This is a genomic window from Caloramator fervidus (assembly GCF_900108045.1).
GTDB lineage: Bacteria > Bacillota > Clostridia > Clostridiales > Caloramatoraceae > Caloramator > Caloramator fervidus.
The window spans coordinates 1-54896 of the sequence record NZ_FNUK01000013.1 but is presented as its reverse complement, the minus strand read 5'-3'; the positions used below and the strand labels follow the sequence as shown (position 1 = coordinate 54896).

55 protein-coding genes and 13 tRNA genes are annotated in these 54896 nt (G+C 33.0%); 8 read left to right on the top strand and 60 right to left on the bottom strand.

Annotation, left to right across the window (positions count from 1 at the left end; genetic code table 11):
- Positions 1-230, bottom strand: a 230-nt coding sequence (locus C4R78_RS05865) for a transposase (protein WP_173689746.1), incomplete at its 3' end; no start/stop codon positions are given.
- Between the two features lie 241 nt (positions 231-471).
- Between C4R78_RS05865 and C4R78_RS05860 the strand changes: the two genes are divergently transcribed.
- Positions 472-1116 (top strand): hypothetical protein, encoded by a 645-nt coding sequence (locus tag C4R78_RS05860; RefSeq protein WP_103896150.1) that lies wholly within the window; start codon positions 472-474, stop codon positions 1114-1116.
- A gap of 26 nt (positions 1117-1142) precedes the next feature.
- On the opposite strand, the gene C4R78_RS05855 is transcribed toward C4R78_RS05860, so the two are convergent.
- From C4R78_RS05855 to C4R78_RS05845, 3 genes are read right to left on the bottom strand one after another with little or no spacing between them, the layout of a single operon-like run.
- Positions 1143-2168: an electron transfer flavoprotein subunit alpha/FixB family protein gene (locus C4R78_RS05855; RefSeq protein ID WP_423236637.1), complete on the bottom strand. Its 1026-nt coding sequence runs from the start codon at positions 2166-2168 to the stop codon at positions 1143-1145.
- Positions 2161-2940, bottom strand: a complete 780-nt coding sequence (locus tag C4R78_RS05850; RefSeq protein ID WP_103896148.1) for an electron transfer flavoprotein subunit beta/FixA family protein — start codon at positions 2938-2940, stop codon at positions 2161-2163. The genes C4R78_RS05855 and C4R78_RS05850 overlap by 8 nt, the downstream gene beginning before the upstream one ends.
- A gap of 10 nt (positions 2941-2950) precedes the next feature.
- Complete coding sequence (locus C4R78_RS05845) at positions 2951-4090, bottom strand: acyl-CoA dehydrogenase (RefSeq protein ID WP_103896147.1); 1140 nt, start codon at positions 4088-4090, stop codon at positions 2951-2953.
- A 174-nt stretch (positions 4091-4264) separates the two neighbouring features.
- Between C4R78_RS05845 and C4R78_RS05840 the strand changes: the two genes are divergently transcribed.
- Positions 4265-5146: an MSCRAMM family protein gene (locus C4R78_RS05840; RefSeq protein WP_103896146.1), complete on the top strand. Its 882-nt coding sequence runs from the start codon at positions 4265-4267 to the stop codon at positions 5144-5146.
- Between the two features lie 15 nt (positions 5147-5161).
- On the opposite strand, the gene glsA is transcribed toward C4R78_RS05840, so the two are convergent.
- The 15 genes from glsA to C4R78_RS05765 form a co-directional block, all read right to left on the bottom strand.
- Positions 5162-6079, bottom strand: coding sequence for a glutaminase A (glsA, locus tag C4R78_RS05835; RefSeq protein WP_103896145.1), 918 nt, complete (start codon positions 6077-6079; stop codon positions 5162-5164).
- Positions 6072-7433, bottom strand: coding sequence for a citrate lyase holo-[acyl-carrier protein] synthase (citX, locus tag C4R78_RS05830; RefSeq protein WP_103896144.1), 1362 nt, complete (start codon positions 7431-7433; stop codon positions 6072-6074). The genes glsA and citX overlap by 8 nt, the downstream gene beginning before the upstream one ends.
- Complete coding sequence (gene citC / locus C4R78_RS05825) at positions 7430-8446, bottom strand: [citrate (pro-3S)-lyase] ligase (protein ID WP_103896143.1); 1017 nt, start codon at positions 8444-8446, stop codon at positions 7430-7432. The genes citX and citC overlap by 4 nt, the downstream gene beginning before the upstream one ends.
- A 4-nt stretch (positions 8447-8450) precedes the next feature.
- Positions 8451-9989, bottom strand: coding sequence for a citrate lyase subunit alpha (gene citF / locus C4R78_RS05820; protein WP_103896142.1), 1539 nt, complete (start codon positions 9987-9989; stop codon positions 8451-8453).
- A 4-nt stretch (positions 9990-9993) separates the two neighbouring features.
- Positions 9994-10872 carry an HpcH/HpaI aldolase/citrate lyase family protein gene (locus C4R78_RS05815; RefSeq protein ID WP_103896152.1) on the bottom strand — a complete coding sequence of 293 codons (879 nt, stop codon included), beginning with the start codon at positions 10870-10872 and terminating at the stop codon, positions 9994-9996.
- A 32-nt stretch (positions 10873-10904) separates the two neighbouring features.
- Positions 10905-11168 (bottom strand): citrate lyase acyl carrier protein, encoded by a 264-nt coding sequence (gene citD, locus C4R78_RS05810; protein ID WP_103896141.1) that lies wholly within the window; start codon positions 11166-11168, stop codon positions 10905-10907.
- A 13-nt stretch (positions 11169-11181) separates the two neighbouring features.
- A complete protein-coding gene (locus C4R78_RS05805) occupies positions 11182-11742 on the bottom strand; it encodes a Fe-S-containing hydro-lyase (protein WP_103896140.1) in 561 nt (186 codons plus the stop codon).
- Between the two features lie 7 nt (positions 11743-11749).
- Complete coding sequence (locus tag C4R78_RS05800; protein ID WP_103896151.1) at positions 11750-12592, bottom strand: fumarate hydratase; 843 nt, start codon at positions 12590-12592, stop codon at positions 11750-11752.
- A gap of 46 nt (positions 12593-12638) precedes the next feature.
- The gene (locus C4R78_RS05795) at positions 12639-13904 is read right to left on the bottom strand and encodes a methylaspartate ammonia-lyase (protein ID WP_103896139.1); all 1266 of its coding nucleotides are present in this window, start codon (positions 13902-13904) and stop codon (positions 12639-12641) included.
- 26 nt (positions 13905-13930) lie between these two features.
- Positions 13931-15382 (bottom strand): methylaspartate mutase subunit E, encoded by a 1452-nt coding sequence (locus C4R78_RS05790; RefSeq protein ID WP_103896138.1) that lies wholly within the window; start codon positions 15380-15382, stop codon positions 13931-13933.
- 12 nt (positions 15383-15394) lie between these two features.
- Positions 15395-16783 carry a methylaspartate mutase accessory protein GlmL gene (glmL, locus tag C4R78_RS05785; RefSeq protein ID WP_103896137.1) on the bottom strand — a complete coding sequence of 463 codons (1389 nt, stop codon included), beginning with the start codon at positions 16781-16783 and terminating at the stop codon, positions 15395-15397.
- A gap of 8 nt (positions 16784-16791) precedes the next feature.
- Complete coding sequence (gene glmS, locus C4R78_RS05780; protein WP_103896136.1) at positions 16792-17205, bottom strand: methylaspartate mutase subunit S; 414 nt, start codon at positions 17203-17205, stop codon at positions 16792-16794.
- A gap of 14 nt (positions 17206-17219) precedes the next feature.
- Positions 17220-18185 carry a GntR family transcriptional regulator gene (locus tag C4R78_RS05775; RefSeq protein WP_103896135.1) on the bottom strand — a complete coding sequence of 322 codons (966 nt, stop codon included), beginning with the start codon at positions 18183-18185 and terminating at the stop codon, positions 17220-17222.
- Positions 18186-18370: 185 nt separating this feature from the next.
- Entirely contained in the window at positions 18371-18985 is a 615-nt protein-coding gene (locus tag C4R78_RS05770; RefSeq protein ID WP_103896134.1) for a 4Fe-4S cluster-binding domain-containing protein, read from the bottom strand.
- 9 nt (positions 18986-18994) lie between these two features.
- Positions 18995-19849 (bottom strand): sensor histidine kinase, encoded by an 855-nt coding sequence (locus tag C4R78_RS05765; protein WP_103896133.1) that lies wholly within the window; start codon positions 19847-19849, stop codon positions 18995-18997.
- Between the two features lie 171 nt (positions 19850-20020).
- Between C4R78_RS05765 and C4R78_RS05760 the strand changes: the two genes are divergently transcribed.
- The 3 genes from C4R78_RS05760 to C4R78_RS05750 all read left to right on the top strand — a co-directional run bounded on the left by C4R78_RS05760 (position 20021) and on the right by C4R78_RS05750 (position 20834).
- The gene (locus tag C4R78_RS05760; RefSeq protein WP_103896132.1) at positions 20021-20293 is read left to right on the top strand and encodes a hypothetical protein; all 273 of its coding nucleotides are present in this window, start codon (positions 20021-20023) and stop codon (positions 20291-20293) included.
- Positions 20294-20322: 29 nt separating this feature from the next.
- Positions 20323-20514: a hypothetical protein gene (locus C4R78_RS05755; RefSeq protein WP_103896131.1), complete on the top strand. Its 192-nt coding sequence runs from the start codon at positions 20323-20325 to the stop codon at positions 20512-20514.
- A gap of 77 nt (positions 20515-20591) precedes the next feature.
- Entirely contained in the window at positions 20592-20834 is a 243-nt protein-coding gene (locus C4R78_RS05750) for a hypothetical protein (RefSeq protein WP_103896130.1), read from the top strand.
- Here the strand turns inward: C4R78_RS05750 and C4R78_RS05745 are convergent.
- The 27 genes from C4R78_RS05745 to C4R78_RS05615 all read right to left on the bottom strand — a co-directional run bounded on the left by C4R78_RS05745 (position 20824) and on the right by C4R78_RS05615 (position 36473).
- Positions 20824-21543, bottom strand: coding sequence for a CPBP family intramembrane glutamic endopeptidase (locus tag C4R78_RS05745; protein ID WP_159945841.1), 720 nt, complete (start codon positions 21541-21543; stop codon positions 20824-20826). The genes C4R78_RS05750 and C4R78_RS05745 overlap by 11 nt on opposite strands.
- Before the next feature lie 39 nt (positions 21544-21582).
- Positions 21583-22164: a ribosome biogenesis GTP-binding protein YihA/YsxC gene (gene yihA / locus C4R78_RS05740; RefSeq protein ID WP_103896128.1), complete on the bottom strand. Its 582-nt coding sequence runs from the start codon at positions 22162-22164 to the stop codon at positions 21583-21585.
- Positions 22161-24491 carry an endopeptidase La gene (gene lon, locus C4R78_RS05735; RefSeq protein ID WP_103896127.1) on the bottom strand — a complete coding sequence of 777 codons (2331 nt, stop codon included), beginning with the start codon at positions 24489-24491 and terminating at the stop codon, positions 22161-22163. Before lon ends, yihA begins: the two co-directional genes overlap by 4 nt.
- 111 nt (positions 24492-24602) lie before the next feature.
- Positions 24603-26243 (bottom strand): ATP-dependent protease LonB, encoded by a 1641-nt coding sequence (lonB, locus tag C4R78_RS05730; RefSeq protein ID WP_103896126.1) that lies wholly within the window; start codon positions 26241-26243, stop codon positions 24603-24605.
- Positions 26244-26333: 90 nt separating this feature from the next.
- Positions 26334-27623 (bottom strand): ATP-dependent protease ATP-binding subunit ClpX, encoded by a 1290-nt coding sequence (gene clpX / locus C4R78_RS05725; protein ID WP_103896125.1) that lies wholly within the window; start codon positions 27621-27623, stop codon positions 26334-26336.
- A gap of 15 nt (positions 27624-27638) precedes the next feature.
- Complete coding sequence (gene clpP, locus C4R78_RS05720; RefSeq protein ID WP_103896124.1) at positions 27639-28226, bottom strand: ATP-dependent Clp endopeptidase proteolytic subunit ClpP; 588 nt, start codon at positions 28224-28226, stop codon at positions 27639-27641.
- 59 nt (positions 28227-28285) lie between these two features.
- Positions 28286-29581, bottom strand: coding sequence for a trigger factor (tig, locus tag C4R78_RS05715; protein ID WP_103896123.1), 1296 nt, complete (start codon positions 29579-29581; stop codon positions 28286-28288).
- A gap of 103 nt (positions 29582-29684) precedes the next feature.
- On the bottom strand, positions 29685-30521 hold the full coding sequence (locus C4R78_RS05710) for a ComEC/Rec2 family competence protein (RefSeq protein WP_103896122.1): 837 nt from the start codon (positions 30519-30521) through the stop codon (positions 29685-29687).
- Positions 30522-30667: 146 nt separating this feature from the next.
- Positions 30668-31504: a hypothetical protein gene (locus C4R78_RS05705; protein ID WP_103896121.1), complete on the bottom strand. Its 837-nt coding sequence runs from the start codon at positions 31502-31504 to the stop codon at positions 30668-30670.
- Positions 31505-31566: 62 nt separating this feature from the next.
- Positions 31567-32322 carry a hypothetical protein gene (locus tag C4R78_RS05700; protein WP_103896120.1) on the bottom strand — a complete coding sequence of 252 codons (756 nt, stop codon included), beginning with the start codon at positions 32320-32322 and terminating at the stop codon, positions 31567-31569.
- 92 nt (positions 32323-32414) lie between these two features.
- Positions 32415-32490, bottom strand: a tRNA-Lys gene (locus tag C4R78_RS05695).
- 8 nt (positions 32491-32498) lie between these two features.
- Positions 32499-32575: transfer RNA gene (locus C4R78_RS05690), tRNA-Arg, on the bottom strand.
- Positions 32576-32599: 24 nt separating this feature from the next.
- Positions 32600-32675, bottom strand: a tRNA-Lys gene (locus C4R78_RS05685).
- An 11-nt stretch (positions 32676-32686) separates the two neighbouring features.
- A tRNA-Arg gene (locus tag C4R78_RS05680) sits at positions 32687-32763 on the bottom strand.
- Positions 32764-32768: 5 nt separating this feature from the next.
- Positions 32769-32842 (bottom strand) — tRNA-Gly (locus tag C4R78_RS05675).
- A 5-nt stretch (positions 32843-32847) separates the two neighbouring features.
- A tRNA-Gly gene (locus C4R78_RS05670) sits at positions 32848-32923 on the bottom strand.
- A gap of 5 nt (positions 32924-32928) precedes the next feature.
- Positions 32929-33012, bottom strand: a tRNA-Leu gene (locus C4R78_RS05665).
- A 12-nt stretch (positions 33013-33024) separates the two neighbouring features.
- Positions 33025-33100 (bottom strand) — tRNA-Lys (locus C4R78_RS05660).
- 3 nt (positions 33101-33103) lie between these two features.
- A tRNA-Gln gene (locus C4R78_RS05655) sits at positions 33104-33179 on the bottom strand.
- Between the two features lie 6 nt (positions 33180-33185).
- Positions 33186-33262 (bottom strand) — tRNA-His (locus C4R78_RS05650).
- A gap of 5 nt (positions 33263-33267) precedes the next feature.
- A tRNA-Arg gene (locus C4R78_RS05645) sits at positions 33268-33344 on the bottom strand.
- 5 nt (positions 33345-33349) lie between these two features.
- Positions 33350-33423: transfer RNA gene (locus C4R78_RS05640), tRNA-Gly, on the bottom strand.
- Between the two features lie 60 nt (positions 33424-33483).
- A tRNA-Pro gene (locus C4R78_RS05635) sits at positions 33484-33559 on the bottom strand.
- Between the two features lie 95 nt (positions 33560-33654).
- Positions 33655-34125 (bottom strand): metallophosphoesterase family protein, encoded by a 471-nt coding sequence (locus C4R78_RS05630; RefSeq protein ID WP_103896119.1) that lies wholly within the window; start codon positions 34123-34125, stop codon positions 33655-33657.
- Positions 34122-34739, bottom strand: coding sequence for an XTP/dITP diphosphatase (locus tag C4R78_RS05625; protein WP_103896118.1), 618 nt, complete (start codon positions 34737-34739; stop codon positions 34122-34124). The genes C4R78_RS05630 and C4R78_RS05625 overlap by 4 nt, the downstream gene beginning before the upstream one ends.
- The gene (gene rph / locus C4R78_RS05620) at positions 34705-35487 is read right to left on the bottom strand and encodes a ribonuclease PH (protein WP_103896117.1); all 783 of its coding nucleotides are present in this window, start codon (positions 35485-35487) and stop codon (positions 34705-34707) included. The genes C4R78_RS05625 and rph overlap by 35 nt, the downstream gene beginning before the upstream one ends.
- An 11-nt stretch (positions 35488-35498) precedes the next feature.
- Positions 35499-36473 (bottom strand): AIR synthase family protein, encoded by a 975-nt coding sequence (locus C4R78_RS05615; RefSeq protein ID WP_103896116.1) that lies wholly within the window; start codon positions 36471-36473, stop codon positions 35499-35501.
- Between the two features lie 119 nt (positions 36474-36592).
- Here C4R78_RS05615 and C4R78_RS05610 point away from each other — a divergent pair, with 119 nt between their 5' ends.
- Together C4R78_RS05610 and C4R78_RS05605 are read left to right on the top strand one after the other, a co-directional pair.
- The gene (locus C4R78_RS05610) at positions 36593-37945 is read left to right on the top strand and encodes a hypothetical protein (RefSeq protein ID WP_103896115.1); all 1353 of its coding nucleotides are present in this window, start codon (positions 36593-36595) and stop codon (positions 37943-37945) included.
- Positions 37920-38081, top strand: a complete 162-nt coding sequence (locus C4R78_RS05605; RefSeq protein ID WP_103896114.1) for a hydroxymyristoyl-ACP dehydratase — start codon at positions 37920-37922, stop codon at positions 38079-38081. The genes C4R78_RS05610 and C4R78_RS05605 overlap by 26 nt, the downstream gene beginning before the upstream one ends.
- Positions 38082-38093: 12 nt before the next feature.
- Here C4R78_RS05605 and C4R78_RS05600 read toward each other — a convergent pair whose 3' ends face one another.
- The 13 genes from C4R78_RS05600 to C4R78_RS05540 form a co-directional block, all read right to left on the bottom strand.
- Positions 38094-39725, bottom strand: coding sequence for an ABC transporter substrate-binding protein (locus C4R78_RS05600; RefSeq protein ID WP_103896113.1), 1632 nt, complete (start codon positions 39723-39725; stop codon positions 38094-38096).
- Positions 39726-39780: 55 nt separating this feature from the next.
- Positions 39781-40755 carry an ABC transporter ATP-binding protein gene (locus C4R78_RS05595; protein ID WP_173689745.1) on the bottom strand — a complete coding sequence of 325 codons (975 nt, stop codon included), beginning with the start codon at positions 40753-40755 and terminating at the stop codon, positions 39781-39783.
- On the bottom strand, positions 40755-41765 hold the full coding sequence (locus tag C4R78_RS05590; protein ID WP_103896111.1) for an ABC transporter ATP-binding protein: 1011 nt from the start codon (positions 41763-41765) through the stop codon (positions 40755-40757). The genes C4R78_RS05595 and C4R78_RS05590 overlap by 1 nt, the downstream gene beginning before the upstream one ends.
- Before the next feature lie 10 nt (positions 41766-41775).
- Positions 41776-42705, bottom strand: coding sequence for an ABC transporter permease (locus tag C4R78_RS05585; protein ID WP_103896110.1), 930 nt, complete (start codon positions 42703-42705; stop codon positions 41776-41778).
- 12 nt (positions 42706-42717) lie between these two features.
- Positions 42718-43638 carry an ABC transporter permease gene (locus C4R78_RS05580; RefSeq protein WP_103896109.1) on the bottom strand — a complete coding sequence of 307 codons (921 nt, stop codon included), beginning with the start codon at positions 43636-43638 and terminating at the stop codon, positions 42718-42720.
- Positions 43639-44084: 446 nt separating this feature from the next.
- Positions 44085-45512, bottom strand: coding sequence for an Asp-tRNA(Asn)/Glu-tRNA(Gln) amidotransferase subunit GatB (gatB, locus tag C4R78_RS05575; protein WP_103896108.1), 1428 nt, complete (start codon positions 45510-45512; stop codon positions 44085-44087).
- 12 nt (positions 45513-45524) lie between these two features.
- Positions 45525-46976: an Asp-tRNA(Asn)/Glu-tRNA(Gln) amidotransferase subunit GatA gene (gene gatA / locus C4R78_RS05570; protein WP_423236636.1), complete on the bottom strand. Its 1452-nt coding sequence runs from the start codon at positions 46974-46976 to the stop codon at positions 45525-45527.
- 5 nt (positions 46977-46981) lie between these two features.
- Entirely contained in the window at positions 46982-47269 is a 288-nt protein-coding gene (gene gatC / locus C4R78_RS05565; RefSeq protein ID WP_103896106.1) for an Asp-tRNA(Asn)/Glu-tRNA(Gln) amidotransferase subunit GatC, read from the bottom strand.
- 33 nt (positions 47270-47302) lie between these two features.
- Positions 47303-49300, bottom strand: coding sequence for an NAD-dependent DNA ligase LigA (gene ligA / locus C4R78_RS05560; RefSeq protein WP_103896105.1), 1998 nt, complete (start codon positions 49298-49300; stop codon positions 47303-47305).
- A gap of 1 nt (position 49301) precedes the next feature.
- On the bottom strand, positions 49302-51497 hold the full coding sequence (gene pcrA, locus C4R78_RS05555; RefSeq protein ID WP_103896104.1) for a DNA helicase PcrA: 2196 nt from the start codon (positions 51495-51497) through the stop codon (positions 49302-49304).
- Positions 51498-51538: 41 nt separating this feature from the next.
- Positions 51539-52273, bottom strand: coding sequence for a pseudouridine synthase (locus tag C4R78_RS05550; RefSeq protein WP_103896103.1), 735 nt, complete (start codon positions 52271-52273; stop codon positions 51539-51541).
- A gap of 75 nt (positions 52274-52348) precedes the next feature.
- Positions 52349-53692: a patatin-like phospholipase family protein gene (locus tag C4R78_RS05545; protein WP_103896102.1), complete on the bottom strand. Its 1344-nt coding sequence runs from the start codon at positions 53690-53692 to the stop codon at positions 52349-52351.
- A 12-nt stretch (positions 53693-53704) separates the two neighbouring features.
- Positions 53705-54295, bottom strand: a complete 591-nt coding sequence (locus C4R78_RS05540; RefSeq protein ID WP_242971204.1) for a lytic transglycosylase domain-containing protein — start codon at positions 54293-54295, stop codon at positions 53705-53707.
- Positions 54296-54406: 111 nt separating this feature from the next.
- On the opposite strand from C4R78_RS05540, the gene C4R78_RS05535 reads away from it, so the two are divergent.
- Positions 54407-54598, top strand: coding sequence for a hypothetical protein (locus tag C4R78_RS05535; RefSeq protein ID WP_103896100.1), 192 nt, complete (start codon positions 54407-54409; stop codon positions 54596-54598).
- Positions 54599-54622: 24 nt separating this feature from the next.
- On the opposite strand, the gene C4R78_RS09575 is transcribed toward C4R78_RS05535, so the two are convergent.
- On the bottom strand, positions 54623-54896 hold a 274-nt coding region (locus C4R78_RS09575), incomplete at its 5' end, for a transposase (RefSeq protein WP_242971203.1).

Sequence of the window (54896 nt, the reverse complement as noted above, 5' to 3'; positions counted from 1 at the left end):
GATTTTATACCAAACATATATTGAATTAAAACTATTTTAATTAATACAACAGGATCTATGCTTGGTCTCCCATTATTTAAGCAATACATGTCCTTTACAAGATCATATATGAAATCAAAATTGATAGCTTTTTCTATTTTTCTAACTAAATGATCTTCTGGAACCAATTGGTCAACAGAGATAAATTCAACTTGTTCTCTACGAATTTTATCTTTGTTGATTGTTAGCATACTTATCCTCCTTTATTACTTCGTATATTATTATATTTCGACATAAAAAAAGAGAATCCTTTTTTTGTGATGGATTCTCTTTTTAAAATTATACTTTGTCAACAATCTGAAAAATACAATTTATTAAGTATTTTTTTATATATCTCATTTTTTATTAATTGCTGTTGTTTTTTTATAATATTTACAAATTTGAAATACATTTATTATTATGCTATTAATTTTTGTGTAAGGGGGATGCAAAATGCACAAGTTAACATTTTTAAAGCATGAAAACATTCCTCTTTTTAAATGTTCATTTTGCGGAAAATGTTATAATTTTTTAGAAGCAACTTCATATCTTAAAATAAAAATGAGGGGTTGCTGCTGGTATTTTCCAAAATATAAGTTAATAGACATAAAAAATATATTAGACTTAGGAAAGGAAGATTTTATTTATGAAATTGCAAATCTTATAAACTCAAAAATAGAAAAATATCACATAGAAGTTTTAGGTTATTTTGATGAAGAAAAGTATAACAAGTTAAAACCTAAATCAGATGATTTTGATACTAAGCTTTTCTTTAGGCTATGTCCTTTTTTTGACAAAGATGGATGTAAATTAGACTTTACATTAAGACCTCATCCCTGTAACTTATACCTTTGTCGCGAAATTATAGAGGCCTGTGGTCAAGAATATGAATATTACAAAAGAGAAAGAAAAGATTATTTTGCCTACTGCAACTATTATAATGATGTTTTAGCAAAGGAATTGGAATATAAAAGCTTAAATCTTGTAAATAACTTTGAAGAAGCTATAAAACTATTGAAAGAAATTGATGTCCCAAAATTTGATTTTAGAAACCTTAAAGATATCATAATTAACATTAATGAACAAATAGCAGTATAAAAGCCTGCAAAGAAAACTTTGCAGGCTTATATGTTTACAACTTCACAACTATTTTTATAAGCTTTTATTTCATTTATAAGCTCTGGAATAACTTTATATAAATCCCCAACTATTGCAAGGTCTGCTATTGACATTATTGGAGCATTTTCGTCTTTATTTATAGCTATTATATATTCGCTATCTTGCATTCCTGCAAGATGTTGAATAGCTCCTGATATTCCACAGGCTATGTAAAGCTTTGGTCTTACAGTTTTTCCTGTTTGCCCAACTTGATGATCTTTCCCTATCCATCCTGAATCTACCGCAGCACGACTTGCTCCTACTACACCTCCTAAAAGACTCGCAAGCTCCTTTAAAAGTTCAAAACCTTCTTTACTTCCAAGGCCTCTTCCACCTGATACTATTACTTTAGCCTCTGTTATATCCACTTTATCTTCTAAAGATTTTACTATTTTTTCTACAACCGTTCTTATATCCTTTTCCTTTAAATCCACTTCTATTTTTTGTATTTTTCCTTCCCTTTTTTCATCAGGACATGGAAGTGGAAATACTCCTGGTCTTACTGTTGCCATCTGAGGTCTATGATTTGGACATTCTATTGTAGCCATTAAATTTCCTCCAAAGGCTGGTCTTGTCATAAGCAAATTTTTACTATTTTCATCTATATCAAGGCCTGTGCAATCAGCTGTAAGACCTGTTTTTAACCTTGCTGCAAGCCTTGGGCCTAAATCTCTTCCTATATTCGTAGCACCTATTAAAATTATTTCTGGATTTTTACATTTTACTACCTTTTCTATTGCTTTTGTATAACCATCCGTTGTATAGTTTTTAAGAAGTATATGGTCAAGAACTAGAACTTCATCCGCCCCATACCTTATCAACGTCTTTGCTAATTTTTCTATCTCATATCCTGCTAAAACTGCCACAAGATTTGTCCCTAACTTATTTGCAAGCTCTTTCCCCTTTCCTAAAAGTTCTAGGGATACTTTTTGAAGGTTACCATCTCTTTGTTCTGCTATAACCCATACACTCATACTATCCCCCCTATATATAGTGCTTTTCCTTTAATTTTTCAACCGCAAATTTTGCTGCCTCACAAGGCGGCATATTTATGATTTCTCCTTTTCCCTTAGGTTCCTTTGTAAAGGTTTTTCTTACCTTTGTTGGTGAACCTAAAAGTCCTATATCTTCTTTGTTTAATCCTAGATCCTCTGATGTTAAAACCTTTATTTCCTTCTTATAGCAGGTAAATATATCATATACATTCATATATCTTGGAGTATTTAATTCCTTTATACAAGTTAAAAGACACGGCATATTTATTTTTATTATCTCATATCCATCCTCTAAAGCCCTTTTTACCCTTAAGGTGTTTCCTTCAAGTTCCACCTTCTCAACATATGTAACCTGTGGAATATCAAGATGTTCTGCTATCTCCGGTCCAACCTGTGCTGTATCTCCATCTATTGCTTGTCTTCCTGCTAAAATTAAATCATAACCTATTTTTTCTATTGCCTTTGCAAGAGTCAATGAGGTTGCCCATGTATCTGCTCCTGCGAAAGCTTTATCCGTTAAAAGTATTGCCTCATCTGCCCCCATAGCTAAAGCTTCCCTTAAAACCTTTTCCGCTTGAGGAGGTCCCATCGTTATTACTGTTACGTAAGCACCATATTCATCCTTAAGCCTTAAAGCCTCTTCAAGGGCGTTTTTATCGTCAGGATTCATTATACTTGGAACACCTTCTCTTATTAAAGTCCCCTTTACAGGATCTATTTTAACTTCGTTTGTGTCTGGAACCTGTTTTACACAAACTACTACCTTCATATTATCCCCCCTATTTTAATACATGTGCTGATATTACCATCTTTTGAACTTCACTTGTTCCTTCATATATTTCTGTTATTTTTGCATCCCTCATCATTCTCTCAACAGGATAATCCCTTGTATATCCATATCCACCAAATATCTGAACTACCTTGGTGGTAACCTGCATTGCGGTTTCTGATGCAAATAGTTTTGCCATTGAAGCATCCATGCTATATGGAAGTCCATTTTCTTTTTTCCATGCAGCTTTATACACTAAAAGTTTTGCAGCTTCCACCTTTGTTGCAAGTTCCGCTATATACCACTGAAGACCTTGAAAACTTGATAAAGTTTTTCCAAATTGTTTTCTTTCCTTCATATATTTTATGGCTTCATTTAAAGCCCCTTCTGCTATTCCAAGAGCTTGAGCCGCTATACCTATTCTTCCCCCATCTAATGTTGCCATTGCTATTGAAAAACCTTTTCCTTCTTGACCTAGTAAATTTTCCTTTGGAACTTTGCAGTCTTTAAAAATCAATTCTGCTGTTGATGAACCTCTTATTCCCATCTTTTCTTCTATCTTTCCTATTTCAAAGCCTTCAAATCCTTTTTCTACTATAAAGGCTGATATTCCTTTTGTTCCTTTACTTCTATCTGTCATTGCAAATACTATAAATACATCCGCATAACCACCATTTGTTATAAATACTTTGCTTCCGTTTAATACATAGTAATCCCCTTCAAGCTTTGCTGTTGTCTGTTGGCTTGCAGCATCAGTTCCTGCATTTGGTTCTGTAAGAGCAAAAGCACCAAGTTTTTCTCCCTTTAAAAGAGAAGGAAGGTATTTTCTCTTTTGCTCTTCTGTTCCATAGGTATAAATAGGCCAACAGCAAAGGGAAGTGTGGGCAGATAATATAACCCCCGTAGTTGCACATGCCTTCGATATTTCTTCTACTGCAAGAATATAGCTTATAAAATCCCCCCCTGCTCCACCAACTTCCGTTGGAAAAGGTATTCCCATAAGTCCTAATTTTCCCATCTTCTTTACCGTATCTAGTGGAAACATTTCCTTTTCATCTACTTCTTTTGCTAAAGGCCTTACCTCATTCTCTACGAACTTTTGCAGCATTTCTCTCATTAACTCCTGTTCCTTGGTTAATTTAAAATCCACATCCATCCCCCCAATGCTAAAAAAATTAAAATTTTTCAAAAATTTCTATAAATATTATATAATATAATTATTTTTTTAACAAATTCGTTTTAAGTAAATTTATGTATATTTTTGTAGCCAAAAGAAACTTTTTTCATAATATATAATTGGAAATATTTAAAGGGGGATAAGGATATGGTTTACGAAGACAAAAACGTAACCTACGATTTATACGTCCTTGGACAATCAGAATCTAAAGAACTTGTAGGAATAGGTGAAGAAATTAGGATTGACCTTTCCCTTGAAGAAAACCAAAGTTTAGAAGCTGGTGCAGTTTATGGAAAAGTAACAGATGAAGAAGGAAATCCTATACCATCTGCCCTTGTAAAGATATTCGATGAAAGCTTTAATCCTATAGCCCACGCTTATACAGATGATAATGGAAACTACGTCTTTTCACCCTTCCCTCCTGGAATGCAGTATAATATTTCCGCAATAGCAAACGGCTATATTTTATCTGATTTAACTCCATTTTCACTACAATCACAACAACAACTTGAAATAAATATAACTTTAGCCAGCGATTCTAAAAAAGAACTTTCTGTAATAGCAGGAGATGTATTAGACTATGACAACAATCCCATAGCTTCATGTTCAGTTAAATTATTTAAAATCCTTGATAATAAAGAAGAAATAATAGCTACTACAACTACAAACCAATATGGCCAATTCCTATTTGCTGACATTCCTCAAGGACAATACAAGATAATGTGTTCAAAGCTTGGATATACTAACGATACAACAAATATAAAAATAGACAGACCTTCAATGATAGCAAAAACCGTAATAAAACTTAATATAAATCCAAACGCTTATACAGGAACTATATCAGGTGTAATAAAAGATAAAAATAATGCTCCAATTAGAAACGCAATAGTAACTTTATATAAAGTAGAAGAAGACAGTAAATTAACTCCTATAAAATTTACAAGAACAAACAATAATGGAATGTATTTGTTTACAAACGTAACTCCAGGCCTAACCTACAAGATAAAGGCTAACAAAACAATAGAATAGGGCGGTAAATCCGCCCTATAATATACTAAGATCAAGTTCCTTTGAAATATCTTCTAAAACCTTCCATCCAGCTATACTATTTCCTTTGCTATCAAGAGCTGGTCCAAAAACACCAATTCCCATTCTTGAAGGAACAGCAACTAAAATTCCTCCTCCAACGCCGCTTTTTCCAGGAACTCCTATTTTAACCGCAAATTCTCCTGATGCATCATACATTCCACAAGTAAGCATAATAGTCTTTACTATCCTTGCAACCTGCCTTGGAATTACTCTTTCTCCATTCCATGGTAAAATTCCGTCGTTTGCCAACATAGCACCTATTTTTGCTATATCTTTACAAGTAGCCTCTATAGAACATTGCTTAAAGTAAACATCTAATACTTCCTCTACATCTCCTTCTATTATTCCAATACTTTTCATATAATAAGCAAGGGCCCTATTTCTATGCCCTGTTTCTTTTTCAGATTTATACACATTATAATTTATATCAATATCTGGATTATTGGTTATCTTTCTTGTAAACTTTAAAAGCCTTTCTATAACCTCACTTCCATTTTTTCCATTAATCAAGGATGAAGTAACTATAGCCCCTGAATTTATCATTGGATTTAAAGGCTTATTAGGATTTCTTGTTTCTAAACTGCTTATAGAATTAAAGGTATCTGCTGTAGGCTCCATATCCACCTTTGAAAAAACTATTTCTTTACCATTATCTAAAAGGGCAAGCATAAGAGCAATCACTTTGGATATACTTTGTATTGTAAACTTTACATTACAATCCCCTGCACAAAATTCTTCATTGTCTATAGTATAAACTGCTATTCCAAGATGATTAGGATTAGCCTTTGAAAGCTCTGGTATATAAGTTGCAACTTTTCCTTTTTGAGTCCATTCCCTGTTGTTTTCTATAATAGTTTCTAAAAGTTTATTCATGTTTAATCCCCCACTTTTCTTTTTCTAATTTGTATATTATATAGGTTATTGCAAGAAGATCTGCAGCCCCTCCTGGACTTATATTGTTTTTTATAAAAGCTTTATCCATAAATTCTATATATTCTCTACCTGCCTTTGTCTTCATTCCACCAAGAAAAATAGCATTATTAGCCATACTTTTCATAAAGCTAATTCCACTTAACCCTTTTCTATTTAATACAGTTGTATCCTCTACCTTTGAAATAATATAAATAAGACTATGAATAAGGGAATCATTTATTGAAAGTCCAGAACTTAATGCATCTTCAAAAAATGGCAATCCATATTTTAACACAGTAGGAAGCCCTCTTTCAACCTCTCCTCTTATCCCCTCAACCCTATATTTTAAATAGAGTCTTTCTCCATTTGAAAGTTTTTTATTTAAATTTATATTTTTTAATTCTCTATCCACTATTCCCTTTGTCATATCTTTTATAATTTTAGAAATCACATATCTATTAATTGGAAGACGTAGCCTTTTAGCTTTTCCACAACTTGCTCCAACAACACCACACAAGAATATAAGTCCTTTTTGAGTATTTACCCCATTTGTTTGTCTAAACATATCCCTTTCCGCTATTAATCCAATTTTTCTTATATTTTCTAAAATATTATCCTTATATTCAAAGCCTGCTTGAACAAAATAAGGCATATAAATTGAAAGAATTGCTGTGCTTTTTAAAAATAAATTATAATCCATATCGTTATGGCTTCCATTAGAAAATGGAGATACAAGCCCTGGAGAAGGATGGGATATAACTTCAAGAAGCATCCCCTCTGTTAAAATCCTTCCAACAGCTAATGAAAATTCATTTAATTTTAGTTCTTCTTTTATTTTATATCTATTTATTAAATAATTAATCTCTTCAAGCACTTCATCTAAAGCATGTTTTTTTTGTCTTGAACACTCTCTAGCGCTTTTTTTACATATAATACATTCTCTTTCTTTAAATCCCAATTCTGTTCTAGATACTGGATTTTCCTTTTCATATATATCAATATCAAAAATCCTTCCTAATTCATGCTCATTTTCTATATTTATTGACATCCTTTTAGCTTCGAATTTATCTAATCTTAAAACCATTAAAACCGATTTTCCATCATATCCTTTATCTACTTCATGATAAATGATATAGTCTTTAAATAAATTCATCAAAAGAGAATATAACACATTAAAGGCATATTCTGCCTCTAATGTGTTTTTATTGATTCCAGGATAATTTATTTTTCCGCATAAAATAGGATAATTGTACTTTTTATAAAGGTTTAAAATTTTAAAAAACCTTTTTTCTCTATCTTCAAGTATCTCAATCAATGGGGACTATCGCTCCTTTTTATTTTTTCTATTATATCTTTTGCATCACTTGAAATTAAAAATTCATAAGTAGTTGAAGGTAAGAATTTCTTTGTTTCATAAATCTTCCCCTGCTTAATTAAGTTTCTAACAAAAGAAGCGCTTATCTTTACTCCATCAACCTTTAGACGTTCAACTACTTTAACCTCAACTCCAAAGGAAGGTAAAATTTCTAAAAGAGCACTATTATAAGCCTTTGTAACTTTGCAGTAGGGTTCTTCTCCAACATACCTTCTTTTTATATTAAACTCCTTTGCAATATATCTTCCAAATATTTTAGCATCCAATCTTGTGTAAGCCTTAAGCCTAACATCTTCTTTTCTTAAAAAATAGCTTGGAAAAGTTGCAGAGGATATTATATATTTCCCTCCTGGCATCACCCTTACATTTTTTAAATCTTTAACTCCTTCCTTTACAAGCTTCAGTCTTACATCAAAGGGAAAAAGAGACTTATTTTCTTCAACTACAAAAACTACAACTTCTTCATTTTCCTTTGAAGCAGTTTCAATAAGGAACCTATGTCCTAAAGTAAAAGGATTGCAGTTCATAACAAGACAAGCCTTTTCATTAGAACTTAAACCGCTTTTTATAAACATATTTTTTACATATTTTTCTACATTGGCTAATCCACCTTCAAGCAAAATCACATCTTCGCTACCTTCAACAAATCTATAACCTAATCCTTCAAATATATGTCTATTTTGAGGTTTTGTAAATATAAAAGTTTCATATACTCCCTTATCAAAAAGCCTATTTTGAATTTGTGTAAGAAGCTTTGATGCAACACCTTCATTTTGATATTCTGAAGATACCGCAAAATCCTTTATAATATTTCCTGAAGCTGAACATGTTCCTATTATTCTACCATCTTCAACTGCAATCAAAGTTATATCAACATCTTTTTCTAAGCTTAAATCAAAATCTTTTAAAAAATTCTCTACCTTATCAAGCTCCTTAGTTTCAATAATTTCCATAAAATCACCTAACCTGCCTTACAACATCTATAACTGTTCCATCTCTATACTCAACTACAGCAACTATTCTATCTTCAAATTCTATTTTCTCAGGAACCCCTGTTAGCTTTTCTGCCATATTCTTTAGTTCTTCTATAGTAAATATAGGTAAATTAGAATCCTTAAGCTTTTCTAAAAGGTCTTGTCTTCTTGGATTTATTGCTATACCCCTTTCAGTAACAACTGCATCTATAGTCTCACCTGGGGTTGTAACTGTTGTTACTCTATCTACTATAATAGGGAGCCTTGCCTTTGTAAGCTGGGTTACAACTATAGCAAGCTTTGCTCCTGCGGCAGTGTCTGAATGTCCACCTGAACCTCCAATTATTATTCCATTTGAACCTGTTGTAACATTAACGTTGAAATCAATATCTACCTCGGTTGCTCCTAATATCATAACATCAAGGTTATTCACAACCGCTCCTTTGTTATGAGGATTTCCATACATTGATGCAGACATTCCTTGATGAGCCTTATTGTTTTTATAAGATTCAACTGCCTTTAAATCAAAACATTGAACATCAAACAAGGCTTTAAACAGCCCTTCTTCAAACATATCAACTATATATCCTGTAATTCCTCCTGCTGCAAAACTTCCTTTTATATTTTTTTTCTTCATTATATCCTTTACAAAAGCTGCAACTGCAAGGGATGTTCCTCCAGCTCCAGTTTGAAAAGAAAAACCATCCTTCAAAAGTCCTACTTCATCAATAAGCTGTGCAGCAAGCTTTGCAATCCTAAGACCTATAGGATCCCTAGTTATCCTTGTAGTTCCTGAAACTATACCTTTAGGATCCCCTATTTCATCAACTACAACAACATAATCAACATATTCCTGGCTTATTTCAATAGGACAAGCAGGATAATCAACAAGGTTATCAGTTATTGCAACTACCTTTTCTGCATACATGGCATCAGGTATAGCATATCCTAAACTTCCGCAGGCAGATTTTCCTTCAACTCCATTTATATTTCCATAAGTATCACAAGTTGGAGCTGCTATAAAAGCAATATCTATATGTAGATCTCCACTTTCAATAGCTCTTGCTCTTCCGCCATGGGTATGCATAATAGCAGGATATTTTAAAAGTCCCTTTGAAACAGCCTCAGCAACAGGTCCAGACATATAATTAGCATAAATTTTTGTTACAACTCCATTTTTAATATGCTCAACTAAAGGAGCATGACATGGGAAAATAGAACTTGCTGCAACAGTCAAATTTTTAATTCCAAGCTTTGCTATTTCATCTAAAACCATGTTTAATACATAATCACCATTTCTTAGGTGATGGTGAAATGATATAGTCATTCCATCCTTTATTCCACACTTTAAAAGTGCATCCTTTATTGATGGAAGAACTTTTTTATCATTGGGTTTTACGCTTTTTATTTTTACGGAAGTTTTTACAACATCGCCTATATTAGCATAAGCTCCCATAAAGGGTTTAACTTTGCCATAACCTTCTATAAATTCAGGAATTTCTCTTTTAACTGCATTAATCATTTTATCACCCCTTTATAAGGCCTATTGCTTTTGCCTTTTCTATTATATTTTTTGCTCTTAAAAGTATTGGTGCATCTACCATCTTTCCATCCAGTGCAAATACTCCTTTACCTTCCATCTTAGCCTTTTCATAGGCTTCAATAACCCTTTTTGCCCAATTAATATCATCAAAGCTTGGTGAAAAAACTTCATTAATTACATCTATTTGTCTTGGATTTATTGCTGCCTTTCCAGACATTCCAATAAGTTTTGCCTTCTCCGCATCCTTTCTTAATCCTTCAAAATCATTAACATCTGTAAAAGGAGTATCTATTGCATCAACCTTCAGCGCCGCACAAACAGATGCTATTCTGCTTCTTGCATAAAATATTTCTTCTCCTTCTTTTGTCCTTTTTATACCCATATCAGCGGTCAAATCTTCTGCTCCAAGAAGCACTGCAACAATCCTTTTAGAAGATTTTATAATATTAAAAACATCTTCAACTCCAAAGGCAGTTTCAATAAGAGGAATTAACTTTATACATCCAAGTTTAAAACCTTCCTCCCTTTCTATAGTAGAAATTAATGAATCTATCTCCTCTATATCATCCTCTGTAGCCTTTGGAATCAAAAAAGCATCAGGCTTAATCCTTGCTATTGCATCAATATCATCATATCCAAATCCAGAAGATATAGAGTTAATTCTTACAACCTTTTCACAACCATTAAAATCTAAGCTTAAAAGGGCATTTCTAACTAAACATCTTGCTGAATCCTTTTCATCTAGACTTACTGCATCCTCAAGGTCTAAAATAATACTATCTGCACCAAGAAAAGGAGAATTTTGAATCATAGAAGGATTATTTCCTGGAATAAAAAGCATGCTTCTTCTCAAAGGTAACACCTCCAAAAGTGCCCATCGCTTAACTTTTTAAATTATTCACAGGCTCTTTTTATAGCCGTCTCAACCCTTGCTTTTATAGTATAATCTAAAGCCCCCCTATCCTTTGCAACAACTAAAGCATTTTCAACCTCAAGTTCGTTTAAAGTATCCATTATAACCTTTTTTATCTGATTTCCAAATTGTTTTAAAACTATACTATCAAGCTGAATTTCGTTTCCATTTTCATTAGGATAAACCATTATATAAATATCATTCGACTCCATAGTCCCTGCCTTTGCAGGCCTTACTATTTTCATAATACACCTCCTTTTATTTATCACATAAACTTAAATACTCCCTTTGCCCTATCTCATAATAATTATTACCGTTACTATCTACAACAACGACTAAAGGCAAATCTTCAACATAAAGCCTTCTTATAGCTTCTGCTCCTAAATCCTCATAGGCTATAAGCTCTGATGATTTTACACATTTTGCAGTAAGGGCTGCAGCCCCACCTATTGCTGCAAAATAAATACACGAATTTTTCTTTATGGAATCTATAACTTCCTTGCTTCTTTTTCCTTTTCCTATCATTCCCTTTAATCCCTTTTCAAGAAGCAAAGGAGTATAAGGATCCATTCTATAACTTGTCGTAGGACCAGCAGAACCTATTGGCTGTCCCTCCTTAGCTGGGGTTGGACCTACATAATAAATTATTTGCCCCTTTATATCAAAGGGCAATTCCTTTCCTTCTTTTATAAGTTCAACAAGTCTTTTATGGGCAGCATCCCTTGCCGTATAAACATACCCTGTCAACAAAACACTATCTCCTGCTTTTAAGCTTTTTATAACATCATTTGTAAGTGGAGTTGTAATTCTTATCATCATATCCCCCCTATAAAACCTTCTCTGCATGTCTTGTAGCATGACAACTTATATTAACTGCAACAGGAAGCCCTGCTATATGAGTTGCATAGGCCTCTATATTTACAGCAAGAGCTGTAGTTTTTCCTCCAAATCCTTGAGGTCCTATTCCAAGGCTGTTTATAGCATTTAATAGTTCTTCTTCTAACTTTGCATAAAATGGATTTTCATTTCTTTTATCAATAGGCCTTAAAAGTGCCTTCTTAGCAAGATAAGCACAATATTCAAAAGTTCCACCAATTCCAACTCCAACTACAATAGGTGGACAAGGATTGGGCCCTGCCTCTTTAACAACATTCAAAACAAAATCCTTTATTCCCTCCACTCCGTCAGCTGGCCTTAACATTTTTAACTGACTCATGTTTTCACTTCCAAATCCCTTTGGAACGACAGTTATTTTTAGCTTATCCCCTTCAACAATATCAGTATAAATTATAGCAGGAGTATTATCCTTTGTATTTATTCTCTCTATAGGATCATTAACAACAGACTTTCTAAGATAGCCTTCTATGTAACCCCTTCTTACACCTTCATTTATAGCTTCCTTTAAACTTCCTCCAACTATATGAACATCTTGACCTATTTCAACAAAAATTACTGCCATTCCTGTATCCTGACACATAGGCATATTTTCATTTTTTGCAATTTCAGCATTTTTTATCAAAATATCTATTATATCCTTTGCAAGTTTAAAATTTTCTTCCTCTTTATATTTTAAAAAAGCATTTTTTATATCTTCATTTAAATAATAGTTTGCTTCTATACATAAATCTCTTACAACTTTTACAATTTCATCAATATGAATAGTTCTCATAAATTCACCTTCCTTTCCATAAAAAGGCATGCAGATGCCTGCATGCCTATCTTTTTATAGCATTGTTTATTCTTTCTCTGTTTTTATATAAAGTTAAAACTCTTTGCATTTCATTGTAAACTATCATAAATCCTTCATCAACACCCATTCCTGGCTTTGCAAGGCACTGATCTGCATCACATGCTATAGCAACATTAGTTAAAACCTGCGCTGATCTATCTGTTTCATTGCATGTTCCACCACAATATGCACCTACTCCATGCTTTTTGCAGTAAAGAATTGCTTCAACAACATTATTTATTCCTCCAAGGTCAGGAGTTTTTATCTGAATCATATCTGCAGCGCCTTCATCTACAAAAAGCTTTATATCCTCCCAAGTATTGCACCATTCATCAGCAACTATTTCTACTCCTATGCCCTTTTGTTTTAAAAGATTTCTAAGTCTCTTTAAAGCTTCAAGCTGCCCTTCTCTGTTTTCAACATCCATAGGACCTTCTATTCTAAGTTTAAATGGCTTTGCTATAGCTTCAAGCTCTCCTAAATAATTTGCCATTTTTTCATAATCCATATTAAAAGCAATTCCTATAGTTCCATAGACATCTATGTGTAAAACAGGATTGTAATCTTCTCTTGTTCTTAACTTTAAGATTCTATCCCTTAACCATGCTACATATTCTTTTAAGATTTCTCCATTTTCTCCAAGCTTTTCTTTTACATTGTTTATAAGTCCGTGGGGAAGAACATCAGCACCCTTTAAAATCATTTTGTCCACATTTATGTATCTGTCATCCCCAGATTGTGTGAATATAGGTATCTTCCTAAATTCAACTCCTGTTTTATATTCTTCCTTTATAACCTCTGCCATTGTAATTTTTCTTGCCTTAGCTACAGCATCTAATATAGCTTGAGTTACACCATATCTTATAGCTGTATGAAGTCTTTTCCCATCAACTTCTAATTTATCAATTTCCTCAGCCATTTCTTTAAATGTAGTTATTTCTCTTCCTTTAAGCTTTGGAACTATATGTTTTTCTATAACAGGTATAAACTCCTCAGCTAAAAATAAAGGATCTCTTCCTCCTGCTCCTGAATATTGAACAGCCGCACAATCTCCATAAGCAACCTGTCCATCCTCCAAAATAAGCATAACTGAAATAGACTCTCCTGCCATTCTTATGGTTTTAAATCCTTCTGTTACTGGCTCACCTATATACACAAAACCATCATGGGGAGCCCCTTTTTTAATTGCCCTTTGGTCATCAAAGAAAAATCCTGTTCTTCCTGCTGACATTAAAACATCAACTATCTTCATAATACCTCCAACCTTTCTCCTTTAATTTACATATTTGGTCTTCCAACCAAGAATCCTTTTCCTACAGCATAAATATCATCTACAACCATTTGGAAACCTACTTCTCTTTTTTCATACCTTGCTCTTTCCTCTAAAAGACTTCTGTGGAAATCTTTTATTTCCTTTGTAAATGGTATATTTCCAAATTCCAATATTCTAACTGCTCCATTGTTATCCCTCGCTGGAAGAACTTTACCTGCATTATATTTACTTGGTGCAAATGGTATATCTAAAATTCCCATTTCAAACGCCTTTACAACTCCAACTGCAAGATCTCCTTTTCCAACCTCAAATACCTTATCTAATATACACTTTGTTTCCATCTTTATAAGTTTTATTTCTTCTTCCAATTCCTTTGACATTGGAAGTCTTTGACCTCTTAAAAGATTCAATGTCTGTTTTGTTGCCTTTATTCCTTGAGCATTTGCTTCCTTTGTTGGAATTCCAACAGCCTCATGAGGAGTTTTTACTATAACCTTTGTAGCTCCAGCAAGAGCAGCTGTTGCTGAACCCCATGAAATAACACCAAAAGCCTTTGCTTCATCCTGTGGGAATCCTCCCATCCATTGATGGAACACTGTTGTAAGGTAAACATCATATCCAAAAGTTTTAAAATATTCCTCTGCCTGCTCCTCTAAAGCCTTCATAGCTGCAACGTCTTGAATTAAATTACCACACTGACCATAACCTAATGTAATATTTCTAACGCCCTGTTCCGCTGCAAGAAGCCCTTCTATTATAGCAACTGCATTGGAAATGCTTGGTGGAACTAAAGTTCCTGTTAAAGGTCCAAAAGGCTCTCTATTTAATGATATTCCCATTTCCTCATAAAGCCCAACTAACCTATCACAGTATTGCCAATCTAGTATTGACTTTTCAAGACTTACGCTTTTTGCATATGGAATATTATATGATATCGCTCCACCTTCATTTGAAGTCCAACCTGCAGCATGAATTATTTCTGATAAAAGCCTTGCATCAGGAGTTCCATGTCTTGCTTGAAGTGGAAGGTCAACCGCTTCAAATACCCTTCTACAACCTTCAACACCATGGTTTACTGCTGGGAAACCATTGAGCATAGAACGTCCTGCTTTTCTACTTTCTTCAAGACCAATTTCACATTCGTTATATCTATTTTGTCTTGTATAACTATCTATCGTTGATGGCAAAAGATCCGCTTCTCCTACATCCTGTAAATATCTTAAAAGGTTTATATGATCCTCAATCAAAGCAACTCCTGCCCTTGGCTGTGCTAATGTTATTCCTTCTTCTTTAGCCTTTTTAAGTTTTGCAGGGAAACTTTTATGTTCAGGAACTTTTCTTAAATATTCTGCTGCTTCTTCTAAATCTACATCCTTTCCTGTAGGCCACTGATTTAATACCTCTTGTCTTACCTTAAAAAATTCTTCTTCTGTCCATTTTTTATTTTTAAGCTCCATAATTTAACCTCCTCAAGCTTTAACTATATATTTTTTCATTATTCTTACAGCCTTATCAGGATATTTTTCCGCCAAAAGCCCCATTGCAGACATTATATACTCTTTATCAACTAAAATCTCAGGATCCATAGGTTTTAAATAATTTGGAGTTTCTGAATTAAACTTTCCTGCAGAAAGTATTTTCTTAGGATTTTTGCTGTGTACTATAACACCACCAGTTCCTATTAAATACTTTACATTTAGTAAATCTTTTCCAACTTGAGAATAAATAATACCCATTGGAGTATATACACTTTCTATAAAACCTACATGTCTTTCCATTGCCATATCTGTTGCAACCATAGCCAAAGCCTCATCAAAATCAATATCCTCTTGTTTTTCAGGAACAAAATTTACATTCTGCTGTAAAAATTTACACCTTTGTTCTATATCATACTTAGTATCTGGAATAAATTTTTTTATCTTCCTTGTTCCTGCAGCTTCAAAAAGGGACATAGCACTTACCCTCATTCCTAAATCTCCCTCAACGGTTCTTTTAGCATAGGGCTCTTGAAGACCTCTTAAGGTAACCCCTGCCTTTGAGGGCTCACCGCTTGCAATAGAATGAACATCCGTTGTAGCACCACCAATATCAACAACAACAAGTTCACCTATACCCTCTTCCTTATCCGTTCCATCCGCCAAAATCCTTGCCGCCTTTAAAACAGCCGCAGGAGTTGGCATTAATATTCCACCTATAAATTCCTCAGCTTTTTTCATACCCTTTGCTTCAACTATTTTTTCCATAAATATTTCTCTTATAACCTTTCTTGCAGGCTCCACATTTATTTGATTAAGCCTTGGCATTACATTCTCTGTTATTTTATGATAAATATGGGCATCATTAAAAATAGCATCTATCTCATCCTGAGCATTCTTGTTTCCTGCTACCACTACAGGAACATCATGAATATATTCTGCAATAAGTTTTGTATTATGAAGAATACAATCCTTGTTTCCCCCATCTGTTCCACCTGCAAGAAGTATGATATCTGGCTTTTTTTCTATAATTTCTTCTATTTCATGCTTTGTAAGTTCATAACTGTAAACTCCAAGTATCCTAGCCCCTGCTCCAAGGGCAGCCCTCTTGGCAGCCTCCGCTGTAAGTTCTGGCACAAGGCCAATTGCGATCATTTTAAGTCCACCTGCTGCAGATGAGCATGCCAATTTTTCTACAAAATTAACTTTAGATATATCTATTTTTTCCTTTAATTTCTCAAAAGCTTTATTAAAACCTATCATTATATCTGTATTAACCGTCGTAAGGTCCTTTGCTGTCGCAAGAATTTCCTCATTTTCTAGATCTACCGCCGTAAGCTTTGTATATGTGCTTCCAAAATCTATTAAAAGCGCTGCATCCATAACATCACCTAATCCTCTATTCCTAAATCATGTTTAAGATCTTTAATTCCAACCTCTGGAGATGTTCCAGGTGGATAAACCCTATTAAATCCCATTTCTTTAAATCTTTTTTCAACTTCACTCCATTCTTGCTTTCCTACAACAAGATTTCCCCCTGCATAAAGAAGTATATTTTTTAGTCCTGCCTCATCACACTTTTCCCTTAAACCTCTACAGTCTATCTCACCATGTCCATATAAGGATGAAACTAATATTGCATCTGCATTTGTTTCAATTGCAGCATTAATGAATTCTTCTTGAGAACACATAACTCCTATATTTACAACATTAAATCCTGCATCAGTAAAAGCCCTTTCAAGTATTTTATTTCCTACAGCATGGCAGTCAGCACCAATAACACCTAAAACTACAGTCTTTCCCATAATTATCCTCCTTATTAAATTATGTTTTTATATTCTATAATCTTTGACATAATAGCCTTTACAGACCCCTTATCAAGAGAATAATCAAAATTTATTACTTCTTTTCCCTTTGCAATTTTTAAAACCTCTTGACGCCTTCCTGGGGAAACTATTATAACATCTGATGTGTCTATTATGTCCTTAACTTCCTCTGCCTTTTTGCTAACAGATGCACGAATATCCACTAAATCAAGCCCTGCAGAATTAAGCGCAGTTTTTACCTTAAAAGCAAATTCCTCAGAAAGGCATAAAAGTCCAAACCTTGTCCCCTTTGGATATCGTGCAATCCTTACAATGGCCTCAAGGCAGGGATTTATTGCAACTCCTAATACTTCCTTTTTAAGATCCGATGTTAAAGTCTTTACCTCGTTGACATGATTAAAAGTTGCAATAATAAGATGTGCATCCTTTAAAGCCTTTAGTGTTTTTTCATCCCTTTCCTTAAGGTCAGATATAGTAAGAGGACTTACATTCATTTTTGTATAAAAAGATAATTCCTTTGCAAATTCTTTTGCTTGTTCTATATTGCATTCAACAAATACTGCATTAATGCTTTGTAAAATCTCTTCCTTTTCACTAATCCTTTGTTGAACTAAAGCTAAAAATTCCCTTGGGCTTAATCCAAGTTCTAAAGCCTCTTCAAGCCCAAGATCTATAATTCTTAAAAGTTTTTCCTTTATATTCTGATGCTTCCAAGTTATTCCTTCTTCTGCTACAAAAGTACCCCTTCCTTGATAAGATACAAGTACTCCTTCCTTTTCTAAAAGATTATAGGCTGAGCTTATAGTATTTCTGCTTGTATTCAAAAGCCTTGCAAGTTCCCTTTCTGTTGGCAACTTATCTCCTATTTTTAAATTTCCTTTTTTAATTTCCTCCATTATTTGATTTTTAACTTGTATATATAGTGGAACGTTGCTTTTTTTGTCTATTGTAATGTTCATTTTGCCACCTCTTGATCCATTTTGAAAATTGGCTCAATCCAATTATTATTTTATCATAATAAAATATAAAACGTTAATAAGATATTCCTTATATTTTTTGAAATTTTTAGATTAAAAAGCTTTATTGAAATTTTTCTGTATTATTTGCAATTATTCTTGCAATTACAAAAAAATTCAGCGCTAAATTAGCGCTGCTTATATAATATAATCTTTTCATCCTTTTGCCATCTTTTGTTTAATATTTCCTTTATTCCAAAATCCTTTATTCCTTCAAATATTACCTTACAATGCACACCATCTTTTATAAGCTTTATATCCTCAATAGTTTTTATATCCTCTGGACTTGATAAATCTTTGGTACATATATTTGCTCTAATTATAAGATCTAAATTATTGTTTAAAACTTTTTTTGCTGCTTCCTTTACAGTTTTAATATCAACAAAAAAGGAGTGAAAATAATCATATTCAATAATTACACCAGATAAATTAAGTTTTCTTAAATCGTAAAGTATTCTATTGTATATATCAAAGTTTCCCCAATATCCGTTTGTTACAACATACTTTTTAATATTGACATCCTTAAGTTTTTTTAAATATTTATAAATAACCTCTGCATTTAAAAATACTTCCCCACCCTCAATTATTAAGTAGTCATTAAATCCTTCCTCTATTGCCTTTAAAACTTCAATCCTCAAATGTAAAGGATTCATAATACCCCTTTTAAAAGGAGCACATTTATATCTACAACTAGAACACATAAAGTTACAATGGTATGTAACAACTGCCCTTATACCCTTCACACAAACCTCCTAAAATATTTGATATACATCCGAAAACTCTATGTTTATTTTTTCAACTAAACTGTTAATATTTTGCTCTCTTATTCCTTCCTCTTTAACCAATCTCACAGGAAACTCTAAATAAAATTTTGTTCCCTTTCCCTTTTTACTTTCAACCCAGATTTTTCCATGATGAAGTTCAACTAATTTTTTTACAAGGGATAAACCTAAACCAGTTCCTTCATTTTCCTTATAATTTCTTTTCATTTGCTTATATTTATTAAATACATCCTTAACCTCTTCCTTTGTCATTCCTATTCCATTATCCTGCACCAATATTAAAACCTTATCATTTAAATCTTCAAAACTTATTTTTATATTCCCTCCAACTGGAGTAAATTTAATAGCATTTGAAATTAGATTTAACATTATCCTTTCTACTTTATCAGGGTCAACAGCTAAAATTTTTTCTGATACGTTGGAGCTAAAAGAGACACTAATCCCCTTTGAGATAGCATATTCTGAAACTGAACTTGTGATATTTTCAAGGAGCCTTACCATATCTTGATTTGTAAGTTTTATGCTAAAAAGATTTGATTCTATCTTTGTAACATCTAAAATATTATTTACAAGCCTTATAAGTCTAAAACTATTTTGCTTTAACATATTTAAATATTTTTTTAAAAGCCCTTTTTGATGATATATCTTACCTGAAGACTCATATATTTCTAATATTTGGATACAGCTTAATATTATATTTAAAGGATTTTTAAGATCATGACATATACTATTGAAATTTTCCAAAAGTTCATAGGGACATGTTTCTTTTAAACATTCATTTTTTGTTAAATTTCCACAAAAACACCTTCGATTTAGATCTTCCATGCTACATCACCTTAATTAATTTTTTCACACAATTATATTATTCTACAAAAAATTAAAAATTCCTTTTTTTCAAAAACAACTGTTAAAATTTTATCTTAAAAATTATCTGTAACCCTTTTTATATATTTTGCATAGGCTATATTAGAAACATGATAAAGCGAGGGTGAGTAAATGGATGTAGGAACTATGATGTCAACTTTAAACTTTGATAGAAGACATGATGATAATCTTTTAACTACACTTTTAATACTTGCTATAATATTCTTCTTTGGAAAGGATCAAGACTTCTTAGGCTTTGGATGCTGCTGCCACAAACACAAACACAAACACAAACACCATAAATGCTACGACTCATGCTGCAAAAAAGATGATACTTTCTTCATAGTACTTTTAATACTTTTAATCCTACTTCTTGGAAAAGACGACAAGGATAAGTGTGATTAAAATTAATTAATATATATGGAGGTGTTAATATGTCAAAGAAGTGTGAAAAAAGACCAGATTTTAACAGCTTGCTTGCTTTACTCTTAATTGTTTTACAATTTGGCAAAAAGGAAGGAAGAGACCATCATGATGGAATGCAACTTTTAGACGACAGCGTATTGTTTATAGTAGCACTTTATCTTGTGATTTGTGGCTGCTGCGGACTTAAGAGATGTTGCTAAAAGTTATGGACATGGCAATACCATCAAATTTTGATGGCATTGCCATGTCCATAAAATCAATTTAAAGGAGGAATATTATGTCCGACAAAAAAAGAGATGAAATTCCAAATTTTATTCCAGAAGATATAGATATTAATGAAGTTTTAAAAAATATAGACATAGAAAAAATTCAAAACATGATGGCAATGTTTAATTCCAAACTAAATAAAAAAGATAAAAGAATAGAAGTATTATATGCCCTTAAGGAATTTTTGCCTGAAGATAAATGTAGAATTGTTGACATATTTATCACCGTTTTAAGCGGAGGAATTAAGTTGTAATAGGAATATTGTAATACTTAAATATTAAAATCAACACAACAGAAGTAAAATTAAACAAAAAGTGATTAAAAACTGCGGCCTTATATCCAAATTTATCATAAAGATAACAATTGAAAAGTCCGAACATAAAAAAAGATAACGAACCTGCTAAATTATAATGCAAAAGCATAAAAAGAAAGCTTGTAAGTATAGCAGAAAACATTTTATTAACCTTCGAAAAATACCTATACAATATATGCCTAAATATAAATTCCTCAAGAATAGGGGCAAAAACAATTGTCATAATAGAAAGATATATAACTTCCTTCCAAGGCTTTTCAATAAAAAGTTTCATAACATCCTGCATCTGAAGTTTAAATCCAAGTTTAATTAATATATTTGCATAAATTCCACTTAAAAGGGTAACTACTAACCTAAATATAATATTTAAAACTATCAAGTATAAAATCTGCCCTTTTATAGACCTTAAATAAAAAAGCTCCTCTTCATCCCTTTGATTTTTAATAAAATAAAGGGTAATCAACACAGCAAAAAAGGGCAAAACATTTTGAGTGTATATTGTAGATATAATATAAGGAATAAAAACAAAGGTCCATAAAAACCTTCTTTTTTTTCTATTTCGAATTCTTTTTACCAAACTAAACCAAGGTGGAAGTGCCAAAAGCAATAAAACAGATAAAAATTTTATAACATCAGCAAATCTTTGCATAAAACCTCTCCTTAAATAAGGCATGCTAAAAAGCATGCCTTATATATTTTCTTCTATAACCTTTAAAAGTTTATCTCTTCCTGTTCTTTTTACTGAAGAAAATGGTATAAAAATATCCTCTTCAGTCAAATTAAGTTCTTTTTTTATCATATTTATATTCTTAAAAAGTTCATTATTTGATAACTTATCAATTTTTGTTGCAACTACAACCAGCTTTTTACCGCTATGCCTTATATAATTTAACATAAGTTTATCATCTTCTGTTGGTTGATGCCTTGAATCCACTAGCAGAACAATCAATTTTAATTCTTCTCTATTGTTTAAATATTCTTCTATCATTTTTCCCCATTTCTTTCTTTCTTCCTTTGAAACCTTTGCATATCCATATCCTGGGAGGTCAACAAGATAAAAATCATTATTTATGTTATAAAAATTAATAGTCCTTGTTTTTCCTGGAGAGCTACTAGTTCTTGCAAGTCCCCTTATATTTACAAGGGTATTTATAAGGGATGATTTACCAACGTTTGAACGACCTGCAAGGGCAATTTCAGGTCGTCCTGTAGTTGGATACTGATCAGGTGATACTGCAACCTTTTCAAGCTCTGCCTTTCTTATCTTCATACCGCATCCCCCTCTGCTAGAGCATTTTCCAAAACTTCCTCAATCCTTTCAACAAAAATAAATTTCATCTTCTTCCTTATATTTTCAGGAACCTTTTCTACATCGCTTTTGTTTTCCATAGGAAGTATTACGTTTTTAATACCTGCCCTATACGCTGCAAGACATTTTTCCTTAACCCCGCCTATTGCTAAAACTCTTCCTGTTAAGGTTATTTCACCTGTCATAGCTACATCGCTTCTTACAGGCCTTTTAGAAAGGGCTGAAACCATAGCTGTAACCATAGTAATTCCAGCAGAAGGGCCATCCTTTGGAACTGCTCCCTCAGGAACATGTATGTGAAGATCGGTATTTTCATAAAACTTAGGATCTATCCCAAATTTCTCAGCATTACCTCTTATAAAGCTAAATCCTGCCCTTGCAGATTCCTTCATAACATCTCCTAACTGGCCTGTAAGCTCCAGATTTCCTTTTCCTGGCATAGGCATAACTTCAACCGGTAAAGTATCCCCTCCATAAGCAGTCCAAGCAAGTCCCATGGCAACACCAACCTGATTTTTGTTAATCCTTTCATCCTGCTTAAACTTTGGAATTCCTAAATATTTTTTAAGATTTTGTGATGTAATTTTTACCTTTTTGTCAGGATTTTTAACAACTTCTATAGCAACTTTTCTACAAATAGATGCTATTTTTCTTTCAAGATTTCTTACTCCGGATTCTCTTGTATAAAGATTTATGATGTCCTTTATAACGCTTTCAGATATTAAAATATTTTCTTCCTTTAATCCGTTCTCCTTTATCTGCCTTGGTAGAAGATATCTGCTGCAAATTTTTACCTTTTCCTCGTCAGTATAACCTGATATTTCTATAACTTCCATTCTATCAAGAAGAGGCCTTGGAATAGTATCTATTGTATTTGCTGTGGTTATAAATAAGACCTTTGATAAATCAAATGGGAGTTCAAGGTAATGGTCTCTAAAACTATGGTTTTGTTCTGCATCTAAAACCTCTAAAAGGGCATCTGCAGGATCTCCTCTAAAATCTGAGCTTAATTTATCTATTTCATCTAAAAGGAATACTGGATTTTTAGAACCTGCCTGTTTCATCCCATAAATTATTCTTCCTGGAATTGCTCCTATATATGTTCTTCTATGACCTCTAATTTCAGCTTCGTCCCTTACTCCTCCTAAAGAAATCCTTACAAATTTTCTATTTAAAGCATTAGCAATAGATCTTGCAATAGAAGTCTTCCCAACCCCAGGTGGTCCAACAAGGCAAAGGATAGGTCCTTTCATACTTTTATTTAATTTTCTTACAGCTAAAAACTCAAGAATTCTTTCTTTAACCTCTTCAAGTCCATAATGCTCGCTTTCTAAAACTTCTCTAACCTTATCAAGATCTTCTGTATCCTCTGTTTCTTTTGACCATGGAAGATCTACTATCCAATCTAGGTAAGTTCTTATAACTCCACTTTCAGGGGAGTGAGGCCCTATTCTTTCTAGCCTTTTTAATTCATAATTTGCTTTTTCCTTAGCTTCTTTTGGAAGCTTTGCTTTTTCTATCTTTTTCCTATATTCCTCTATTTCTTCTTGAATTCCATCCTTATCCCCTAATTCTTCTTGAATAACCTTAAGCTGTTCCCTTAAATAATATTCTTTTTGCATTTTGTCAATCTTTCTTTTTACCTTCATCCCAATCCTTTTTTCAATCTTTAATATATCTATTTCCCTTGCTAAAATTTCCAATAATTTTTTAAGCCTTTCAATTTGATCTACGGCTTCTAAAAGTTCCTGCCTTTTATCCTGTTTTATAGCAAGGTATGATGTTATTATATCTGCAAGTTTACCTGGTTCATCAATATCTTCAACAGAACTTAATATTTCATCAGGTATGGCATTATTTTGCTCTACATATTCTTCAAAATTCTTTATAACCTGTCTCATGAGGGCTTCAACTTCAACCGTTTTTTCGATAACCTCTTCTTTAAAAATATTTATCTTTGCCTTAAAAAGAGGTTCTTTTTGAACTAACTCTTCTATTTCAGCTCTATGAAGCCCCTCAACTAATACCCTTATGTTGTCTCCAGGAAGCTTTAAAATCTGTTTTATTTTAGAAACAGTTCCTATCTTATACATATCATCTATATCAGGGTCTTCAACCTTAGGGTCCTTTTGGGTTACTAAAAATATTATTTGATCTTTAACCATTGCCTCTTCAAGGGCAAGTATTGATTTTTGCCTCCCAACATCAAAATGTAGTACCATATGAGGGAATATAGTAACACCCCTTAATGCTATAAGAGGCAGAATATTATCCTTAATTTCCTCCATCTATCTCAACTCCTTTCATCAGAGTTTCTTTCATAGTCTTATATATTATACCTTAATTATCCATACATTTTCAACAACAACAGATAACAATGGCACCCTAAAGGGTGCCTATTAAGCTGTACTTTTTTTAACCAAAACCTTTTTATCCACAAGGGCTTCACATAAAACCTCTTCAATTCTACTTACAGGTATTATCTCTATATCCATATCCTTAAAGTTTTCTTGATAATTCTCCTTTGGAATTAAAACCTTTTTAACTCCTGCTTTTTTGGCTGCTTCAATCTTGGCAAGTATTCCTCCAACTGGTTTTACATATCCTCTTATAGATACTTCCCCCGTCATTGCAACTTCATTATTAACAGGAATACCAGTTATAGCACTATAAATAGCAGTAGTTATAGTAACTCCAGCTGAAGGACCGTCTATTGGCATTCCTCCAGGGAAATTTACATGTATGTCATAATTTCTTGTATCTATATCCAAATACTTTCTTAAAACCGTTAATACGTTTTCAACTGAACCTTTTGATGTACTTTTCCTTCTTAATTTTTTACCATAACTTCCTGTTTCTTCTTCATCAATTATTCCAGTTATAGTTAACTTTCCTGTTCCCTTTTCAACTTCTATTGCTGTTGCTTCAACTTCTAAAAGTATTCCTAAGTTTGCTCCTACAACTGCTAATCCATTTACAGCTCCTACTTGAGGTTCCTTCGCAATTTTCTTATCCGGCCTTGGGCTATAATGTCCACTTTCTATAACATATTCAACATCCTTTACGGTTATATTACGCCTTCCTTCGTTTATTGCAATACCGCCAGCAATTTGAACAATGTTTACAGCTTCTCTTCCATTTGTTGCATACTTAGCAACAGTCTTTACAGCCTCTTCATCTATGGTAAATCCGCCTTTTTTAGCTGCATTTTGAGCTATTATCTCTATCTCATCGGGAGTTAAAGCCCTAAAAAATATTTCAACGCACCTTGATCTTATAGCCGGTGGAATTTCTTCAGGGTTTCTTGTTGTAGCTCCAACAAGTCTAAAATCTGCAGGAAGTCCATTTTCAAATATGTCCTTTATATGACTTGGAATGTTAGGATCCTCTGAAGAATAATATACGCTATCTAGATAAACCTTTCTATCCTCTAAAACCTTTAAAAGCTTATTCATTTGAATAGGATGAAGCTCTCCAATCTCGTCTAAAAATAAAATTCCTCCATGGGCCTTAGTAACAGCTCCAGGCTTTGGTTGAGGTATTCCTGCAACTCCTAAAGGTCCTGCCCCCTGGTATATAGGGTCATGCACAGAACCTATAAGAGGATCGGCAATTCCTCGTTCATCAAACCTTACCGTTGCAGCATCTACTTCTATAAATTTAGCATCACTTTTAAACGGAGACATAGGATTTTTCTTAGCTTCTTCTAAAACTAATCTTGCAGCTGCTGTTTTTCCAACTCCCGGAGGGCCATATATTATAACATGCTGAGGATTAGGACCACAAAGAGCCGCCTTTAACGCTTTTATTCCCATTTCCTGGCCTATTATCTCGTCAAAGGAGGAAGGCCTTGTTTTTTCTGAAAGAGGTTCAGTAAGGCTTATCGACCTCATTTTATTAAGCTTTTCAATCTCTTTTTTGCTTTCCCTTTCAATATAAACCTTGGCACTTTGCTGCCCTTTTAATAAATTATAAAAATATATAGTAACTATAGCTGTAAAAATTAAGTTTAAAACAACCAAGAATTGACTTGTAATCATATTTTCCCCTCCCTTTCTATTCAAACTTATTATTTCCTTTTTTAAATCCATTATGCAGGGAAGGGAAATAAAAAATGAGGCTAAAAAGCCTCATGATACGCTTTGGGTTTTAAGCTTTGATTTTTTGCTTTCAGAAGATTTTTTCTTTAAAGATTCCCCAACTATTAACTTAGGTGGTTGTTTATTTACAACAGTATCATATGTTATTATACATTTTGTTACATCTTCCCTTGAAGGTATTTCATACATAACATCTAACATTATTTCTTCCATTATAGCCCTTAAACCTCTTGCTCCTGTTTTTCTCTTTAAAGCTTCTTCCGCAATGGCTTCTAAAGCTTCCTTTTCAAATTCTAACTCTACTCCATCCATTTCAAATAGCTTTGCATACTGCTTTACAAGGGCATTCTTAGGCTCTGTAAGAATGTTTATAAGAGCCTCTTTATCAAGTTGATTTAGGGTAACTACTATTGGAACTCTACCTATAAATTCTGGTATCATTCCAAATTTTAAAAGATCCTCCGGTAGAATATGTTTTAATATTTCTCCAACATTTCTTTCCTTCTTGCTCTTTATATCCGCTCCAAATCCTATAGAGTTTTGGTGGAGCCTTTTTTCTATTATCTTATCGATTCCTTCAAAAGCTCCTCCGCATATAAAAAGTATATTAGTTGTATCTATTTGTAAAAACTCTTGATGAGGATGTTTTCTTCCACCTTGAGGCGGAACATTTGCTACAGTTCCTTCAAGAATTTTTAAAAGAGCCTGTTGAACTCCTTCGCCTGAAACATCCCTTGTAATAGAAGGATTTTCTGACTTTCTTGCTATTTTATCTATTTCATCAATATAAATAATTCCTTTTTCCGCCCTTTCTATATCATAATCAGCATTTTGAATAAGCCTTAAGAGTATATTTTCAACGTCTTCACCAACATATCCTGCTTCTGTAAGGGTTGTTGCATCTGCTATGGCAAAAGGAACATTTAACATCTTTGCTAAAGTTTGTGCAAGAAGCGTCTTACCAGATCCAGTAGGTCCTAACAATAATATATTGCTCTTTTGAAGTTCAACATCATCTTTTTTACTCTTTGGTGCATTAATTCTTTTGTAATGATTATAAACAGCAACTGCCAAAGCCTTTTTCGCCTCGTCTTGACCTACAACATATTGATCAAGATATTCTTTTATTTCATGAGGCTTTGGAAGGTCAGTCATTTCATAATCTTGTTCGTATTCAAGCTCCTCAGTTATTATTTCAGAGCAAAGCTCTACACATTCATCACATATATAAACACCAGGACCAGCAATAAGCCTTTTTACCTGGTCTTGTGACTTACCGCAAAAAGAACACTTTAGTTTCTTTTCATCAATTTTTGCCATTATGACACCTCACATTTATTTGATTTTTTTAGTAATAACATCATCTATAAGACCATATTCTTTAGCTTCTAAAGCTGTCATAAAATTATCCCTGTCGGTATCCCTTTCAATCTTTTCAATAGGCTGACCTGTTCTTTCACTTAATATTTCATTTAATCTTCTCTTAAGCCTTAATATATGTTCAGCTTGAATTGCAATATCTGACGCTTGACCTCTCGCTCCTCCAAGAGGCTGATGTATCATTATTTCGCTATTTGGAAGAGCAAATCTCTTTCCTTTTGCACCAGCTGCAAGTAAAACAGCTGCCATTGAAGCTGCCATACCAACGCATATAGTTGAAACATCAGGTTTTATATACTGCATTGTATCATAAATTGCAAGACCTGCTGATATTACTCCTCCTGGGCTGTTTATATAAAGATAAATATCCTTGTCAGGATCTTCTGACTCTAAGAATAAAAGCTGAGCTATAACAAGATTTGCAGTTTGATCGTTTATCTCATCCCCAAGAAATATTATTCTTTCCTTTAAAAGCCTTGAATATATATCATAAGATCTTTCTCCTCTTGCAGTTTGTTCAATTACTATAGGAACTAAGCTCATTCTATCGCCTCCTTAAATTTAAGTTAAAGCAATTGCTAAAAAGCAATTGCTTTAACCTATTAGCCTATTATTATTTTGCTCTCATTAACAATTAAATCAATAACCTTATTATTAACTATTTCTTCAGCAATTAAAGCTCTTTGTGATTCAATTATTGCTTTTTTCATTCTTTCAATATCCTTTACTCCATATCTCTTTGCAATTTCTTCTGCTCTCTTTTCGATTTCCTCTTCAGTTGCTGTTATACCTTCAGCTTTAGCTATTGCTTCTAAAACTAAGCTTGTTTTTACCCTATTTGTTGCAACTTCTTTAAAGTCCCTTCTTAAATCTTCCATTGTAATTCCCATCATTTCAAGATATTGATTTATATTTAATCCTTGATATCTTAACCTATAATCCATATCTTTAATCATATAATCTATTTCTTGATTTATCATAACTTCTGGAATATCAACTTCTGAAGCGTTAACAACCTTTCCAACTAACTGATCTTCAAGTTCCATCTTTGCTCTTTTTTCATTTGCTTCTTGAAGTTTTTTCCTTATATCTGCCTTTAGTTCTTCTAGTGTTTCAAATTCTGAAACATCCTTTGCAAATTCATCATCTACAACTGGATATTCCTTAGTCTTTATTTCTTTTATTGTTACTTTAAATAATGCAGGCTTTCCTTTAAGGCTTTCAACATGATAGTCTTCTGGGAATGTAACATTTACATCTACTGTATCTCCCTTTTTAGCACCAACTAATTGGTCTTCAAATCCTGGAATAAATGTTAAAGAGCCTATAACTAACTCATAATTTTCAGCCTTTCCACCTTCAAAAGGCTTACCGTCTATAAATCCTTCAAAATCAATTACAGCTATATCTCCTTTTTCTATTGTTCCATCTTCTTTTACTATGATTCTAGCATTTTTTTCCTTTAGCATGTTTAATTCTGCTTCCACATCTTCGTCTGTAACCATGTAGCTTATTTTTGTAGCCTCAAGTCCTTTGTATTGTCCAAGCTTAACTTCAGGCTTTACTATAACCTTTGCAGTATAAATGAAATCTACATTTTTTCCAATTTGGATGATATCTAATTCTGGGTAGTCAACAGGATGAATATCGTTTTCTTCTACTACCTTTGGGTAAGTCTCTTCTACTATAAAGTTTATAGCATCCTCATAAAAGACTCCTTCTCCGTAGTATCTTTCAACTATAGCCATTGGCGCTTTGCCTTTTCTAAATCCTGGAACATTAAATCTTGATGCATTCTTTTCATAGGACTTTTTTAAAGCTTCCTTAAATTTGTCTGCAGGAACAGTAACTTCAATTTTAACTACATTGTTTTCTAATCTTTCTACCTTTGTATTCATCGAAAAATCCTCCATTCTATATTCAATTTTTATTTTTATCCTTCACTTATATACAAATATGCATTATTATGATAACATACAATATTTTTACATTCAAGTATAATTATTTATAAACTTCTATTTCTTCTCCGTCAAGCAAAAACACCACTGTTCCATCTATATCTGTTCTTACTACCTTTACGTTATATTTACTTAAAAGCTCTAAAGTTTCTCTATGGGGATGTCCATAATCGTTATTTTTCCCACAGCATACAACAGCATACTTTGGACTTACTCTTTTTAAAAAATTTTCTCCTGTTGAAGATACACTTCCATGATGACCTACTTTTAAAATATCTGCCTTAACATCAAATTTTTTTATAATCTCATTTTCAGATATCTTCTCTGCATCCCCCATAAGTAGGATACTATTATCTTTATAAACTACTTTTAAAACAGCACTATAATTATTTAAGTCATCGTACCTTAGACTGTTTGGAGCTAAAAATTGAAATAAAACTCCATCTAATTCAAAGGAAATCCCTGCTTTTGCAACACTTATTTTTAATTTCTTTTTTCTTATAGCTTCCATTAAGTTTTCAAAGGATTTTGTATTAGTGGTTACTTTAGGCATAAATATTTTTTTCACATTATAATTTTTTATAATATAATCTAAATTACCAATATGATCCTCATGGGGATGAGTTGCAACGACATAATCTATATTTTTAATATCATACTGGCTTAAAAAGTATTTTAACTTATCTTCCTCATTTTGTGAACCACCATCTACCATAACATAGCTATCGTTTGGAGTTTTTATCAAAAGACAATCTCCTTGACCTACATCAACTACAAAAAAGGCAAGTTTACCTTTAAAATTATCCTTTTCAGTTAACCCACAGGCTGAATTAAAAATAATTAAAAATATTATCAAAACCCTTAAAAAAAACTTTTTCATAAAAAAACCTCCAAAAATTTTTTATCTCATGTATAACATTAAACAATGTGGTTATAATAACTAATGGGCTAAAGAGATGGAAAAAGGCAATCCCTCCTCCTGTTTTGTTCCAATCTAAGTGCTGCCGCCTCACCTCATATTGTTTCTTAAGGGGTTGCCTTTTTTACTTCATACATACTACAAGCTTTAAATTTATCCGTAGTTATTCCAAATCTTTTGCAAACATCACAGTCAAAAAACTTACAAGTTGCACAATATAAATATTTTAAATTATCGTAAGGCCTATCCTGAAGACTGTTAAAATAATTTAAGAGACTATCAAAATATTTATATGGATTTACATTATATTTTTCTTCCTTTACATATAAATTACCTTTTATTAGAATTGCCTGCTTTAGAAAGTCAATAGATTTATAAATATTTTTTCTTCTAGATTCTATCGCCATAATTTCAAAGGCATTATAGGTGCATCTATCATAAATTATAGTTTCACCTGTAACTTGTTCTGCTTCTTTAAAAAGGTTATATCTGCTTGAGAGAATCATATCTATCATCTTTTGAAAATTTTTTTCATCATATAAAAGCATATATATCTGGCTTTTCAAATACCAAAATTGTTCAATCCAAGATACGTGATAAACCCCTATTTCATCACCTAATAAAACATCTCTAGTCCAATTCTTTTCTGCTCTTTCTATAAAACCCATTGCTTTTTCTAAATTACCCTCTTCTAAAAATTCTTGAGCTAGAACATACAAATTCCATACAAGAAGATTTCTCTCTAAAAGATTTGGCGTATCATCTTTAATGCTTTCAACTATCTCTAAAGCCATGCTTATTCCTTCATGCCTTAATCCAAATGTTCTGTGAAAACCTGCTATTATTGAGGATAAAAGGACATTATCATAGTTTTTCTTATATTCCTCCAGCAAATTGATTGATACAATTCTTTCTATATCATCTGTTTTATGGTACCTTAACATATGATCACCAAAAAGATTGCTTAATATAATTATATGTTAAAGAAGGCAGCTTGATAATGAAATCATTTAATTAATCTATAGCTGCCCTTTTTTAAAACATAAATATTATTTTCAATTTTTATTTTCAAGCCTTCAGAATAAGGAATATACTCCACCGAATTTACATCTTTAATACTTAAAGAAGATATCCTTTTAGAATTTTTAGTTTTTAAATCCAAAATCCAAAGATAAAGCTGTGAATTCTTTTTAAAATACGGAAGCTGTGAAATAAAAATAACTTTTTTATCAGAAAGGATATAAGGTTTTGCAGCCCAAATATAATTGGGGTTGGATTTTAAAATATCTTTTCTATAGAAAATCTTTCCTAATTTAGGTGACCTATAATAATCCTTTGATATCTCAGTAAAATTCACAGTATCAAACATAATTATTTTTCCAGATTTTATATCATCAAACACAACAAAAGTTTTATCATCGGATATATCAAAGTTAGTGTTTCCTGATGGATCTTTAATATCTACTATCTTATCTTTATCAACATAAATTTGTATAAAACTTCCATCCTCTTTTTTGTATTTAATTATATTAACTGAATTTTCAGTTTTATAATCATTTTTCAAATCCTTTTTTACAAGACTGCTAGATTTTTTTTCATTTTGATTTCCAAACTTTATCCCTTTTAAAAAATTTATATTAAAAAATTTATCACCAAAAAAATAGATTATGCTTATTATTAACAAAATAAACAAAATCATATTAATTCTTCTTCTTCGCATTATTTTTTCATAATCTCTGCTAAATATACTTGGTTTACCCATAATTTCACCTCCCCGAGGCCTTAATATATTATAAACCAACATGCAAAAAAAATAAAGATAAAATAAAAAACCACCAATATTGGTGGTTTTAATGGTGGGCCATCGGGGACTCGAACCCAGGACACCCTGATTAAGAGTCAGGTGCTCTACCAACTGAGCTAATGGCCCGCGCTATCTGGTGCGCCCAGTAGGACTCGAACCTACGACCTCCAGATTCGAAGTCTGTAACTCTATCCAGCTGAGCTATGGGCGCTCAACTATGTATTTAAAATTAAAATGGTGGGCCATCGGGGACTCGAACCCAGGACACCCTGATTAAGAGTCAGGTGCTCTACCAACTGAGCTAATGGCCCACATTCAATATTGGTGCGCCCTGAGAGATTCGAACTCCCGACACACGGCTTAGAAGGCCGTTGCTCTATCCAGCTGAGCTAAGGGCGCTTATATGGAGCGGGTGATGGGAATCGAACCCACGTAACCGGCTTGGAAGGCCGGTGCTCTACCATTGAGCTACACCCGCACATTTGGAGCGGGAAACGGGACTCGAACCCGCGACTTTCACCTTGGCAAGGTGACGCTCTACCAACTGAGCTATTCCCGCAAATTTGGTGCGGGCGGAGGGACTTGAACCCCCACGCACGAGGCGCTAGATCCTAAGTCTAGTGCGTCTGCCAATTCCGCCACGCCCGCACATTAAAAAATTGGTGAGCCACCGGGGAATCGAACCCCGGACACCAAGATTAAAAGTCTTGTGCTCTGCCAACTGAGCTAGTGGCTCACATGGCTGGGCAGGTAGGACTCGAACCTACGAATGCGGGAGTCAAAGTCCCGTGCCTTACCGACTTGGCGACTGCCCAACGTTATGGGGTGGATAGTGGGACTCGAACCCACGACCTCCAGAGCCACAATCTGGCGCTCTAACCAACTGAACTATATCCACCACATTGGTGCGCCTTGAGAGATTCGAACTCCCGACACACGGCTTAGAAGGCCGTTGCTCTATCCAGCTGAGCTAAAGGCGCTTATATGGAGCGGGTGATGGGAATCGAACCCACGTAACCGGCTTGGAAGGCCGGTGCTCTACCATTGAGCTACACCCGCGCACCGACATATTTTATCATATCATATTTTTTATTTTTGTCAAGCACTTTTTGTTTATCATGGTCGGGGTGACAGGATTTGAACCTGCGACCTCATGGTCCCAAACCACGCGCGCTCCCATCTGCGCCACACCCCGACTTTGTCTTGTCGTCGTCACCGCCCGACGACACTATAGAGTATACAATAGAATATTTTATATGTCAATACTTTTTTAAAAAAATTTTTTTGTTTTTAAAATCTATATGTAAACACTTCAAAATCCCCTTTTTCATCAAACACAATCTTTATACACCCTGCAGCTTTATCCCTAGGCAAAGAGGTGCTTCCTGGATTTATAAATAATATATTATTAATCCATTCAATATTTTGAACATGGGTATGGCCATATAAAACTAAATCTGCTTCTTTTTCTAATGCTCTAAAATAAAGTCTTTCTAAACCAAAATAAACATTATACTTATGCCCATGGGTTAATAGTATTTTCTTCCCACTTATTTTTATAATCTTTTCTGTATTCTCTAAGGTATTATCATTATTGCCAGCAACATATACTACATCAAATGCATATTTATCCTTTATATTTTTAACATCTTCTATACAGTCCCCAAGATGTATTAAAAGTTCAATTTCTCCTAGATTCTTTATAGCCTTATCTAACATAGCCAAATTTTTATGGGTATCGCTTACTATACCTACTTTCACACACCTTCCCCCTTAAGATATTTTTTCTCAAATAAATCCAAAAATTTATCTAATGCTTTTTTTCTGTGGCTTATACTATTTTTTTCTTCTGATGAAAGCTCCGCAAAGGTTTTTTGAAGGTATGGAATAATAAACAAAGGATCATATCCAAATCCATTTGTTCCTCTTTCCTCAAAACCTATACTTCCATACACTTCTCCTCTTGCTAAAATTTCTTCACCATTATCATCTATAAAAGCAATTACGCTTACAAACCTTGCTCCTCTATCCTCTTCCTTCACATCTTTTAAAAGTTCTAAAAGCTTTTGATTATTCTTTTTATAATTCCCATGTTCTCCAGAAAATCTTGCAGAATAAACACCAGGCGCTCCATTTAAAGCAAAAACTTCAAGTCCTGAATCATCAGCAATACACGGAGTTTTAGTAATCTTATAAACTTGCCTTGCTTTTTTTAATGCATTTTCTTCAAAAGTTTTTCCATCCTCCTCAATTTCAATTTCAATTCCTGCTTCTTTTAAAGATAAAACATATATTCCATACTTTCCTAATATACTTTTAATCTCCTCAACTTTATGGGGATTATTGCTGGCTAGAATTATCTTCGAGAACTTCAACTTTAACCTCCTCCTCTCCTATCCTTGCTGCTGCACCACCTAAAATTTCTTTTTGTATCTTTATTATCTCATCTATCCCCTTTTTTGCAGCAGAAAGCATGCCTTCAAGCTGCTCTTTATTAAACGGAAGCTTTTCTCCTGTGCCTTGAATCTCAACAAATTCTCCCTTATCAGTCATAACTACATTCATATCAACCGTTGCTTTAAAATCCTCTTCATAGCAAAGATCTAATAAAACCTCATTATCAACTATTCCTACGCTGACAGCTGCAACAAAATTTTTAATAGGATATACTGAAAGTTTTTCCATTTCATCTAATTTATTTATGGCATCAACTAAAGCTATAAAAGCACCTGTTATTGATGCTGTTCTTGTTCCACCATCTGCTTGAATTACATCGCAATCTATCCATATAGTTCTTTCCCCTATCTTAGAAAGATCAACCACAGAACGCAAGGCCCTACCTATAAGCCTTTGAATTTCCGCTGTTCTCCCATCTATTTTCCCTTTTGCAGATTCTCTTGTTTTTCTATCCTTTGTTGACCTTGGAAGCATTCCATATTCACAAGTTATCCATCCTTCACCAGTTCCTTTTAAAAAAGGCGGAACCTTATCATCTATTGAAGCAGTGCATATAACTTTTGTATCTCCAAATTCTACTAAAACAGACCCTTCTGCATGTTTTATATAATTTCTTGTTATTTTAATTTCTCTTAAATCTAAATTATCTCTTCCATCAACCCTCATTTTATTCCTCCTTAAAATTTTACTTTGTATATTTCATCCGACAGTGGTTTTTCTATCTCATACTCAATACCATTATCATTTATAATACATCCCTTTTCTGTTATTTTTCCAATAATAGCTGCATGTATGCCATATTCATTCAATTTTTTTACAAGCTCTTCTCCTTTTTCGGTTGTTATAATCATTGCTCCACTTGATATCAATTTATAAGGGTCTATATTTAATGACTTACATATAATCTTTGTTTCATTTAAAACAGGTATCTTATCTTTATAAATATAAATTCCTCTATCACTTGCATTTGCAACTTCCCAAAGGGCACCTAATATTCCACCCTCTGTAGCATCATGCATTGAATTTACTTTAAATTCACCTGCTATCAATCCAGCCTTTAATACACTAATTGATATTTGAAGTTTTTTAACACTATCTAAAATATCTTTATCAATAATTGAAAGTAATTTATCATAATATTCATTTACAATAATGTAAGTTCCTTCAAGACCTGCAAAACCAGTCATCACTACATCGTCACCAACTTTTGCTCCCTTTGTTTTTACTATACTTTTACCCTTTCCAATAGCTGTTATAGATAAAACATACCTATTTACCGCATCTGTTATTTCTGTGTGTCCTCCTAAAATATCTATATTAAATTCCTCACATGTTTTTATAACATCCTCCATTATAGCTTCAATATCTTCAATTTTTGCATAAGGTGGAGCAAGAAGAGTCACAGTAATGCCTAAAGGCCTTACTCCTGAAGAAGCAATATCATTGCTATTTATAATAACTCCAATTTTTCCTATATCCTTAGTAGCAGCCGTTACAGGATCTGAAGTTATAACACAAAATTCATCTCCAAATTTAACAGCTGCACAATCCTCTCCAATAGAAGGAGTTAAAACAACCTCATCATTTATTTTTCTTATTTTTCTTAAAATTTTTTCCTTAAGAACATCATTTGGCAACTTTCCAATATCCATATTTTTACCCCCATTCCATTAATATTATATAATTTTACAAACAAAAATTAAACGCTTTTGTAACATTGCTTGTCCTTTTTTCATATTATATTAATAGAACTTTATTTGCGGTGATGAAAATGATAAATATAAACGAAAAATTAAAATATTATTCAAAAAACAATATCCTTTGGACCCTTTTTTTATCAGGATGTGGAGTCCCATATTTTTTTAACGAAAAAGAATTAAATTATATAAACGAAGAAACAGGTCAAGAGGATAAATTTTTAGTAGAAAACTTAATGCCCATAAAATGCATATATAAAGAAGCAAAACCAATTTTCTCTCAAGCCCCCTCTGAAATAATAAATCCTGGAAAATATGTTTGGGATTTTAATTCTTTTAAAAAAGAAATAACAGTCAAAGCTCAAGTATTTGCAATTTTATCTATGATAAACTTATTAAAACTCATTCCAACAACAAAAGCCAATGACTTTATAATAAAAAAACAAGTTAAAAATTTTTTAGACTTTTTAACAGCATACATGAGAAATAAGGATGGTTTATTTATAAATGTTGAAGATAAAACAAAGTATATAGATGAAAAACTAAAGATAAAAAAAGATATAGACTATAACTTACTTGACCAAATATTGGTATATGAAGCCTTTTTAACCTATGGTATGCTAATAGAAGGTGAAGAAAAAATATATCTAAACGAAGCCGAAAAAATATTTAAATTTATATATGAAAACTTTAACTTTATCTTAGAACTTCCAACAAGATACTTATCCTTCATAGTTTCTTCCTTATATAGGTGTTCAAAAGTTTTAAAAGAAGACTCAATATTAAAAGAACTTATAACTTTAAGCTGTGCTGAAATAGAATCAAGGATAAAAATAAGCGGCGAAGTTGAAAAGTCCCCAAATAACTTCCTTGCAGCCTCCCTCACAACCCATTTTAGAGCTTCCTCCTCTTTAATGGAAGGATATACCTTAACCAAAATAGAAAAATTTAAAAATTCAGCCGAAAAAATTATAAACCAAGTTATGGAACTGTTCGACGAAAACACCGCCACATTCATTAACGAAGAAGAAATAAAATATTCCTCAAAAGATATAGCTGAAATATTTAAGGGCCTATACTTATATTGTAAGCTAAATGAAGATAAAAAGATGCTAAACATACTAAATTCATTCATTACAAAAATATTAGAATCAATAATAGCCTCTACCGTAGATAGAAAAACAGAATTTAACGGATATACAATAGAAATTGATGAAAAAATCCCTCTTTATAGTGATGTTAACTTAGCGCCTGTATTTGTAAAATCATTAAAAATAAACAACAACCTTATTCCTATATACAAACCATCTAAGAAAGTAAACAACGAATTTTCATTATATGCAAGCTTATTATTAATAGATTTAACGGATGATGGAAATAATAATACCAGGAGGGAAGAAGATGACCAACATCAACTGCTCAGCTAACTGTATTTATGAAGTGGATGGCAAATGCAGTCTAGAGCATATAAGTATAACCCAAAGCATACTAAGTCAAGAAAGTCAATGTGCATATTATACACCAAGAAAAACCCCTCCTGAAAAAAATAAACCCGCTAAATAGCGGGTTTATTTTTTATTTTTGAATATAAGCATTTTCAAAGTAAACAAATCCAAGAACTGACTTATGCACGTCCTTTACATAATCCTTAACACATGCAATATTTGTATAATAGTAAAGTGGAACAAGTGGCATATCATTCATAAGGATATCTTCAGCTTCATGAAGAAGTTGCATTCTCTTTGCAGGATCTGCTTCCTTCTTTGCTGCTGCTATCTTCTTATCATATTCTGGATTGTTGTATCCTATGTTGTTTTGTCCTGAATTTGATACCCACATATCAAGGAATGTCATTGGGTCAACATAGTCAGCTATCCAACCATGTCTTGCAAAGATATAATTTCTTTCATCTCTAGTCTTTTGGAATACCTTCCATTCTTGGTTAGCAAGTTCTATATTTATTCCAAGATTCTTCTTTAGCATATCTTGAATTGCCATTGCGATGGCTTGATGACCTTGGCTTGTGTTATAGATTAAAGTGATCTTTGGGAATCCTTTTCCATCTGGATATCCTGCTTCTGCAAGAAGCTTCTTAGCTTCTTCTACGTTACCTTCAGCTGGGAAGTAATCCTTCTTCTTAAAGTCCTTTCCATCCGCATCTGGAATACCATTTGGAACAAATGATGTTGCTGGTATTTGTCCACCCTTAGTTACATTTTCAACTATAGCCTTTCTGTTAATTGCAAGGTTTATCGCCTTTCTTACTCTAACATCCTTAATAGCCTTTGCTGCAGCTGGGTCTACCTTTTCTGCATTTGGTGAAAGGTTAAAGATGTAGAAATATGTTCCAAGGTATGGGAATACTTTAGCTTCTCCTGATTTTAATAAGTTTGGTATTTCTGCGCTTGGTGGTGATTCAATATAATCTAACTGTCCTGTTCTAAATGCTGCAAGAGCGCTTGTTTGGTCTTCAAGCATCTTCATTTCAATAGTTTGCAACTTAACTTTATCAGCATTATACCAATTTGGATTCTTTTCAAGAATTAAAGCATCCTTTGGTCTCCATTCTTTTAACTTAAATGGTCCATTTGTAATATATGTTTCAGGTTTTGTTGCCCATCCTTGTGGATCCTTTTCAACAACATCCTTTCTAACTGGCATATATGTTGGGAATGCTGTTAATGATAAGAAATATGGTGTTGGTCCTTCTAATGTAACTTCTAGTGTATAATCATCTAAAGCCTTAACTCCTAATTGGTCAACAGGCATTTTTCCTTCGCTTATTGCTTCACCATTCTTTATATACCATAATTGATATGCATATTCTGCTGCTGTCTTTGGATCAACTGCCCTTTGCCATGCATAAACAAAGTCCTGTGCCTTAACTGGTTGACCATCTGTCCACTTAGCATCCTTTCTTAAGTAGAACTTATAAGTTAATTGGTCTGGTGAAATTTCCCATCTTTCGGCTACCGCTGGAATTGGTTTGTCATTAGCATCAAGTCTTGTTAAACCATCAAAGCAGTTTACAATAACTGTTGCACCATCAACGGCGCTGTTTAATTGTGGGTCAATTGTAGCTGGTTCAGCACCTAAGTTGTACTTAATGGTCTGACCAGTTTGCCCTCCCTTAGCACAGCCTGAAAAGAATGATACCCCTATGGCTAATACTAAGGCGAGGACGATGAAAAGTTTTGACTTTTTCATCTTAATTCCTCCCCTTTTTTTATGTATATTTATCCGGCATAAAGCCGGATATTAACTAATATAAGTGGCAAGCTACCATATGTCCTCCGCCTACATCTTTAAATTCTGGATCTTGTTCTGCACATATTGGTTTTGCATATCTGCATCTTCCTTTAAATCTACATCCTGGAGGCGGATCAATTGGTGAAGGTATTTCACCTTCAAGAACTATTCTCTTTTTAGATAAAGCCTCTTCAGGATCTGGTATTGGTATTGCCGAAAGCAACGCTTGAGTATATGGATGTAACGGCTTTGTATAAAGCTCATTGCTTTCTGCAAGCTCAACAAGTTTTCCAAGATACATAACCCCAACTCTGTTTGAAATATGCTTAACCATTGAAAGGTCATGGGCTATAAAAAGGTAAGTCAATCCAAAATCCCTTTGTAAATCTTCAAGCATATTTACAACCTGAGCTTGAATTGAAACGTCAAGAGCAGAAATTGGCTCATCGCATATTATAAACTCAGGCTGAACAGCTAAGGCTCTTGCTATACCAATTCTTTGTCTTTGTCCTCCTGAAAATTCATGAGGATATCTATTGGCATGTTCGCTGTTTAATCCAACTACGTTTAAAAGATAATGTATTCTTTCCATTCTTTCTTTTCCTGTCATTAATTTATGAATATCAATAGCCTCTCCTATAATATCTGCAACAGTCATTCTAGGATTTAATGAAGCATATGGATCTTGGAAAATCATCTGCATCTTTTTTCTATAAGGAAGCATTTGAGTTGGAGTAAACTTTGCAATATCCACTCCATCATATATTATATGCCCTGAAGTTGGCTCATATAACTTGATTATAGTTCTTCCTGTTGTTGTTTTTCCACATCCTGATTCTCCAACAAGACCTAACGTTTCTCCCTTCATTATTTCAAAGGAAACATCATCAACTGCTTTAACATAGCTTACTTGTTTTCCAAAAAGTCCCTTCTTTATTGGAAAATACATTTTCAAATTTTTTATACTAATTAAAACCTTCTTTTCCATTATACATGCCTCCTTCCAACTGGTGCTTCAACCTTTGGTGCATCAGGATGATTGAGCCAGCACGCTGCCTTATGCTGTTCACCAACTTCAAACAGTGGAGGCATATGGGTCATGCAAACCCTCATTGCATAATCACATCTTGGAGCAAATGGACATCCAGCTGGTGGTTTTAAAAGATCTGGTGGTTGTCCATCTATCGGTTTTAACCTTTCCTTTACAAGGGTTTTTGGATTTGGAACACTCCTTAAACGCCCCCATGTATATGGATGCTTTGGATTATAGAATATATCAGTTGTTCTTCCTGTCTCTACAATAAGCCCCCCATACATAACGTTTATTCTATTACATACATCTGCAACAACTCCAAGGTCATGGGTTATCAATATTATAGAAGTATTTATCTTTTGCTTTAATTCCTTCATAAGTTCAAGGATTTGAGCTTGAATAGTAACATCAAGGGCTGTTGTAGGCTCATCTGCTATTAAAAGCTTAGGTTCGTTTATAAGAGCCATTGCAATCATAACCCTTTGCCTCATTCCACCTGAAAACTCATGAGGATATTGCTTTATTCTCTTTTCTGGACTTGGTATTCCAACAAGCCTTAGCATTTCAATTGCCCTTTCAATAGCCTTATCTTTAGGCATCTTTTTGTGCTTTAAAAGAGGTTCTGTAAGCTGATCTCCTATAGTTAAAACAGGGTTTAGCGAAGTCATAGGGTCTTGGAAAATCATACCTATTTCATTTCCTCTTATCTTTTGCATTTCATTTTCAGAAAGCTTTACAAGATCCCTGCCATTAAACCAAATCTCACCATCAACTATTTTACCATTATCTGCAAGAAGCCTCATAACAGACATCATTGTTATACTTTTCCCACTTCCTGACTCTCCAACTATACCAAGGGCTTCTCCTTTATCAAGATGAAAGGATACGCCTCTTACAGCCTTTACTTCACCAACATGTGTAAAGAAGGATGTTTTTAAATTTTTTATCTCTAGCAATCTCTCCATAGTATACCTCCTACTTACGCATCTTTGGATCTAGAGCGTCTCTTAAACCATCTCCAAGAAAGTTAAATGCAAGCATAGTTAATGATATTGCAAGGGCTGGGAAGAACATCTGGTATGGATATACATATAAAGTTTCCATCGCTTCAGATGCTAAAACTCCCCATGAAGCCATTGGAGCGGATACTCCAAGTCCTATAAAGCTTAGGAAAGCTTCTGTAAATATAGCTGATGGAACTGATAAAGTTAAAGTTACTATAATTGGTCCAATGCTATTTGGTATAAGATGCCTTAATATTATCCTCATATGTGGTGCACCTAATGTCTTTGCCGCCAATACAAATTCCTGCTGTTTTAATGAAAGAACCTGAGCTCTAACAATTCTTGCCATTGAAAGCCAATATGCTATTGCAAGAGCAAAGATTATACTTTTTAATCCAGCACCAATAACAACCATTATAAGGATAACATAAAGAAGCATTGGAATTGCATAAAGGGTATCTACAATTCTCATCATTATATTATCAACTTTGCCACCAAAGTATCCTGAAATTCCACCATAAAGTATTCCTATTGTAAGGTTTAAAATACTTGCTACATAACCTACTGTAAGGGATATTCTTGCACCATATAAAATTCTTGTAAATATGTCTCTTCCAAATGGGTCTGTTCCAAACCAGTGGGCTCTGCTTGGCCCTTGATTAGCAATTGAAAAATCCTGTGAATAGTAATTATATGGTGATAAATAGGGACCTATTATTGCTAACAAAGTTATAAATATTACAAAAAACAATCCTCCCATTGCCAGTTTATTCTTTTTTAGTCTTCTCCAAGCATCCTGCCAATAAGTTTCGCTTGGCCTTACTATCTCGTGTATATTCTTTTCTTCCTTAGGAACCCTTTCAAACATCTCTTTAGTTAATTCAAAATTTGCGTATTCCATCTTCTATCCTCCTTACGCTTCTAGCTTAATTCTTGGGTCTATTATTGCATATAATATGTCAACTATAAAGTTAAAGGTTATAAGCAAGAAGCTATCAAATACTGTAAGACCCATTATCATACTGTAATCTCTGTTATAAATACCGGTTACAAATTCTCTTCCAAGACCTGGTATACCAAATATTTTTTCTATAACAAAGCTACCTGTTAAAATACCTGCTGTAAGCGGTCCTAAATAAGTTACTATAGGAATTAATGCATTTCTTAAGGCATGCTTATAAATTACAGTATTTCTTGACAATCCCTTTGCCTTTGCTGTCCTTATATAATCTTGTCTTATAACATCTAAAAGGCTTGACCTTGTAAGTCTTGCTATAAAGGATAGTGAATAACCTCCAAGGGCCATAACCGGCATCACATAATATTCTGGTCCTTCAAATCCTATAGCAGGAAGTAAACTAAGCTTTACAGCAAATACGTAAATTAAAAATGTCGCAAGAACAAAGCTTGGAACCGTAACCCCTAACGTTGCAATAACCATTACAAGCTGATCTTGCCATTTTCCTTGATTTAAAGCTGCAGTAACTCCAAGATAAGTTCCTAAAAGCAGCGAACATATTACTGTTACTATTCCTAGTTTCGCTGAAGTTGGAAATGAATAAGCAATAATATCATTTACTGTTCTACCCTCATACTTTAATGAAGGTCCAAGGTCACCCTTTAATAAGTTTTTCATATACATCATATACTGCTCTGATAAAGGTTTATTAAGCCCAAATTTTTCCTCTAAGTTTGCTTTAATTTGAGGTGGAAGGGGCTTTTCAGTATCAAAAGGTCCTCCTGGTATAGCGTGCATTAAGAAAAATGTAGCAGTTGCTATTACCCAAAGCGTTACAATACTGGCTACAAGTCGCTTAATAATGTAGTTTAGCATATAATCTCTCCCCTCTTGTTTTACTAATTGTTAACTTTATTTTAATTTGTTTTAAAATTTTTAACAAATTTAAAAATAATAATTTTTATTAAATTTTTAATATTTTTCTCTCATTTTTTCGCTATTTATTTAATTTTCGTTTGTTATTTAATCTTGACATTCATTTTTATAAAAATTTTGAAAAACTGCAATTTTAATTATACTTTAACCTAAATTTTTATTCAATATCTTTTTTGAAGCATCAAAACTTGTAAAATGCACACAAAAGCCTTAAACTCCGCATTTTTCTTTTGTAATAACTTATTGTTATTTTTATAACATAAATACACTTCTTTTTTTAAAATATTCTAAATTTTAAAAGTCTATAGTTGCGATATTTTAAAAATTTTTTGAATAGTTGGTATAATGAAAATCTATAAAAAAGATAACGCATGCTAAAGCATGCGTTATCTTTTCTTTAATTCCTCTTCAACTAACTTATTAACAATCTGAGGATTTGCTTTTCCTTTTGAAGCCTTCATAACTTGACCTATAATAAATCCAACAGCCTTAGTTTTTCCATTTTTAAAATCAGCAACAGATTGAGGATTTTCATCTAAAACCTTATTTACAATCTCCCTTATAGCATTTTCATCGGTTATTTGAACAAGCCCCTTTTCTTCCACAATTTTTTCAGGATCCTTTCCTGTTTCAAACATTTCTGCAAAAACCTTTTTTGCTATAGTATTAGATATGGTTCCCTTTTCAACAAGTTCTATAAGTTTTACAAGCTGTCTTGAAGTAAACTTAACATCCGTTATTTCCATATCCTTATCATTTAATGTTCTTAGAACTTCTCCCATTATCCAGTTACTTACAGTTTTTGGATTTGCTCCGTTTAACACAGCATCTTCAAAAAACTCTGCAAGTTCTTTAGAGGAAGTTATAATATTAGCATCATATTCAGGGAGCCCATAATCGTTTATGTATCTTCTCTTTTTTTCGTCTGGAAGTTCTGGCATTGTGGCTTTAATTCTTTCAATCCACTCATCATCTACTTTTAAATAAACCATATCAGGTTCTGGGAAATATCTATAATCATGGGCTTCTTCTTTACTTCTCATAGCTATAGTCTGTCCCTTAGATTCATCCCATCTTCTTGTCTCTTGAATTATCTTTTCTCCATTTTTAATGGCATTTATTTGTCTTTTTATTTCATACTCTAGAGCCTTTTCAAGAGCTTTAAAGGAATTCATATTTTTTATTTCTGTTTTTACTCCAAATTCATTTGAACCCTTTGGCCTTACTGAAACATTGACATCACATCTTAATGAACCTTCCTGCATTTTGCAGTCGGAAACCCCTGCATACAAAAGAATTGATCTTAATTTTTCAAAAAATAGCCTTGCTTCCTTTGGACTTCTCATATCCGGTTTTGTAACTATCTCTATAAGAGGAACTCCAGATCTATTAAAATCAATAAGAGAATGTTCTCCCTCATGAATTGCTTTCCCTGCATCCTCTTCTATATGAATTCTTTGAATTCCTATTCTCTTCAATCCTTCTTCTGTTTCTATTTCAACAAATCCATCGCTACAAAGAGGGGTTTCATGCTGAGTTATTTGATAATTCTTTGGAGCATCAGGATAAAAATAATTTTTTCTTGCCATGTATGTTTCTTTATTTATCTTGCAGTTTAATGCAAGTCCTGCCTTTATTGCATAATCCACAACAGCCTTATTCAAAACAGGCAGTGCTCCAGGAAGACCAAGACACACAGGGCAACAGTGAGTATTTACCTCTCCTCCAAACTCAGTTGTGCAAGAACAGAATATCTTTGATTTTGTTGAAAGCTCAGCGTGTATCTCAAGACCTATAACTGCTTCAAATTCCATATTTAGCACCTCCTAAACATTCGGCCTTAAATTTAAATTAAGAGCCTTTTCAATTCCATGGGCAAGACTTATTATTTCTCCTTCTTTGAAATAATTTCCTATTATCTGCAGACCCACAGGAAGATTATCTGAAAACCCAACTGGTACAGATACTGCTGGAAGTCCTGCAATATTAACAGGAACAGTGCAAATATCTGATAAATACATCTTTAATGGATCGCTAGATTTTTCTCCAAATTTAAATGCAACAGAAGGAGAAGTTGGTGAAACTATTAAGTTCACATCTTCAAAGGCCTTTTTAAATTCATTTATTATGAGGGTTTTTACCTTTAAAGCCTTTTTATAATATGCATCATAATATCCAGAAGATAAAGCATAGGTTCCAAGCATTATTCTTCTTTTTACCTCACTTCCAAAACCTTGACTTCTTGACTTAACATATAAATCTATTATATCTTCAAAATCCTTTGCCCTATACCCATATCTTATTCCATCAAATCTTGCAAGATTTGAGCTTGCTTCTGAACTTGCAAGAATATAATAAACAGAAAGAGCATATTGAGACATTGGAAGGCTTATCTGTTTGACTTCAGCTCCAAGATCCTTTAACACTTCTATTGCCTTTTCAATTTCCTTTTTAACCCCATCATCTATTCCTTCACCAAAGTATTCCTTTGGAAGTCCTACCTTAACTCCCTTTAAAGATTTATTTAAATATGTAGTAAAATCCTCAACAGCAACATCTTTTGATGTAGAATCTTTATCGTCTTTACCACATATAGCATTTAAAACAAGCGCAGCATCCTCAACATCCCTTGTAAAAGGCCCTATTTGGTCAAGGGAAGATGCAAAAGCAACAAGCCCATACCTTGAAACTCTTCCATATGTAGGTTTAAATCCAACAACTCCACAAAGAGAAGCAGGTTGTCTTATTGAACCTCCTGTATCTGAACCTAATGAATAATAAACTTCACCTGCTGCAACTGCTGCTGCAGATCCACCTGAGGAACCTCCTGGAACTCTTTCTAAATCATAAGGATTTCTAGTCTTTTTAAAGGCTGAATTTTCTGTTGAAGATCCCATTGCAAACTCATCCATATTTAACCTTCCTAATATAACAGCTCCATTTTTCTTAAGCCTTTCAACTACAGTTGCATCATAAGGTGATACAAAGTTCTCAAGCATTTTTGAAGCACAGGTTACCTTCTTGCCTTCCATACATATATTATCTTTAATACCCATAGGAATTCCTGCAAGATCAGGAAGATTCTCTCCGCTTAAAATCTTCTTATCTATTTCCTTTGCTGTATCTAATGCATCTTCAAAAACCTCTAAAAAAGCTTCAACTTTAGCATCAACTTTTTCAATTCTTTCAAGACAAAGTTTTGTTAATTCCTCTGATGAAATTTCTTTTTTTCTTAAAAGATCCCTTACCTCATGTGCAGATTTAAAATGCATCCTTATCCCTCCTAATCAACAACTTTAGGAACCCTAAAGAAGTTATTTTCTTTATCAGGTGCATTTAAAAGAACCTTTTCAACATCTAAAGATGTTTTAACCTCATCTTCCCTTAAAGCATTATACATAGGATATGCAGATATGCTTATCTCAACATCATCAGTATTTACTTCATTTAACTTTTCGACAAACTCAAGTATTTTGTTAAAATCCTCTACAAACTTTTCTTTTTCTTCGTCACTAAACTCAAGTCTTGCAAGTTTAGCAACATAATCAACTGTATTTTTATCCACAATCATGCTACCCTTCCTTTCCTTTAAGATTTATATAAATTATACCATTTTCACATCCTTTATCATATCCATAAATTCAGCCTCATCAACTATCCTTATATTTAATTCTTGAGCTTTTTTAAGCTTACTTCCTGGATTTTCACCTACTAAAACAAAACTTGTTTTTTTAGAAACGCTTGATGAAACCTTACCTCCAAGTTTTTCAATTAAGGCTTCAACCTCATCCCTTGTGAATTTTTCCAAAGTTCCTGTAACAACTATTGTTTTTCCTTCAAATATTTTTTCTACGTTATCGTCGTTTTCAATTGAAGTAAAATTAACTCCTGCAGCTTTAAATTTTTCAATTAATTTCATATTATGTTCTTCTTTGAAAAACTGAAAAATGCTTCTTGCAATTTTTTCCCCAATCTCTTCAACCTGCATAAGCTCTTCAATGCTTGCCTTCATTATGTTTTCAAGATTTTTAAAATGTTTTTTTAAATTCTTAGCAGACTTTAATCCAACATATCTTATTCCAAGTCCAAATATAAATCTATCTAAATCATTATTTTTACTTTTCTCTATTGCTTGAATAAGCTTAGATGCAGACTTTTTTCCAAACCTTGGAAGTTTTTCTATATCTTCTGCCTTTAAATAGTAAAGGTCTGCAGCATCCTTTATAAGCCCATTTTCAATTAAAACATTTACAACCTGTGGACCTAGTCCTTCAATATCCATTGCATCCCTTGATGCAAAATGAACTATACTTCTTTTTATCTGAGCTGGGCAAGATATATTAGTACATCTTAAAATAGCCTCTCCTTCTTCCCTTAACGCTAAAGCTCCACAAACTGGACAGTTCTTTGGCATTTCAAATACCTTCTCACTTCCATCCCTTTCTTCAAAAACAACCTCTAAAACTTCAGGAATTATCTCCCCTGCTTTTTGAACTATAACGGTATCCCCTATTCTTATATCCTTTTGTCTTATATAATCCTCATTATGAAGAGTTGCTCTTGAAACTATGGTTCCTGCAATTCTTACAGGTTCTAAAATAGCAGTTGGAGTTATAGCTCCTGTTCTTCCAACTTGTAAAATTATATCCTTTAACTTTGTTTTTTTCTTTTCTGCAGGATACTTATATGCAACTGCCCATCTTGGAGTTTTTGCTGTTTGACCTAATATTTCCCTTTTATCCAATTCATTAACCTTTACTACAATTCCATCTATATCGTAAGGAAGATCTCCTCTTGTTTCTCCAAGCTCCTTTATCTTTTCAATTACTTCATCTATAGTTTTGCATACATATCTTACAGGGCTTACTTTAAAACCAATCTGCTTTAAATATTCTAAAGCTTCACTGTGTTTTTTAAACTTAAATCCTGAATATCTTTGAAGGTTAAATATAAATATATCAAGTTTTCTCTCTGCAGTAACCTTCGGGTCAAGCTGTCTTAAAGAACCAGCTGCTGCATTTCTTGGATTTGCAAACAAGGGAAGTTCTAGTATTTCACGCTCTTCATTTAGTCTTTCAAATTCCTTTTTAGGCATGTAAACTTCTCCTCGAACTTCTAATAAATTCTTATCCTTTATCCTTAAAGGAACTGTTTTTATAGTCTTTACATTCTGAGTTACATCTTCACCTATATTTCCATCTCCTCTTGTTGCTGCCCTTACAAGTTCTCCATTTTCATAAAGTATAGATACAGATAATCCATCAATTTTTAGCTCAACTACATATTCAACTTCTCCAACGGTTGAAACTACCCTACTATGCCAATCTTTAAGTTCCTCAAAGGAAAAAACATCTTGAAGAGAAAGCATAGGAATAACATGCTCAACCTGTTTAAACTCTTTAAGGGGTTTTCCCCCAACCCTTTCTGTGGGAGAATTTGGAGATTTAAACTGAGGATATTCCTCCTCAAGTTTTTTAAGCTCCCTCATAAGCTTATCATACTCATAGTCGCTTATTTCTGGGTTGTCCTCAACATAATATTTATAATTATGATATTCTATTATTTCCCTAAGCTCTTCTATTCTCTTTTTTATATCCTCCATATTACCCCTCCTTAACAAGCTCAAGAGGTGCAGTTGAAAGCAGTAAAGTTTTAACTCCTGCCTTTTCAAAGCTTACCGTAACTTGCTTATCCCTTTGAACTTCCTTTATAGCAATAACAACTCCATATCCAAAAAGCTTATGCTTAACCTTATCCCCAAGCTTAACATATAAATCATTTTTAGTTTTTTCAGGCTGCATCTTAACCTTTGCATCTATAGTATAGGCAAGCTCCTTTTTAGGCTTTAAATCCTCATATATAATTCTTGATAAATTTGACATTCTCTTTGAAAGATCTTCAATTATATCTTCTGGTATCTCCTCTATAAAAGAAGATACAGGGTTAAAAGATGTTCTTCCAAATAAAAGCCTTTGCTTTGCACAGGTTAAAAACAAAAGCTCCTTTGCCCTTGTTATTCCGACATAACAAAGCCTTCTTTCTTCTTCCATTTCATTTTGATCCTCTAGAGCTGAAAAATGAGGAAATATTCCTTCCTCCATACCTGCTATAAAAACAACCGGGAACTCGAGTCCCTTAGCAGCATGTAAAGTCATTAAAGTTACAGAGGTTTTCCCTTCTATAGTATCCTGATCAGATATAAGGGAAATCTTCTCAAGATATGCCTCAAGGGTTTTATCCTCTGAACTTTCTTCAAATTCCACTGCCGAAGAATAAAGCTCATTTAAATTCTCAATTCTCGCCCTAGCCTCATCAGTACCTTCCCTTTCAAGCTCTTGTAAATATCCTGTTTTTTCTAAAATTTCATTTATAAGCTGTGAAACTTTTACTTGATTTTTTATGCTTATAAAGTAATTCATAAGGGATGTAAATTTCTTTATCGCGCTTTCTACTTTGCCTATTCCTCCAATTAAACTTAAATTATTTAAAGCTTCATAAAAAGGAATTCCAATTCTTTCTGCAGCTTCTTTTATTTTTGCTACAGTCGCATCTCCAATTCCTCTTTTTGGAGTATTTATTATCCTTTCAAGACTTAAAGAATCTAGAGGGTTATTTATAAACTTTAAATATGAAATAATATCCTTAATTTCTTTTCGATCATAAAACTTAAAAGCTCCAACAACTTTATATGGAACAGCTCCCCTTACAAAGGCCTCTTCTAAAATACGGGACATAGCATTTGTTCTATAAAGAACAGCAAAATCTTTGTAACTATATCCATTTTTACTTAGTCTAATTATCTCATCTACAATAAACTTTGCCTCTTCTTGATCAGTCTCTGCTCTAAAGAACTTTATATTGTCTCCCAGCTTATTTTCAGTCCAAAGCCTTTTTTCCTTTCTATTTTCATTGTTGGCAATAACACAATTTGCTGCTTCAAGAATCCTTTTTGTACACCTATAATTTTGTTCTAATTTTATAACCTTTGCCTCAGGAAAATCTTTTTCAAAATCCAAAATATTTCTAATGTCAGCATTTCTCCATCCATATATACACTGATCATCGTCCCCTACAACACAAAGATTCCTATGCTCTTTTGCAAGAAGATTTACAAGTTCATACTGGGCCCTGTTAGTATCCTGATATTCATCTACAAGTATATATTTAAACCTACTTTGGTAATATTTTAAAACATCCTCGTAGGTTCTAAAAAGCTCTATAGTTTTAAAAATTATATCATCAAAATCCAAGGCATTATTTTGTTTTAGTTTCTTTTGATATAAAAGATAAGCTTCTGCTACTTTTTTATCTTTAAAGCTATTGCTCATTTTATAAAAACTTTTTTCATCAATTAATCTATCTTTTAAACTTCCTATCTTGTTTAATATATCTTTTATCGGAAAATTTTTCTCATTTAAATCCAGTTCCTTTAAAACTTCCTTCATAAGTTTTTCCTGATCCGACACATCATATATTACAAAGTTTTTTCCAAAGCCTAATCTTTCAATATCCCTTCTTAATATTTTTACACAAGCTGAATGAAAAGTGCTTATCCACATATTTTTTGCTTTTTCTCCAACAAGATTTATTACCCTCTCCCTCATCTCATCTGCTGCTTTATTTGTAAAAGTTATAGCAAGAATAGATTCTGGTTTTATTCCTTTTTCAATCAAATAAGCAATCCTATAAGTTAAAACCCTTGTTTTACCAGAACCTGCTCCTGCTAAAATTAATAAAGGTCCCTCCACTGTTGTAACCGCATCCCTCTGCTCTTTATTTAAAGCGCTAAGATCTAACATCATACCACCTCATCATGAAAACTCCTTTTTATTATATCAAACTATTCCTTTTTAATCACCGCATTTTTTAAAGCCTGTACCTCTTCTTCTGAAAGCTCCCTATATTCTCCCGGATGTAATGACTCATCAAGTTTTAAAGGACCAAATTCTATTCTTTTTAAGTAAATAACTTTTTTACCAACAGATTCAAACATTCTTTTTACTTGATGATACTTTCCTTCATATATAGTAAGCTCTATTTCAGAAACTTCCCCTGTAATAAGAATATTAAGCTCAGCAGGCAAAGTCTTATACCCATCATCTAAAACCACACCCTTTTTAAATTTTTTAACATCCTCCTCTGTAACCCTGCCTAAAACCTTTGCATAATACTTCTTTGGAACATGCCTTTTAGGCGATAAAAGAAGATGATTTAACTCCCCGTCATTTGTTATAATCAAAAGTCCTTCTGTATCCTTATCAAGTCTTCCAACTGGTGATGGAGAAAAAACCCTATATTCATCATCAACAAGGTCAAGAACGGTTTGTTCAACATCATCATAGGTTGCTGTTATAACGCCCTTCGGTTTATTCATCATAATATAAATAAATTCCCTATATATAACCTTTTCACCATTTACTAATATTTCATCTTTTTCAGGATCAACATGAATTGAGCTATCCTTTATAACCTCTCCATTAACTTCTACTTCCCCATTTTTCACCATTTTCTTTACTTCTTTTCTTGTCCCATATCCTAAATTTGCAAGTATTTTGTCAAGTCTTTCCTTTTTCATCTTTATCTCCTCCATCTTTAAAATCAATATGATTTTACATTTAAATTAAAAAAAAGGCAATTCCATAGGAACTGCCTATTCATTAGCTTTTTGCTTCATATCAAGTAAAATAGCTATAAGCATATTTGATATAGCTATTTTGGGAAAAGTCATAGCAATAAACCTTCTAAACCTTTTTACTTTTTCATCCTTTTCTTTAATGTCCGCGTCATAGGATATTAAAACTTTATTGTCAAATCCTGTTCTTAAAATTTCCCTATCAAACTCTAGCTGGGTTCTTGTTAAAAGAAGTCTATTTATAAAAGGCATATTCTTCTTATAATTTTCGCTTGTTATAATTTTTTGATATTCATCTAATATCAATTTTGCAAGCTCCCCTAAGGTATAAACCTTTGCTCTTTCAATTCCAAGCTGTTCTGCAGTAATTTCAAGCATTGCAGGATAAATGCTTTCTGCTAATAACTTGCCATTTGAATACTGATGAAGGGTCCTTATAATCTTATCAAGAATTATTTTATTTGTAGTTCCCTTTTTAGCTCCTATATCCAAGCCTAAAAAATCATACATCTTTTTTAAATAAGCAACATCCATATTTTTTACAAGTTTTTTCCCCTCTTCAAATTCCTCATTTGGAATAAAATAATACTTATATCCCTTTAATTTTCCAAAAACCTTTAAAGTATCAAGATAACCTATCTCTATATTTCTTTTTGACCTTTCACTATCAAACTCTAATATTCCTCCAAGCTCTTCAGAATTCTTTATCTGTATTATATTCAAGTCTTTTTTATTAATCTTTCTTACAAGCCCAATCCCAGATATGTCAACAACTATTATATCCTTTACATCCTTTTTTAAAATCAAATTCAAAGGAATATTATCATAAACTCCACCATCTATAAACTTCTTTTTATCTATCTCGTGGGGCTTAAAGGCTGGAAAGCATGCGCTTGCTAAAAGGTAATCGACAAGCTGTCCCTGTGGTATTTCTTCTTTAAAAAGCTCAACCGGCTTAAAATCACTAAGAGAAAAAGTTACAATACCAAAATCTATATTAGATTCCCTTATTTTTTTCTCATCTATAATCCTTCTTAACATCTCCTTTAAAGGAGTTATATCAAGCCCTCCATTAGTTATCAAATTTTTTATTGTATTTATAATAGAAACCCTCTTTTTCCCTTCCCTTGCAGCAACTACTTCCTTTTCAACGTTTATTACGTTTTCTATACTTAAGTTTGTCCATACTTCATATGCCAAATCATAATCTCCTTGCACTATCATGGCTCCATTTAAAGCTCCAACAGAAGTTCCCGTAACAGCTTTTATAGGAATATTAAGCTCTAAAAGCGCTTTCCAAACCCCTATTTCATAAGCCCCTTTGGCTCCTCCACCTCCTAATACTAGTCCAAAACCTTCCATAAAATATCCCCCTTAAGCCCTTTCTTCAAACTTATACCTCTCATAATTTTCCATAACCTTTTTTACATAATTTACTGTCTCCTTTGGCATTTTGCTTATTTCCTCTATTGTATCAACACCTAATTTTTTCATTCTTCCTATTCCTCCATTGTATGCTGCAAGGGCAAGATATTTATTCCCTTTAAAATTATTAATAAGACTTTTTAAATATCTAACTCCTCCCTCTATATTTTCAAAAGGGTTATAAGGATCTACCTTTAAAGCCCTTGCTGTTTGAGGCATAAGTTGCATAAGCCCAATAGCTCCAGCTTTAGATACAGCATTTTGATTAAATCCTGACTCCTGCTTTATAACTGCTTTTATTAAGGCCTCTTCAACACCATATTTTTTTGAGGCAGCCTTTATTGCATCCTCTATTGACTTTATATTTAAACCTTCATCATTAGGATTATTATTCAAGTTATCTTCTTTAGTTTGACCCTTTAATTCTCTTAAAATAGACTCTAGCACATCATCAAAAAAAACAGAACCTTCTAAGTTGTTAGCTAAAGTACTTTGAAGTATATAAATTTGTAAAATTTTTGCTAAATCCTCAATTTTCACAAACACCACCTCAGTTTTATTATAGCATATTGCATTTTGCTTTTTTACTAAAAATTTTTTGAATTTAATCCTAAAATTTTCACATAATAATTATAAAAAAGGGGTGGTGCTATGAAAATCCCTTACCCAAAGGATTTTGACATATTTACTCCAGAAGAATTAGGATATCCAATAATAGAAAGAACCAATAACGCCCTTTTATGGCCTGAAGGTCCAAAGAGCGGAATAGACTTTGAAATATTCGATGAAACTTCAGTTCCTGAAAACCTCAACAAGCCATCACAAAATTTACCTTTTATATAAAAATTCCCGTCCTTATAGGACGGGTCAGACCGTCGACAAACCCCACTTTTCAAAAAACGAAAAGTGGGGTTTGAGTATTTTTACAAGCATTTTTGATAAATATTTTATAAATACAAAGAAATTTTTGCCCTTTCCAGGGCCGTTTTGTCCCTTCTTCCACATCCAATTTGCCATCTTCTTTAAGTTAAAGCAAGCACAAACAAGCATCGCTTGCATGGACACTTTTTCTATCCCTCTTAGTGTTGTCCATCGCAAACCATGCTTCTCCTTCAAGTCAGCAAATACCCTCTCTATGGTT

Excerpts from the sequence above, each read along its gene's own strand:
- C4R78_RS05860 (WP_103896150.1), top strand. The coding sequence starts at position 472 with ATGCACAAGTTAACATTTTTAAAGCATGAAAACATTCCTCTTTTTAAA.
- C4R78_RS05850 (WP_103896148.1), bottom strand. The coding sequence starts at position 2,940 with ATGAAGGTAGTAGTTTGTGTAAAACAGGTTCCAGACACAAACGAAGTT.
- C4R78_RS05840 (WP_103896146.1), top strand. The coding sequence starts at position 4,265 with ATGGTTTACGAAGACAAAAACGTAACCTACGATTTATACGTCCTTGGA.
- glsA (WP_103896145.1), bottom strand. The coding sequence starts at position 6,079 with ATGAATAAACTTTTAGAAACTATTATAGAAAACAACAGGGAATGGACT.
- citC (WP_103896143.1), bottom strand. The coding sequence starts at position 8,446 with ATGGAAATTATTGAAACTAAGGAGCTTGATAAGGTAGAGAATTTTTTA.
- citF (WP_103896142.1), bottom strand. The coding sequence starts at position 9,989 with ATGATTAATGCAGTTAAAAGAGAAATTCCTGAATTTATAGAAGGTTAT.
- citD (WP_103896141.1), bottom strand. The coding sequence starts at position 11,168 with ATGAAAATAGTAAGGCCTGCAAAGGCAGGGACTATGGAGTCGAATGAT.
- C4R78_RS05805 (WP_103896140.1), bottom strand. The coding sequence starts at position 11,742 with ATGATGATAAGAATTACAACTCCACTTACAAATGATGTTATAAAAAGC.
- C4R78_RS05800 (WP_103896151.1), bottom strand. The coding sequence starts at position 12,592 with ATGAGAACTATTCATATTGATGAAATTGTAAAAGTTGTAAGAGATTTA.
- C4R78_RS05795 (WP_103896139.1), bottom strand. The coding sequence starts at position 13,904 with ATGAAGATAGTTGATGTTTTAATGTCAGCAGGAAGAACAGGATTTTTC.
- C4R78_RS05790 (WP_103896138.1), bottom strand. The coding sequence starts at position 15,382 with ATGGAGCTTAAAAATAAAAAATGGACAGAAGAAGAATTTTTTAAGGTA.
- glmL (WP_103896137.1), bottom strand. The coding sequence starts at position 16,783 with ATGGATGCAGCGCTTTTAATAGATTTTGGAAGCACATATACAAAGCTT.
- glmS (WP_103896136.1), bottom strand. The coding sequence starts at position 17,205 with ATGGGAAAGACTGTAGTTTTAGGTGTTATTGGTGCTGACTGCCATGCT.
- C4R78_RS05775 (WP_103896135.1), bottom strand. The coding sequence starts at position 18,185 with ATGAACATTACAATAGACAAAAAAAGCAACGTTCCACTATATATACAA.
- C4R78_RS05765 (WP_103896133.1), bottom strand. The coding sequence starts at position 19,849 with ATGGAAGATCTAAATCGAAGGTGTTTTTGTGGAAATTTAACAAAAAAT.
- C4R78_RS05760 (WP_103896132.1), top strand. The coding sequence starts at position 20,021 with ATGGATGTAGGAACTATGATGTCAACTTTAAACTTTGATAGAAGACAT.
- C4R78_RS05755 (WP_103896131.1), top strand. The coding sequence starts at position 20,323 with ATGTCAAAGAAGTGTGAAAAAAGACCAGATTTTAACAGCTTGCTTGCT.
- C4R78_RS05750 (WP_103896130.1), top strand. The coding sequence starts at position 20,592 with ATGTCCGACAAAAAAAGAGATGAAATTCCAAATTTTATTCCAGAAGAT.
- C4R78_RS05745 (WP_159945841.1), bottom strand. The coding sequence starts at position 21,543 with ATGCAAAGATTTGCTGATGTTATAAAATTTTTATCTGTTTTATTGCTT.
- yihA (WP_103896128.1), bottom strand. The coding sequence starts at position 22,164 with ATGAAGATAAGAAAGGCAGAGCTTGAAAAGGTTGCAGTATCACCTGAT.
- lon (WP_103896127.1), bottom strand. The coding sequence starts at position 24,491 with ATGGAGGAAATTAAGGATAATATTCTGCCTCTTATAGCATTAAGGGGT.
- lonB (WP_103896126.1), bottom strand. The coding sequence starts at position 26,243 with ATGATTACAAGTCAATTCTTGGTTGTTTTAAACTTAATTTTTACAGCT.
- clpX (WP_103896125.1), bottom strand. The coding sequence starts at position 27,623 with ATGGCAAAAATTGATGAAAAGAAACTAAAGTGTTCTTTTTGCGGTAAG.
- clpP (WP_103896124.1), bottom strand. The coding sequence starts at position 28,226 with ATGAGCTTAGTTCCTATAGTAATTGAACAAACTGCAAGAGGAGAAAGA.
- tig (WP_103896123.1), bottom strand. The coding sequence starts at position 29,581 with ATGAATACAAAGGTAGAAAGATTAGAAAACAATGTAGTTAAAATTGAA.
- C4R78_RS05710 (WP_103896122.1), bottom strand. The coding sequence starts at position 30,521 with ATGAAAAAGTTTTTTTTAAGGGTTTTGATAATATTTTTAATTATTTTT.
- C4R78_RS05705 (WP_103896121.1), bottom strand. The coding sequence starts at position 31,504 with ATGTTAAGGTACCATAAAACAGATGATATAGAAAGAATTGTATCAATC.
- C4R78_RS05700 (WP_103896120.1), bottom strand. The coding sequence starts at position 32,322 with ATGGGTAAACCAAGTATATTTAGCAGAGATTATGAAAAAATAATGCGA.
- rph (WP_103896117.1), bottom strand. The coding sequence starts at position 35,487 with ATGAGGGTTGATGGAAGAGATAATTTAGATTTAAGAGAAATTAAAATA.
- C4R78_RS05615 (WP_103896116.1), bottom strand. The coding sequence starts at position 36,473 with ATGGATATTGGAAAGTTGCCAAATGATGTTCTTAAGGAAAAAATTTTA.
- C4R78_RS05610 (WP_103896115.1), top strand. The coding sequence starts at position 36,593 with ATGATAAATATAAACGAAAAATTAAAATATTATTCAAAAAACAATATC.
- C4R78_RS05605 (WP_103896114.1), top strand. The coding sequence starts at position 37,920 with ATGACCAACATCAACTGCTCAGCTAACTGTATTTATGAAGTGGATGGC.
- C4R78_RS05600 (WP_103896113.1), bottom strand. The coding sequence starts at position 39,725 with ATGAAAAAGTCAAAACTTTTCATCGTCCTCGCCTTAGTATTAGCCATA.
- C4R78_RS05595 (WP_173689745.1), bottom strand. The coding sequence starts at position 40,755 with ATGGAAAAGAAGGTTTTAATTAGTATAAAAAATTTGAAAATGTATTTT.
- C4R78_RS05590 (WP_103896111.1), bottom strand. The coding sequence starts at position 41,765 with ATGGAGAGATTGCTAGAGATAAAAAATTTAAAAACATCCTTCTTTACA.
- C4R78_RS05585 (WP_103896110.1), bottom strand. The coding sequence starts at position 42,705 with ATGGAATACGCAAATTTTGAATTAACTAAAGAGATGTTTGAAAGGGTT.
- C4R78_RS05580 (WP_103896109.1), bottom strand. The coding sequence starts at position 43,638 with ATGCTAAACTACATTATTAAGCGACTTGTAGCCAGTATTGTAACGCTT.
- gatB (WP_103896108.1), bottom strand. The coding sequence starts at position 45,512 with ATGGAATTTGAAGCAGTTATAGGTCTTGAGATACACGCTGAGCTTTCA.
- gatC (WP_103896106.1), bottom strand. The coding sequence starts at position 47,269 with ATGATTGTGGATAAAAATACAGTTGATTATGTTGCTAAACTTGCAAGA.
- ligA (WP_103896105.1), bottom strand. The coding sequence starts at position 49,300 with ATGGAGGATATAAAAAAGAGAATAGAAGAGCTTAGGGAAATAATAGAA.
- pcrA (WP_103896104.1), bottom strand. The coding sequence starts at position 51,497 with ATGTTAGATCTTAGCGCTTTAAATAAAGAGCAGAGGGATGCGGTTACA.
- C4R78_RS05550 (WP_103896103.1), bottom strand. The coding sequence starts at position 52,273 with ATGAAAAAGGAAAGACTTGACAAAATACTTGCAAATTTAGGATATGGG.
- C4R78_RS05545 (WP_103896102.1), bottom strand. The coding sequence starts at position 53,692 with ATGGAAGGTTTTGGACTAGTATTAGGAGGTGGAGGAGCCAAAGGGGCT.
- C4R78_RS05535 (WP_103896100.1), top strand. The coding sequence starts at position 54,407 with ATGAAAATCCCTTACCCAAAGGATTTTGACATATTTACTCCAGAAGAA.